Origin of the sequence: Massilia sp. (assembly GCF_031995545.1) — a bacterium.
Classification (GTDB): Bacteria; Pseudomonadota; Gammaproteobacteria; order Burkholderiales; family Burkholderiaceae_D; genus Telluria.
Genome location: NZ_DAMAGA010000026.1, coordinates 1 through 57,671 on the forward strand (window position 1 = coordinate 1; position 57,671 = coordinate 57,671).

Annotated in this window: 40 protein-coding genes, 1 tRNA gene and 1 riboswitch; of the genes, 15 read left to right on the plus strand and 26 right to left on the minus strand. The window is 65.8% G+C overall.

Annotated elements, in window-relative coordinates; genetic code table 11:
• Positions 1-94: 94 nt before the first annotated feature.
• Positions 95-170 (minus strand) — tRNA-Val (locus tag RTQ83_RS16790).
• 414 nt (positions 171-584) lie between these two features.
• Here RTQ83_RS16790 and RTQ83_RS16795 point away from each other — a divergent pair.
• Entirely contained in the window at positions 585-2,816 is a 2,232-nt protein-coding gene (locus RTQ83_RS16795; RefSeq protein ID WP_312516899.1) for a TonB-dependent receptor, read from the plus strand.
• A 154-nt stretch (positions 2,817-2,970) separates the two neighbouring features.
• Positions 2,971-3,108, plus strand: coding sequence for a hypothetical protein (locus tag RTQ83_RS16800; protein WP_312516901.1), 138 nt, complete (start codon positions 2,971-2,973; stop codon positions 3,106-3,108).
• Positions 3,109-3,132: 24 nt separating this feature from the next.
• Here RTQ83_RS16800 and RTQ83_RS16805 read toward each other — a convergent pair whose 3' ends face one another.
• The gene (locus RTQ83_RS16805) at positions 3,133-4,557 is read right to left on the minus strand and encodes an MATE family efflux transporter (RefSeq protein WP_312516903.1); all 1,425 of its coding nucleotides are present in this window, start codon (positions 4,555-4,557) and stop codon (positions 3,133-3,135) included.
• Between the two features lie 314 nt (positions 4,558-4,871).
• On the opposite strand from RTQ83_RS16805, the gene RTQ83_RS16810 reads away from it, so the two are divergent.
• From RTQ83_RS16810 to RTQ83_RS16820, 3 genes are all read left to right on the plus strand, one after another.
• Positions 4,872-6,698, plus strand: coding sequence for a S8 family peptidase (locus RTQ83_RS16810; protein ID WP_312516905.1), 1,827 nt, complete (start codon positions 4,872-4,874; stop codon positions 6,696-6,698).
• A 123-nt stretch (positions 6,699-6,821) separates the two neighbouring features.
• On the plus strand, positions 6,822-7,889 hold the full coding sequence (gene dinB / locus RTQ83_RS16815) for a DNA polymerase IV (protein WP_312517006.1): 1,068 nt from the start codon (positions 6,822-6,824) through the stop codon (positions 7,887-7,889).
• Between the two features lie 87 nt (positions 7,890-7,976).
• Entirely contained in the window at positions 7,977-8,873 is an 897-nt protein-coding gene (locus tag RTQ83_RS16820) for a recombination-associated protein RdgC (protein ID WP_312516907.1), read from the plus strand.
• 88 nt (positions 8,874-8,961) lie between these two features.
• Here RTQ83_RS16820 and RTQ83_RS16825 read toward each other — a convergent pair whose 3' ends face one another.
• Both RTQ83_RS16825 and RTQ83_RS16830 read right to left on the minus strand, forming a co-directional pair.
• Positions 8,962-10,605: a catalase gene (locus tag RTQ83_RS16825; RefSeq protein WP_312516909.1), complete on the minus strand. Its 1,644-nt coding sequence runs from the start codon at positions 10,603-10,605 to the stop codon at positions 8,962-8,964.
• Between the two features lie 114 nt (positions 10,606-10,719).
• Positions 10,720-11,205, minus strand: coding sequence for an asparaginase domain-containing protein (locus RTQ83_RS16830; RefSeq protein WP_312516911.1), 486 nt, complete (start codon positions 11,203-11,205; stop codon positions 10,720-10,722).
• Positions 11,206-11,352: 147 nt separating this feature from the next.
• Between RTQ83_RS16830 and RTQ83_RS16835 the strand changes: the two genes are divergently transcribed.
• Positions 11,353-12,129 carry an L-asparaginase gene (locus RTQ83_RS16835; RefSeq protein ID WP_312516913.1) on the plus strand — a complete coding sequence of 259 codons (777 nt, stop codon included), beginning with the start codon at positions 11,353-11,355 and terminating at the stop codon, positions 12,127-12,129.
• Between the two features lie 36 nt (positions 12,130-12,165).
• Here the strand turns inward: RTQ83_RS16835 and RTQ83_RS16840 are convergent, their stop codons facing one another.
• Entirely contained in the window at positions 12,166-13,158 is a 993-nt protein-coding gene (locus tag RTQ83_RS16840; protein WP_312516915.1) for a D-2-hydroxyacid dehydrogenase family protein, read from the minus strand.
• A 344-nt stretch (positions 13,159-13,502) separates the two neighbouring features.
• Between RTQ83_RS16840 and RTQ83_RS16845 the strand changes: the two genes are divergently transcribed.
• Positions 13,503-15,371, plus strand: a complete 1,869-nt coding sequence (locus RTQ83_RS16845; RefSeq protein WP_312516917.1) for a phosphoenolpyruvate carboxykinase (GTP) — start codon at positions 13,503-13,505, stop codon at positions 15,369-15,371.
• Positions 15,372-15,545: 174 nt separating this feature from the next.
• Positions 15,546-16,571 carry a MerR family transcriptional regulator gene (locus tag RTQ83_RS16850; RefSeq protein WP_312516919.1) on the plus strand — a complete coding sequence of 342 codons (1,026 nt, stop codon included), beginning with the start codon at positions 15,546-15,548 and terminating at the stop codon, positions 16,569-16,571.
• A 110-nt stretch (positions 16,572-16,681) separates the two neighbouring features.
• Here the strand turns inward: RTQ83_RS16850 and uvrA are convergent, their stop codons facing one another.
• Positions 16,682-19,531 carry an excinuclease ABC subunit UvrA gene (gene uvrA / locus RTQ83_RS16855; protein ID WP_312516921.1) on the minus strand — a complete coding sequence of 950 codons (2,850 nt, stop codon included), beginning with the start codon at positions 19,529-19,531 and terminating at the stop codon, positions 16,682-16,684.
• Positions 19,532-20,042: 511 nt separating this feature from the next.
• On the opposite strand from uvrA, the gene ssb reads away from it, so the two are divergent.
• The 3 genes from ssb (at position 20,043) to RTQ83_RS16870 (ending at position 24,724) form a co-directional block, all read left to right on the plus strand.
• Entirely contained in the window at positions 20,043-20,540 is a 498-nt protein-coding gene (gene ssb / locus RTQ83_RS16860; protein WP_211525176.1) for a single-stranded DNA-binding protein, read from the plus strand.
• A 212-nt stretch (positions 20,541-20,752) separates the two neighbouring features.
• A riboswitch (cobalamin riboswitch) is annotated at positions 20,753-20,971 on the plus strand.
• Positions 20,972-21,168: 197 nt separating this feature from the next.
• On the plus strand, positions 21,169-23,277 hold the full coding sequence (locus RTQ83_RS16865; protein WP_312516929.1) for a TonB-dependent siderophore receptor: 2,109 nt from the start codon (positions 21,169-21,171) through the stop codon (positions 23,275-23,277).
• Between the two features lie 7 nt (positions 23,278-23,284).
• A complete protein-coding gene (locus RTQ83_RS16870) occupies positions 23,285-24,724 on the plus strand; it encodes a PepSY domain-containing protein (RefSeq protein ID WP_312516931.1) in 1,440 nt (479 codons plus the stop codon).
• 15 nt (positions 24,725-24,739) lie between these two features.
• Here RTQ83_RS16870 and RTQ83_RS16875 read toward each other — a convergent pair whose 3' ends face one another.
• The 6 genes from RTQ83_RS16875 to RTQ83_RS16900 all read right to left on the minus strand — a co-directional run bounded on the left by RTQ83_RS16875 (position 24,740) and on the right by RTQ83_RS16900 (position 34,603).
• On the minus strand, positions 24,740-25,504 hold the full coding sequence (locus tag RTQ83_RS16875) for a ThuA domain-containing protein (RefSeq protein ID WP_312516933.1): 765 nt from the start codon (positions 25,502-25,504) through the stop codon (positions 24,740-24,742).
• A gap of 47 nt (positions 25,505-25,551) precedes the next feature.
• Positions 25,552-26,445, minus strand: a complete 894-nt coding sequence (locus tag RTQ83_RS16880) for an alpha/beta hydrolase (protein ID WP_312516935.1) — start codon at positions 26,443-26,445, stop codon at positions 25,552-25,554.
• Entirely contained in the window at positions 26,442-29,504 is a 3,063-nt protein-coding gene (locus tag RTQ83_RS16885) for a glycosyl hydrolase family 28-related protein (protein ID WP_312516937.1), read from the minus strand. The genes RTQ83_RS16880 and RTQ83_RS16885 overlap by 4 nt, the downstream gene beginning before the upstream one ends.
• A gap of 31 nt (positions 29,505-29,535) precedes the next feature.
• Positions 29,536-30,846, minus strand: coding sequence for a gluconate:H+ symporter (locus tag RTQ83_RS16890; RefSeq protein ID WP_312516939.1), 1,311 nt, complete (start codon positions 30,844-30,846; stop codon positions 29,536-29,538).
• Between the two features lie 12 nt (positions 30,847-30,858).
• Positions 30,859-33,930, minus strand: coding sequence for a TonB-dependent receptor domain-containing protein (locus tag RTQ83_RS16895; protein WP_312516941.1), 3,072 nt, complete (start codon positions 33,928-33,930; stop codon positions 30,859-30,861).
• 145 nt (positions 33,931-34,075) lie between these two features.
• A complete protein-coding gene (locus RTQ83_RS16900) occupies positions 34,076-34,603 on the minus strand; it encodes a gluconokinase (RefSeq protein WP_312516943.1) in 528 nt (175 codons plus the stop codon).
• 363 nt (positions 34,604-34,966) lie between these two features.
• Here RTQ83_RS16900 and RTQ83_RS16905 point away from each other — a divergent pair, with 363 nt between their 5' ends.
• The gene (locus RTQ83_RS16905) at positions 34,967-35,530 is read left to right on the plus strand and encodes a putative glycolipid-binding domain-containing protein (RefSeq protein ID WP_312516945.1); all 564 of its coding nucleotides are present in this window, start codon (positions 34,967-34,969) and stop codon (positions 35,528-35,530) included.
• Positions 35,531-35,556: 26 nt separating this feature from the next.
• Here the strand turns inward: RTQ83_RS16905 and mnhG are convergent, their stop codons facing one another.
• From mnhG to RTQ83_RS16945, 8 genes are all read right to left on the minus strand, one after another.
• A complete protein-coding gene (gene mnhG, locus RTQ83_RS16910; protein WP_312516947.1) occupies positions 35,557-35,928 on the minus strand; it encodes a monovalent cation/H(+) antiporter subunit G in 372 nt (123 codons plus the stop codon).
• On the minus strand, positions 35,925-36,203 hold the full coding sequence (locus RTQ83_RS16915; protein WP_312516949.1) for a K+/H+ antiporter subunit F: 279 nt from the start codon (positions 36,201-36,203) through the stop codon (positions 35,925-35,927). The genes mnhG and RTQ83_RS16915 overlap by 4 nt, the downstream gene beginning before the upstream one ends.
• Before the next feature lie 24 nt (positions 36,204-36,227).
• Positions 36,228-36,686 (minus strand): Na+/H+ antiporter subunit E, encoded by a 459-nt coding sequence (locus tag RTQ83_RS16920; RefSeq protein ID WP_409456121.1) that lies wholly within the window; start codon positions 36,684-36,686, stop codon positions 36,228-36,230.
• Between the two features lie 68 nt (positions 36,687-36,754).
• Positions 36,755-38,404: a monovalent cation/H+ antiporter subunit D gene (locus RTQ83_RS16925; protein ID WP_312516953.1), complete on the minus strand. Its 1,650-nt coding sequence runs from the start codon at positions 38,402-38,404 to the stop codon at positions 36,755-36,757.
• Positions 38,401-38,745, minus strand: a complete 345-nt coding sequence (locus tag RTQ83_RS16930; RefSeq protein ID WP_312516955.1) for a Na+/H+ antiporter subunit C — start codon at positions 38,743-38,745, stop codon at positions 38,401-38,403. The genes RTQ83_RS16925 and RTQ83_RS16930 overlap by 4 nt, the downstream gene beginning before the upstream one ends.
• Positions 38,745-41,675, minus strand: a complete 2,931-nt coding sequence (locus tag RTQ83_RS16935) for a monovalent cation/H+ antiporter subunit A (RefSeq protein ID WP_312516957.1) — start codon at positions 41,673-41,675, stop codon at positions 38,745-38,747. Before RTQ83_RS16935 ends, RTQ83_RS16930 begins: the two co-directional genes overlap by 1 nt.
• Positions 41,676-41,745: 70 nt before the next feature.
• Positions 41,746-42,603 carry a universal stress protein gene (locus tag RTQ83_RS16940; RefSeq protein WP_312516959.1) on the minus strand — a complete coding sequence of 286 codons (858 nt, stop codon included), beginning with the start codon at positions 42,601-42,603 and terminating at the stop codon, positions 41,746-41,748.
• Positions 42,604-42,745: 142 nt separating this feature from the next.
• Positions 42,746-43,369 (minus strand): hypothetical protein, encoded by a 624-nt coding sequence (locus tag RTQ83_RS16945; protein ID WP_312516961.1) that lies wholly within the window; start codon positions 43,367-43,369, stop codon positions 42,746-42,748.
• A 139-nt stretch (positions 43,370-43,508) separates the two neighbouring features.
• Between RTQ83_RS16945 and RTQ83_RS16950 the strand changes: the two genes are divergently transcribed.
• Together RTQ83_RS16950 and RTQ83_RS16955 are read left to right on the plus strand one after the other, a co-directional pair.
• A complete protein-coding gene (locus RTQ83_RS16950) occupies positions 43,509-44,669 on the plus strand; it encodes a serine hydrolase domain-containing protein (protein ID WP_312516963.1) in 1,161 nt (386 codons plus the stop codon).
• 112 nt (positions 44,670-44,781) lie between these two features.
• A complete protein-coding gene (locus RTQ83_RS16955) occupies positions 44,782-46,791 on the plus strand; it encodes a hybrid sensor histidine kinase/response regulator (RefSeq protein WP_312516965.1) in 2,010 nt (669 codons plus the stop codon).
• Here the strand turns inward: RTQ83_RS16955 and RTQ83_RS16960 are convergent.
• The 6 genes from RTQ83_RS16960 to RTQ83_RS16985 all read right to left on the minus strand — a co-directional run bounded on the left by RTQ83_RS16960 (position 46,773) and on the right by RTQ83_RS16985 (position 56,273).
• Positions 46,773-47,765, minus strand: a complete 993-nt coding sequence (locus RTQ83_RS16960) for a Gfo/Idh/MocA family oxidoreductase (RefSeq protein WP_312516967.1) — start codon at positions 47,763-47,765, stop codon at positions 46,773-46,775. The genes RTQ83_RS16955 and RTQ83_RS16960 overlap by 19 nt on opposite strands.
• Positions 47,762-49,951 (minus strand): heme-degrading domain-containing protein, encoded by a 2,190-nt coding sequence (locus RTQ83_RS16965; RefSeq protein ID WP_312516969.1) that lies wholly within the window; start codon positions 49,949-49,951, stop codon positions 47,762-47,764. The genes RTQ83_RS16960 and RTQ83_RS16965 overlap by 4 nt, the downstream gene beginning before the upstream one ends.
• A complete protein-coding gene (locus tag RTQ83_RS16970; protein ID WP_312516971.1) occupies positions 49,948-51,288 on the minus strand; it encodes an MFS transporter in 1,341 nt (446 codons plus the stop codon). The genes RTQ83_RS16965 and RTQ83_RS16970 overlap by 4 nt, the downstream gene beginning before the upstream one ends.
• A complete protein-coding gene (locus tag RTQ83_RS16975; RefSeq protein ID WP_312516973.1) occupies positions 51,275-52,324 on the minus strand; it encodes a glucokinase in 1,050 nt (349 codons plus the stop codon). Before RTQ83_RS16975 ends, RTQ83_RS16970 begins: the two co-directional genes overlap by 14 nt.
• 49 nt (positions 52,325-52,373) lie before the next feature.
• On the minus strand, positions 52,374-53,717 hold the full coding sequence (locus tag RTQ83_RS16980; RefSeq protein WP_312516975.1) for a GH1 family beta-glucosidase: 1,344 nt from the start codon (positions 53,715-53,717) through the stop codon (positions 52,374-52,376).
• A 129-nt stretch (positions 53,718-53,846) separates the two neighbouring features.
• A complete protein-coding gene (locus RTQ83_RS16985; RefSeq protein ID WP_312516977.1) occupies positions 53,847-56,273 on the minus strand; it encodes a TonB-dependent receptor domain-containing protein in 2,427 nt (808 codons plus the stop codon).
• Between the two features lie 294 nt (positions 56,274-56,567).
• Here RTQ83_RS16985 and RTQ83_RS16990 point away from each other — a divergent pair, with 294 nt between their 5' ends.
• On the plus strand, positions 56,568-57,575 hold the full coding sequence (locus tag RTQ83_RS16990; protein ID WP_312516979.1) for a LacI family DNA-binding transcriptional regulator: 1,008 nt from the start codon (positions 56,568-56,570) through the stop codon (positions 57,573-57,575).
• The last annotated feature ends 96 nt before the right edge of the window (positions 57,576-57,671 follow it).

Consider the following 57,671-nt stretch of genomic DNA (forward strand, 5'->3'; position numbering starts at 1 on the left):
CCCGCGACCCCCGGCGTGACAGGCCGGTATTCTAACCAACTGAACTACCGCTCCGTTTACTCTGATCATTACTTCGATCAACCATCGAAATGTTTGGTGGGCGCTGAGAGGCTCGAACTCCCGACCTAATCCTTGTAAGGGATCCGCTCTACCAACTGAGCTAAGCGCCCATTCCGTGGTTTCTATCTGACGCTTGTCATTGCGTCCGAAGAGGCCCGAATTATAGAGGCTCCCTTTCGAAATGTGCAAGGTTTTTTCAACAGAATCGAACACGGCCTTTTTTCACGCCATCCGGCCGGCGCGCGAACCCCCGATCGTCGCCTGCAACGATCTGCGCATATGCATGTGTTGTAATCAGGATCAGGTGACAGTGTTTTACTTGCAGTCGCGGGGAGCGATCACGGACAATACCGTCTTTGACAAGTCGGCAACTTAAAAACATCGCAAAGATGTGCGCCTTAGATGCGCAGCCGAAGGCGGCCATATCCGCTTGCGCACCCCTGACCGGATACTCCGGGGGGGACAGCGTCCATAAGAAGAGAAACGGGGACATCGGTTCTTTTTTTAATCAACAGGAAAACTCCATGACCAAGATGTCCAAGATGCACCAGCGCGTTATCAGCGCGCATGGCGCAGCGCTGGCCTTTACCGCCCTGATGCCGATCGCACAAGCGGTGGCGCAGACGACGACGACCGCCCAAGCCGCTCCCGAGCTGCAGTCGGTGACCGTGACGGCCCAGCGCCGCACGGAAAATATCCGCGACGTGCCGGTGTCGGTCACCGCGCTCAAGGGCGACCGCCTGGACGTCCTGGTCTCCGGCGGCGAAGACATCCGCCTGCTGGCCGGCAAGGTGCCGAGCCTGAACGTCGAATCCTCGAACGGGCGTACCTTCCCGCGCTTCTACATCCGCGGCTACGGCAACACCGACTTCAACACCTTCGCCTCGCAGCCGGTCTCGCTGATTTATGACGATGTGGTGCAGGAGAACCCGATCCTGAAAGGCTTCCCGATCTTCGACCTGGCCAGCGTCGAAGTGCTGCGCGGCCCGCAGGGCACCCTGTTCGGCCGCAACACCCCGGCCGGCGTGGTCAAGTTCGAATCCGAGAAGCCGAAGCTGGGCAAGGTCGAGGGCTACTGGAACGCCTCGCTCGCCACCCACACCACCGCCAACGTCGACGGCGCCGTCAACGTGCCGCTGTCGGATAAATGGGCGATGCGCGTGTCGGCCGCCGGCCAGCACCGCGACGACTACGTCAAGAACTACAGCGACGTCGCGCGCACCAATCAGATCAACAAGCTGGACGGCTACAACGAACACGCCGAGCGCGTGCAGTTCCTGTACCGCCCGGACGACAACTTCAATGCCCTGCTGAACCTGCACCAGCGCCAGACCACCGGCTCGGCGCGCCTGTTCCGTGCCAACTTGATCAAGAAGGGCAGCAATACCTTCGCCGACGGCACCGACCTCGACAGCATCGTCACCAACGGCCAGAACTTCCAGAGCCTGAAGACCAACGGCGCCAACCTGCGCCTGCAGTGGGACATCGGCGCGTTCCGCCTGTTCTCGATCACCGGCTACGAGCACATCAGCGACTACAGCAGCCGCGGCGACATCGACGGCGGCACCCCGGCCGGCCCGGGCTTCATCCCGTTCCAGGTCGAAACCAACGGCTATATCAGCGACCTCGACCAGTACACCCAGGAATTCCGCCTGGAGTCGAAGAACGAAGGCCCGTTCAACTGGCAGACCGGCGTATATTACTTCGATGAAGATGTCACCGGCGGCAGCGACAACTTCGAGAGCGTGACCTACACCCGCACCTCGCGCCTGGTGTCGAACCAGACCAACAAGGCGTGGGCGGTGTTTGGCTCGGCCACCTACAACCTGACCCCGGACTGGACCATCCGCGGCGGCGTGCGCTACACCAAGGACGAGAAAGAGTTCAGCACCCAGGTGGCGCAGAACGTGGTGCAGATCGGCCCACGTTCGGTCGAGACCGACAGCAGCAAGACCAGCTGGGACGTGTCGGCCACCTATAAGCTGAACAACAACGTCAACCTGTACGGCCGCGCCGCCACCGGCTTCCGCGCCCCGAGTATCGCCGCCGCCTCGGCATCGGTGCCGATCACCGTGGCCGACGCCGAGACCATCAAGTCGGTCGAACTGGGCGTGAAGGCCGACCTGTTCGAGCGCCGTGCACGCACCTCGTTCTCGATCTACGACTACACCATCGAAGACCAGCAGCTGACCGTGGTCGGCGGCAACTCGAACGTGAACCGTCTGATCAACGCCGACAAGACCAAGGGCAAGGGCGCCGAGTTCGACTTCGAAGCCGCCATCAGCACCGCACTGCGCGTGAGCGCCGGCGCCAGCTACAACTACACCCAGATCCGCGATGGCAGCCTGTCGGTCAACCGCTGCGCCCAGTGCACGATCACCGATCCGATCAACGCCGCCGGCCGCGTCGAGATCAACGGCAACATGCTGCCGCAGGCACCGCGCTGGACCTTCAACGCGACCGCGCGCTACGGCGTGCCGTTCGCGGACGGCGAACTGTACGTGTTCACCGACTGGTCGTACCGCAGCAAGGTCAACTTCTTCCTGTACGAAGCGGCCGAGTTCACCGGTGCGCCGCTGACCGAAGGCGGCGTGCGCCTGGGTTACATCTTCGCCGACGGCAAGTATGAAGTGGCCGCCTTCGGCCGCAACATCCTGGACCAGCGCCGCGTCACCGGCGCGATCGACTTCAACAACCTGACCGGCTTCACCAACGAGCCGCGTCAATGGGGTCTGCAGGTCAAGGGCAACTTCTAAGCTGCACGCATCGACCGGTTAGCGCCGGTTGAATGACAAGGGCTGCGCAGTGCGCAGCCCTTTTTACTTGTGCCGCGCGCGCTTGTGTACGCGCTACGGAACAGGGCATGGCATACACTCTGCATATAATTTCATTAACTTATCGGAGTGAACCATGGAGGAAGCCGTGAAGAATGTCGATGTAAAAGTCACTGTGGATGTACGCGTCGACCCGGTCGGCGTCGCCATCTTCCTGACCTCGGTCGCCGCGACCTGGTATTTCCTCAAGAAGAACGTCAAGAGCCTGGCGTAAGCCGCCAGCCTGGCAGCCGGCGATTCAGCGCAGGCTGCCTTCCTCCACCATCGTTTCCTTGGCCACCTCGGCCACCTGGCGGTCGTCCTCGGTCAGGCGCACCGTCTTCCAGCTGCCGCGCGCGAACCACGCCACCGACACCAGCGCCACCGCGATATTGGTCACCGGGAACGACCACCACAAGCCGTCCGCCCCCAGCGTAGTGTGTTTTGCCAGCACATAGGCCAGCGGAAACTGGATCATCCACTGCGACACCATGGCGATGATCATGGCGCTGAGCATATTGCCCGAGGCCCGGAACGCCGACACGATGCACAGCTGGATGCCGATCCCGCCCCAGGCCAGGCACATGATGCGGATGAAATGGGCGCCACCCTCGATCACCGCAGCGTCGTCGGGAATGAAGAAGCGCACCAGCCACGGCGCGCACAGCCAGGCGACGCCGCCCAGCAGCGTCAAAATGGCGAAGCTGGCCACCGTGCCCAGCCACGTGATGCGCTCGGCGCGCGCGGTGTTGCCGGCGCCAATGTTCTGCCCGACCAGCGTCGCCACCGCCATCGCGATGCCCATCACCGGAATCGTGATCACCTGCAGGATGTTGGAGCCGACGCCATAAGTCGCGATCGCCAGCGTGCCGAAGCTGGCCACCAGAAACGACATCACCATCAGGCCCAGCGCCCGGGTCGACAGTTCCACCGAGCCCGGCAGGCCGAGGAAGAAGGCGCGCTTCAGGTACACCGGATCGGGCTTGAAGCCGCGCCAGGACAGCGCGATGCCGTGCCGACCGCGCAGGAACACCAGCATGCCCAGGCCGGCCGCCAGCGCCTGCGTGACCAGGGTCGCATACGCCGCGCCCATCACGCCCTGGCCGGGAACTGGCCCCCAGCCGAAGATGAACAGCGGATCGAGCACGAAGTTGAGCAGCACCGTGCCGGCCACGATCATCAGCGGAATCCGGGTCTGGCCGACGCCGCGCATCAGCGCCTGGAACATGGCGTACATGAACACGAATAGGATGCCGACGAACGACACGCGCAGGAAGCCGAGCGCGCCGCTATACACCTCGGGCGCCACGCCCAGCAGTCGCAGCAGGGTAGGAGCCAGCATGAAGCCGATGGCGCCGAACACGATCGAGGTGATCACCACCATCAGCATAGTCTGCGCCGCCACATGGTTGACCATGTCCTGGCGCCCGGCGCCGACGTATTGCGCGGCCATCGTGGCGCCGGCCATGGCCAGGCCCGAGCCGAGCGCGATCACCAGGAAGGTGACCGGGAAGCTGACCGAGATCGCGGCCACGGCCGAGGCGCCCAGGCGCCCGACCCAGAAAGCGTCGGTCAGCTGGTAGCCGGTCTGCAGCAGGTTGGCGAGCATGATCGGGATCGCCAGCGTGACCAGTGCGCGGGGGATCGAGCCTTCGAGGAACAGGGTTTTGCGGTCGGGTTTCATGCATTCATGCTAAGCCATCCGGGTAAAGCATGATGTCCGCCAGACGCTTCCGGTTACCCATTGATCGCCACCAAGAGTGTGGTTCAAGAAATTTTGTGAATTAACTGAACAGCCAAAGAAACGATGTTTTTACAGATTTCACCTTTGTGACTGTTGTACAGACACCGAAAACCGCTGAATTTTCGCTTCGGCTGCTCTTCCTTTAGGACTACGCTGGACTAGCCGCGTTCAGACGGCGCCGGCTCCAATGCGGGCCATACAACGACACGGGCGAAGCTCTTCGCCCGACGGAAAAACCTAAATAAGGAAGAACCATGAAGCAAGCGCATTCGATTCATCCTGCAATGTTGAAGATGTGTGCAGCGGTCTCGCTGGCGATCGCGGCGTCCTCGGCCCTGGCGGCCGCGGGCGCCGTGGGGCAGGCGGCCGGGCAAGCCGAGGGGCAGAAATTCATCCTGGAGACAGACCGCATCATCGTGAAGTACAAGGACGCCAAGGCCGCCGCCAAGGGCGTTGCCGCCCGCGTGGCGCCGCTGAGCGGCAACCGCAAGGCCATCCTCGACCGCGCCGGCCAGCAGTTCGGCATCGTGGTGCGCGAAAGCCATGCGATCTCGACCGGCGCACAGGTGTTCAACCTGGACCGCAAGCGCGGCCTCAAGGAAGTGCAGTCGCTGGCCGCCGAGATGATGGCGCGCGACCCGTCGATCGAGTACGCCGAGCCGGACCGCATCATGACCCATATGGCGACCGCCAACGATCCGCGCTACGGCGAGCAGTGGCATTACTTCGACACCACCGGCGGCCTGCGCCTGCCGGCCGCCTGGGACAGCTCGACCGGCAGCGGCGTAGTGGTGGCGGTGATCGACACCGGCTACCGCCCGCACGCCGACCTGAGCGGCCAGTTCCTGCAGGGCTATGACTTCATCAGCACCGCCGCCATCGCCAACGACGGCGGCGGGCGCGACAGCGACGCCAGCGACACCGGCGACGCCGTCACCGCCGGCTCCTGCGGCAGCGGCCAGCCGGTCCGCGACCAGACCTCGAGCTGGCACGGCACCCACGTCGCCGGCACCATCGCGGCGCGCACCAACAACAGCGTCGGCGTCGCCGGCGTGGCCTACAACGCCAAGATCGTGCCGGTGCGCGTGCTGGGCAAGTGCGGCGGCTATACCTCGGACATCGCCGACGCCATCACCTGGTCCTCGGGCGGCACGGTGTCGGGCGTGCCGGCGAATGCCAACAAGGCGCGCGTGCTGAACCTGTCGCTGGGCGGCGGCGGCTCGTGCGACGTCACCACCCAGAACGCCATCAACGGCGCCCGCTCGCGCGGCGCGGTGGTGGTAGTGGCGGCCGGCAACGACGCCACCAACGTCAGCAACGCCAGTCCGGCCAACTGCTCGGGCGTGATCGCAGTGGCCGCCACCGGCCGCACCGGCGGGCGCGCGTCCTACTCCAACTACGGCACCCTGGTCGACGTCGCGGCCCCGGGTGGCGACGGCGCCAACGGCGTGCTGTCGACGCTGAACGCCGGCACCGGCGCTCCGGCCGGCGACAGCTACGCGTTCTATCAGGGCACCTCGATGGCCACACCGCACGTGGCCGGCGTGGCGGCGCTGATGCTGGCGCTGAACGCCAACCTGACGCCGGACGAGATCGAATCGCGCCTGAAATCGACCGCGCGCGCCTTCCCGGCCAGCTGCTCGGGCTGCGGCAGCGGCATCGTGGATGCGGCGGCGGCAGTCGCCGCGGCCACGGCGCCGGTCTCGCAGCCGGCGACGCTGGCCGAAAGCGAGGCCAACAACACCATCGCCACCGCCGATCCGGTCACGACCGCCAACACCACGGTCAGCGGCAACATGGGCAGCAGCAGCGACAGCGATTACTTCCGTGTCAATCTGCCGGCCGGCAAGACGCTGAGCGCGACCCTGACCCCGGGAACGACCAGCGCCGACTACGACCTGTACGTCTACAACGCCAGCGGTACCCAGCTGGCCGCGAGCGAGAACAGTGCCGGGCAGACCGACAGCGTCAGTCTGTCGAACACCGGCAGCGCGGCTGCCGCACGCTACGTGCGCGTGGTGTACTACAGCGGCGGCACCGGGGCGACCAACGGCCGCTACACGCTGAAGCTGAACTGGTAAGCCGGCCCGGCTTGCCTTAAACGCGATTTGGAACGATACTGTATGCAACTACAGTAGTCGTTCCCATCGCCGGCATTCCACCCGTGGGGCGGCCTCGCCAGCGTGAACGCCCCACTCCGAAAAATCATCCATTGCGATTGCGATTGTTTCTACGCGTCCGTCGAGATGCGGGACGATCCGTCCCTGCGCGGCCGGCCGCTGGCGGTCGGCGGGCGCCAGGATCAGCGCGGCGTGGTTGCCACCTGCAACTACGAGGCGCGGCGCTATGGCATCCATTCGGCGATGGCCACCGCCACCGCGATCAAGCTGTGCCCGGACCTGCTGGTGATCCCGCCGGCGATGGAAAAGTACCGCATCGCCTCGCGCCAGATCATGGCCATCTACCAGGACTACACCGACATCGTCGAGCCGCTGTCGCTGGACGAAGCCTACCTGGACGTCACCAATTCGCCGCACTGCAAGGGCAGCGCCACCCTGATCGCGCAGGAGATCCGGCGCCGCATCTTCGAGACCGTCGGTATCACCGCCTCGGCCGGTGTGGCGCCGAACAAGTTCGTGGCCAAGATCGCCAGCGACTGGAACAAGCCCGACGGCCTGTTCCTGGTGCGTCCGGAAGAGGTGGATGCCTTCGTGGCGGCGCTGCCGGTGAAGAAGCTCCACGGCGTAGGCAAGGTCACGGCGGAAAAGATGAACCGGCTCGGCCTGCAAACCTGCGCCGACCTGCGCGCCTGGAGCATGGACCAGCTGCAGGAACACTTCGGCAGCTTCGGCGCACGTTTATACGACCTGAGCCGCGGCATCGATTACCGCGAAGTGAATACCTCGCGCGAGCGCAAGTCGATCAGCACCGAAGAAACCTATACCCCCGACGTACCCGACCTGGCCGGCTGCATCAAGCTGCTGCCCGAGCTGCACGAGCACCTGCTGGGCCGCATCAAGCGCGCCAATGCCGAAAAATTCATCAACAAGCTGTTCGTGAAGATCAAGTTTTCGGACTTCCAGCAGACGACCGTCGAGTGCGTTGGCTACGCGCCACACATTCCGACCTATGCGCGCCTGATGGAAACCGGCTGGGCCCGCGCCAGCCGGCCGGTGCGCCTGCTCGGCGTCGGCGTGCGCCTGAGCGATACCGAGATCGTCGAGCAGCTGCGGCTATTCGACGATGCTCTGGACGACTCGACAACAGAGTAATTTTTGCCGTCCCCTTTATGACGATATTGCTGCGCAGCAGCGTAGAATGTCGTTCCTTCGAAACACTGAAACAATTGGATTAAGCCTATGTGGTTCAAGAATCTTCAGATCTACCGTCTTCCCGCCCCGTGGAACTTCACCCCGGAGCAACTGGAAAAAGCCCTCGAGCCGCAGGCTTTCGTGCCGTCCAGCAGCAATGAACTGCTGCGCCAGGGCTGGGATGCGCCGCGTCCGAACGGCGGCCTGGTGCACACCGTGAACAAGCAGATGCTGGTCATGCTCGGCACCGAAAAGAAACTGCTGCCGGCATCGGTCATCAACCAGGTGGCCAAGGCCAAGGCGGCCGAGTTGGAAGAGCAGCAGGGCTTCCCGCCAGGCAAAAAGGCGATGAAGGACCTGAAGGAACGCGTGGCCGACGAACTGCTGCCGCGCGCCTTCACCCTGCGCAGCAACGTCTGGACCTGGATCGACCCGGTCAACGGCTGGCTGGTGGTCGACGCCGCCAGCCCGGCCAAGGCCGATGACGTGGTCAAGCTCCTGCTGAAAGCCGTGGACAAGATGCCGCTGGAAAGCCTGCGCGTGCAGAAGTCGCCGGTGGCCGTGATGACCGGCTGGCTGGAAGCGGACGAAGCGCCATACGGCTTTACCATCGACCAGGACACCGAACTGCGCGCCACCGGCGAAAGCCGCGCCGCGGTGCGCTATGTCAAGCACACGCTGGAACCGGACGACATCCGCCGCCACATCGCCGCCGGCAAGCAGTGCACGCGCCTGGCCATGACCTGGAACGACCGCATCAGCTTCGTGCTGACCGAATCGCTGGCCATCAAGAGCATCAAGCCGCTGGACGTGATCAAGGAAGGCGAAAGCCCAACCTATAACGACGATGAGCGTTTCGACAATGACATCGTGCTGATGACGGGTGAGCTGGCCAAGATGCTGGCCGACGTGGTGGATGCGCTGGGCGGCGAAGCGAAAGCTTAAGTTCAGCAATATGTCGTAGGGTCGGCGGGTTTCCCGCCAACCCTACACGCCCCGGTAACATGACCGGGTACGTGCCGGCGATATCACATCACTTCGCCGCGGCGACTTCCTCGCTCGTTGCCGGCTCTTTCTTTCCTTCCGACGAAGCACCATTCTCCAGCTCCCCGCTGGTATAGGTCGCCCCCTGCCGCTTCTGATGCGGCGCCGGACGATTCGGCAGCGGCGGCAACGCCTTCGCCTTCTCTAGATCCACCCCCGCGATCTCGGCCACACGACGGCCGTAATCCTCGTCGCAATGCCACAGATGCCACACCATGCGCAGCTGGATCGGTTCCGGGCACTGCTTCAGGTCGCCACCGACGTTGGCCACCAGATCGTCACGCTCCCAGTCCTCGAAGCTGCGATAGCGCGCGCCGGCCTGGTGGTAATCCGACTGGGTAGTGGTGGTCTGATAGCGCCCCAGGTGGCCTTCCACCCACTGGTGGTATTCGGAACCCGGCGTCTGCGCTTCCTGGTAGCCGCCCATCAGGCTCGGCTCGTAATTGATGTGCTTGTTCTCGTCCTGGCTGCCGTCGACGCCGTCCACGTAGAAGGTCATCTGGCCGTCGCGCTGGTTGGTGCGGGCGCGGGCTTTTTCTTGTGGGGCATTGATCGGCAACTGCAGGTAGTTCGGCCCGACGCGGTAGCGCTGGGTGTCCGAATACGACAGGGTGCGGCCCTGCAGCATCTTGTCGTCCGAGAAGTCGATGCCTTCGACCAGCACGCCGGTACCGAAGGCCGACTGCTCGGTTTCCGCGAACACGTTGTCCGGGTTCTTGTTGAGCACCATGCGGCCCACCGGCAGCAGCGGGAACTGGTCTTCCGGCCATCGCTTGGTGTCGTCCAGCGGATCGAAGTCGAGCTCGGGATGCGCGCCGTCGGCCATCAGCTGGACGCAGAATTCCCATTCCGGATAGTCGCCGCGCTCGATCGCGTCATACAGGTCGCGCGTGGCGTGGCTGGTGTCGCGGCCCTGGATTTCGGCGGCTTGCGCACTGGTCAGGTTGCGCACGCCCTGTTTCGGCTGCCAGTGGAATTTGCACAGGTGCGCCACGCCCTGGTCGTTGACCAGTTTATAGGTGTTGACGCCCGAGCCTTCCATCTCGCGGTAGTTGGCCGGAATGCCCCATGGGCTCTTGACCCAGGTAACCATGTGCAGCGCTTCCGGGTGGCTGCAGATGAAGTCGTAGAAGCGCCACGGCTCCTGCTGGTTAGTGACCGGATCGGGCTTGAACGCGTGGATCATGTCCGGGAACTTGATCGCGTCGCGGATGAAGAACACCTTCAGGTTATTGCCTACCAGGTCCCAGTTGCCGTCGACGGTCTTGAACTTGACGGCAAAGCCGCGCGGATCGCGCGCGGTTTCCGGCGACTCCTTACCGCCGATCACGGTCGAGAAGCGCACGAACATCGGCGTCTGCACGCCGGTCTCGTTGAGCACGCGCGCGCAGGTGTATTTGGAAGCCGGTTCGTCGCCGATCTTGCCGTAGGCTTCGAAATAGCCGTGGGCGCCGGTGCCGCGCGCATGCACCACGCGTTCGGGGATGCGCTCGCGGTCGAAGTGGGTGATCTTTTCGATGAACTGGTAGTTCTCGAGGGTGGCCGGGCCACGCTCGCCGACGGAACGCAGCGACTGGTTGTCGCGGACAGGGTGGCCCTGGCGCGTGGTCAGCGTGGGACGCTGTTCGTTCATTGCCTTCTCCTTCAAAAGTCGGGGATGAGAAGGGCAGTATAGAAAGTCGAACAGGAAGGCAGCGCGCGGCTGCCTTCGCTTTCCTGCCTGTACCGACAGGAAAGTACGCGGTGTTTACAGCGGCTGGAACACGCCGGCGCTGCGGTTCTTGGTGACGTTATCCCATGGGAAAACCTGGCCATTCATCGCCACGTACACGCCGGCCGGCAGGGTCTGCGCCACGCCGCAGGCGAAGCCCAGGTTGAACAGCGCGTCCGAATTGGCGATCTCGTAGGGGATCATGGCGCCGGTCAGGATGATGGTCTTGCCCAGCTCGGCCGCGCCCAGCACGGCGGCGGTGTCGCGCATGGTGTCGGTGCCGTGCACGATCACGATCGCCGGCTCGCTCGCGGCCTGACAGGAGGCCAGCACGCGTTGGCGATCCAGGTCCTGCATGTCCAGCGAGTCGAGCAGCGGCAGCACTTCGAGTTCGACCGGCACCGTCATGCGGCTGCGCTTGATCACCTCTGGCAAGTGGCTTTCGGCAAAGCCGAGCACGCCGTTCAGTTCGTTGTAATGCTTGTCGAAGGTGCCGCCGGTGGCGATGAGGCGCAAAGTCATGTTGGTTTATCCACTCGCAGAAATAAGGTGCATCATGATAGCGGCAAAATGCGTGTTTCGAGATGTGACTGCGCTAGAATTGACCGGATCGGATGAGTACACTCAGCGTGTTTTTCCTTCTCGTCTTTCCTTCTCTCCCATACTCCCATGAAAGCCGTCGCACCCGGAACCGTCATCTTCCACCGCCATCGAGGCTATGGCGTGATTACCCACGTCAACCTGCTGACCGGCTGGATTTCGGCGCGCTTCGGCAATGAAGCGCGCACGCTCGACCTGAACCTGTCGAGCGACGAAGTGCAGCATGCCGACGGCGAGCCGATCCTGTTCCGGCGCGAGCCGCCCGACCGCATGCCGCACGCGCGCCTGATGGCCGTGGTGCGTGCGCTGCACCAGGCCGGCTACCAGAAGCTGTACCTGTATTCCTGGCCCAAGCCGTCCGGCCTGCACTGGCGCTGGCACCTGTTCACCGGCCCGCGTACCTGGATGCAGCGCACCTGGCGCGAAGGCTGGTATGGCTCGGGCGCGGACTACAATAACAATCCGGTGCTGGGCTGGGGCGATGTGCCGGGCGCGAGCACCGATGAGCTGATCCATGCGCTGGCCAAGTTCGATCCGCAGGGACTGGCGCAGGCGCTGGGGCGCGACGAGGATCACACGGCCTGGTTCGCCCAGGCCTGCGACTTGCTGCTGCCGGGTTACATGTACAGCCTGAATATGGAGCGGCCCGCCGGCGGCGGGCTGGTGGAGGCGCCGGCGGTGCCGATCGTACCGGTGCGGGCCGGGCTCAAGCCGTATGCCGGGGCCGATATCGGCTGGCCACCGGGCTGGGCAGGCTTGTGGACCGGCACCCATGTGATGCCGGCGCCCAAGATCAATCTCACCGGCGTGCCGGAAACCCGCCGCACCGAGAGCGACCGCGCCTGAGCCTGTGGCGCTGAGTGCCCGGCTCAGCGTGCCAGATCAGCGCTGAGCGAGCGCTTCCGGATTCAGGATATTGCTCGGCTCACCTTGCGCGAAGCGCAGCACGTTCTCGAACGCGCTCCTGAAGTACAACTCGTAACTGTCCTTCTCGACATAGCCCAGATGCGGCGTCGCCAGCACGGTGGGAATGTGCAGCAGCTCGGCGTCGCCGGGCAACGGCTCGCTGGTGAACACGTCCAGTGCCGCACTGCCCGGACGGCCGCGCCTGAGCGCCGCTTCCAGCGCGCCTTCTTCCACCAGTTCGGCGCGGCTGGTATTCACGAACAATGCATCCGGCTTCATGCGCGCCAGGTCGGCCGCGGTGACGATGCCACGCGTCGAGTCGGCCAGCCGCAGATGCAGGCTCAGCACATCGGCCTGTTCGAACAGCGCTTCGCGCGACGGCGCCGCCTCGAATCCATCGGCAATCGCCGCTTGCCGGCTGGCCTCGCTTCCCCATACGATCACGCGCATCCCGAACGCACGCGCATACCCGGCCACCAGCCTGCCGATCTTGCCGTAGCTCCAAAGCCCCAGCGTACGTCCCTGCAGCACGCGGCCCACGCCATTCAGCACCGGATTGATCGAGGCCGTCTGCCACAACCCGTCCTTCAGGTTGTTCGCATACGGCACGATCTTGCGGCTGGCCGCCATGATCAGGGCCCAGGTCAGTTCGGCCGGCGCGGTCGGCGAACCGACGCCTTCGGCAATCGCGATCCCGTGCTCGCTCGCCGCCGCCACGTCGATGTGGCCGCTGACCTTGCCGGTCTGCGAGATCAGCTTCAGGTTCGGCAGCCTGGCCAGCAGCGCGCGCGGGAAAGTGGTGCGCTCGCGGATCAGCACCAGCGCATCGAACGGCGCCAGCCGGATCGCCAGCTGGCCCAGTCCGCGGGTCGAACTGGTGAACACTTTAACCTCATGGCCCTCCAGCATCTGGAAGCAGTCGAGGCCGCGCACAGCGTCCTGGTAGTCGTCGAGAATCGCGATTTTCATGTGAGTTGTCTCAATTGCATCTATCGTGCGTAAACAAATAACAGGATCCGGGCAAGGGTTGAATAGCCTACTACATTAGTCAACCAAATTTCCTACTTTTTTGTAATGGATGAGGTCGAAACGCGGTTTGGCGGGTGTACAATCGCCCGGAACTTGAGGGAATGACACGTATCCAACGGTGCTTGCGAAGCACCGATCACAGCCTTGCCACAGGCTGATGACACCACAGCTGAACCGCCGCATCATGCCTCTTCCGCCGGGCCATTCGCCCCTGGACGGACCCGGTCGAACACGGCGATCCAGACGATTCCAGACCAGAATTCTTAATTGGCATTGGAGGCACCATGAATCAGCCCGTGATGGGCGGCATCGCCGCACTGAACGTTCCAGCTTACATCAAACACCAAAAGCTCATCAATTGGGTCGCGGAAATCGCTGCCTTGACCAAGCCTGACAGCATCTATTGGTGCGACGGTTCGGAAGAAGAGTACGACCGCCTGTGCGCACAGATGGTCGCGGCCGGCACGATGAAGAAACTGAATCCGGCCAAGCGTCCGAATTCCTACCTGGCCTGGTCCGACCCGACCGACGTCGCGCGCGTCGAAGACCGCACCTTCATCTGCTCCGCTACCAAAGAGCAGGCTGGCCCCACCAACAACTGGATGGAGCCTGCCGAGATGCGCCGCACCCTGCATGGTCTGTTCGACGGCTGCATGGCCGGCCGCACCTTGTACGTGGTGCCGTTCTCGATGGGCCCGCTGGGTTCGCCGATCGCCCACATCGGCGTCGAGCTGTCCGATTCGCCCTATGTCGCCGTCAACATGCGCATCATGACGCGCATGGGCAAGGCCGTGTACGACGTGCTGGGCAACGACGGCGAGTTCGTGCCCTGCGTGCACTCGGTCGGCATGCCACTGGCAGCGCACCAAGCCGACGTGGCCTGGCCGTGCAACGCCACCAAGTACATCGTGCATTACCCTGAAACGCGCGAAATCTGGTCGTTCGGCTCCGGCTACGGCGGCAACGCGCTACTGGGCAAGAAGTGCTTCGCGCTGCGCATCGCCTCGAACATGGGCTACCAGGAAGCGCTAGCCGGCGGCACCGGCTGGCTGGCCGAGCACATGCTGATCCTGGGCGTCGAATCGCCCCAAGGCGACAAGCAATATGTGGCCGCCGCCTTCCCGTCGGCCTGCGGCAAAACCAACTTCGCGATGCTGATCCCGCCGAAAGCCTTCGACGGCTGGAAGGTGACCACCATCGGCGACGACATCGCCTGGATCAAGCCGGCCGCGGACGGCAAGCTGGTCGCGATCAACCCGGAAGCTGGCTACTTCGGCGTGGCCCCGGGCACCAACGAAAAGACCAATCCCAACTGCATGGCTTCGCTGCGCGCGAACGTGATCTTCACCAACGTCGCACTGACCGACGACGGCGACGTGTGGTGGGAAGGCATGACCAAGGAAGCCCCGGCGCACCTGATCGATTGGCAGGGCAAGGACTGGACCCCGGCCTCCGGCACCAAGGCCGCGCACCCGAACGCGCGCTTCACCGTCGCCGCGACCCAGAACCCGGTGATCGATCCGGCCTGGGACGATCCGGCCGGCGTACCGATCTCGGCCTTCATCTTCGGCGGCCGCCGCTCGACCACGGTGCCGCTGGTGACCGAGGCCAACGACTGGGTGGACGGCGTCTACATGGCCGCGACCATGGGCTCGGAAACCACTGCCGCCGCCGCCGGCCAGATGGGCGTGGTGCGACGCGATCCGTTTGCGATGCTGCCGTTCATCGGCTACAACATGAGCGACTATTTCCAGCACTGGCTCGACCTCGGCAAGAAAGTAGCCGCGATCAACCCTGCAGCGCTGCCGAAGATCTTCTGCGTCAACTGGTTCCGTACCGGCGCCGACGGCAGCTTCGTGTGGCCGGGCTACGGCGACAATATGCGCGTGCTGAAATGGATCCTCGACCGCACCGCCGGCAGCGCCGCGGCCGGCAACGCGCACCTGTTCGGCACCTCGCCTTCGTATAGCGACCTGAACTGGGAAGGCGCGGACTTCAGCGAAGCGCAGTTCGCCCAGATCACCTCGATCGACAACCGGGACTGGGCCGATGAGCTGAAGCTGCACAGCGAACTATTCGAGAAACTGGCCTACCGTCTGCCGCAAGAGCTGGTGGATACCAAGGCCAGGTTGGAGAAGCAACTGGCCGGCTAAGACCGGCTGGAGTGGGGGAGAGGGCCGCTGCACGACGGCGGCCATACAACAAGAGACAGGGGCGGCGCCAGTGGCGTCGCCCCTGTCTCATTGCAGAGGTGGGTATTGTAGGCTTGACCCTCACGCTGCGTCAGGCTCCATGCTGTCCGGACGCATGAAGAGAGGACGAAAACGATGCTGCTGAAAATTGGAGAACTGGCAAAGCGCACCGGCCTGACGGTACGCGCCTTGCACCACTACGACGCCATTGGGCTGCTGTCGCCTTCCGCGCGTTCCGATGCCGGTTACCGGCTGTACAACGAAGCCGACATCGCCCGCCTGCACCGCATTCTTGCACTGCGTCGGTTCGGGCTGGCGCTGGCCGACATTGGAACCACGCTCACCAGACCCGACCTGTCGCTGGCCGCCGTCGTGGCGCGCCAGATCGACACGCTGACCGAACAGATCCAGCAGGCACGCACCTTGCGCAGCCGCCTGTCGCGACTGCAAAAGCAGCTGGCCGATGGACAGGAACCGGATCTGGCCGACTGGCTGACGACACTGGAGCAGATGACCATGTACGACAAATACTTTTCGCAGGAAGAACTCACGCAATTGCCGATCTACACGCAGGCCGAAGCGGTAGAACCCGAATGGCAAGCCCTGGTGGCACAGGTGCAGGCCCTGATCGACGCCGGCACAACGCCGGACGATGCCAGTGCCCAGGCGCTGTCGCAACGCTGGATGGCGATGGTCAAGCGTGACACGGCAGGCAACCCGGTACTGTTTGCCAAGCTCAACGCGATGCATGAGCAGGAGCCGGAGATGCAGAGGCGCACCGGCATCACGCCGGCGATGATGGCGTTCGTGCTGGCAGCGTCCAAGACGCACCAGTTGTCGATCTACGCCAGATACCTGGATGCCGACGAGCTGGCTTTCATGCGCGCCAATCTCGGCAAGCGCGATGCCGAATGGCCGCCGCTGATCGCCCGGGTGCGCACCGCGATCGACAACGGCTGCACACCCGATTCGCCCGAAGCGCGCACGCTGGCGCTGGCGTGGTTCGATCTGTTCCGCTCGTTTGCAGGGAACGATCCGGCGACTCAGCAGAAGATCCGCCAGGCGCTGCAGAACGAGCCGGAGCTGACGCAGTCGGGGATGGTGGATGAGGAAATGCGCGACTTCATCCGCGCGGCGATGGGAGCGTTGCAGGCAAAGTGATGCGACTCCGACCATGAAAACAAACAGGGACAGCGCTAGTGGCGCTGCCCCTGTCATGGACTACTGTCATACCGTAGGGTCGGCGGCGGCGAAGCCGCCAACCCTACCGATCAAGCTTTCAGCAATGGCTTCAGATACTTGCCGGTCGGGCTATCCTTGACCTTCGCCACCTGCTCCGGCGTACCGCACGCCACGATCGTACCGCCACCCGCGCCACCTTCCGGCCCCAGGTCGACGATCCAGTCCGCGGTCTTGATCACGTCCAGGTTGTGCTCGATGATCGCGAGCGTATTGCCCTGGTCGCGCAGACGGTGGATCACCTTCAGCAGCAGATCGATGTCGGCAAAGTGCAGACCGGTGGTTGGCTCATCCAGGATGTACAGCGTACGCCCCGTATCGCGCTTCGACAGCTCCAGCGACAGCTTGACGCGCTGCGCCTCGCCACCCGACAGCGTGGTCGCGCTCTGGCCCAGCTTGATGTAACCGAGGCCCACGTCCAGTAGCGTCTGCAGCTTGCGCGCAATTACCGGCACCGGCTTGAAGAACTCGTGCGCATCTTCGACCGTCATCTCCAGCACTTCGGTGATGCTCTTGCCTTTGTACTGCACTTCCAGCGTTTCGCGGTTGTAGCGCTTGCCGTGGCAAACGTCGCACGGCACGTACACGTCCGGCAGGAAGTGCATCTCGACCTTGATCACGCCATCGCCCTGGCACGCTTCGCAGCGGCCGCCCTTGACGTTGAACGAGAAGCGCCCGGCCGAGTAGCCGCGTTCCTTGGCCGTCGGCACCGTCGCGAACAGGTCACGGATCGGCGTGAACACGCCGGTGTAGGTCGCCGGGTTCGAACGCGGAGTACGGCCGATCGGCGCCTGGTCGACCGAGATCACCTTGTCGAAGTGCTCCAGGCCGTGGATCGCGGTGTGCGGCGCCGGCTCCGTCTGCGAACCGTACAGGTGGCGCGACAGCGCCGGATACAGCGTGTCGTTGATCAGCGTCGATTTACCGGAACCCGAGACGCCCGTGATACAGGTCAGCAGGCCGACCGGCAGGTTCAGGGACACGTTCTTCAGGTTGTTGCCGGTGGCGCCGGTGATCACCAGCTGGCGCGCCGGATCGGACTTGGTGCGTTTCTTCGGTACCTCGATCTTGCGCCGGCCGTCCAGGTACTGCGCAGTCAGCGAGTGCTCGTTCTGCATGATCTGCTCGAGCGTGCCTTCGGCGATCACCGCGCCGCCGTGCACACCCGCGCCCGGGCCCATGTCGACGATGTAGTCGGCAGTGCGGATCGCGTCTTCGTCGTGCTCGACCACCAGCACGCTGTTACCGATGTCGCGCAAATGCTTCAACGTCGCAATCAGGCGATCGTTGTCGCGCTGGTGCAGGCCGATCGACGGCTCGTCCAGCACGTACATGACGCCGGTCAGGCCCGAGCCGATCTGCGACGCCAGACGGATACGCTGCGCCTCGCCGCCGGACAAGGTGTCCGCGCTGCGGTCGAGCGACAGGTAATCCAGGCCGACGTTGTTCAGGAACTGCAGGCGTGCCACGATTTCCTTGATCACGCGCTCGGCGATGTCGCGCTTGGCACCCGACAGTTGCAGCGAGTTGAAGTACTCCAGCGTCTCGCGCAATGGCTTGTCGGACACCTCATAAATGGCGCGCTGCTGCTCGCCCTGGCCGATCTTGACGAAGCGCGCTTCGGTACGCAGGCGCGCGCCGTCGCACACCGGGCATTTCTTTTCGTTGATGAACTTGGCCAGCTCTTCCTTGACCGCCATCGAATCGGTTTCGCGGTAACGGCGCTGCAGATTGTTCACCACGCCTTCGAAGGTATGCTCGCGGATCACTGTGCGGCCGCGCTCGTTCACATAGGTGAACGGGATCGCGGTCTTGCCCGAGCCGAACAGCACGGCTTCCTGCGAAGCCTTCGGCAGTTGCTCGAACGGCTTGTCGAGATCGAAGTCGTAATAGGCTGCCAGGTTCTGCAGCATCTGGAAGTAGAACTGGTTGCGGCGATCCCAACCCTTCACCGCGCCGGACGCCAGCGACAGGTGCGGGAAGGCGACGATGCGCTTCGGATCGAAGAACTCGATATGGCCCAGGCCGTCACACTCCTGGCAGGCGCCCATCGGGTTGTTGAACGAGAACAGACGCGGTTCCAGCTCTTGCAGCGAGTAGCCGCACACATTACACGCGAACTTGTTCGAGAACACGGTCATGTTCTCGGTGTCCATTTCATAGGCGATCGCACGGCCATCGGCCAGGCGCAGCGCGGTCTCGAAGCTTTCCGCCAGACGCTGCTTGATTTCGGGATTGACCTTGACGCGGTCGATCACGACGTCGATGCTGTGCTTCTCGGTCTTCTTCAGCTTGGGCAGCTCGTCGATCTCATAGATCTTGGGCGCAGCCACGCCGCTGGCGATACGGAAGCGCACGAAGCCCTGCGCCTGCATGGCCTGGAACAGGTCGCCGTGTTCGCCCTTGCGGCCTGCCACCACCGGTGCCAGGATCATCAGCTTGGTGCCTTCCGGCATCGCCAGCACGGCATCGACCATTTGCGACACGGTCTGGGCCGACAACGGCTCATGCGGGTGCTGCGGGCAGTACGGCGTGCCGACGCGCGCGTACAGCAGACGCAGGTAGTCGTGGATTTCGGTGACGGTGCCGACGGTCGAGCGCGGGTTGTGCGAGGTCGCCTTCTGCTCGATCGAGATCGCCGGCGACAGGCCTTCGATCAGGTCGACGTCCGGCTTTTCCATCAGCTGCAGGAACTGGCGCGCATAGGCCGACAGCGACTCGACGTAGCGGCGCTGGCCTTCGGCGTACAGCGTGTCGAAGGCGAGCGAGGACTTGCCCGAGCCCGACAGGCCGGTGATCACGATCAGCTTGTTGCGCGGCAGGTCGAGATTGATGTTCTTCAGATTGTGCGTGCGGGCACCACGAATGCGAATTTCTTCCATTAAGGTCGGCAGACTTTCTATCAGTGTTAGCGGGGCCGCGCACGCAAAATGCGAGGTGAGCGGGCCAATCGGGGAGAACCCATTAGTGTAGCTGGTTTTTGTTGCGGCTGTACATTTATCCAGTGGTTGTGTGCCAGCGATGCCGGTTTGGCATGCCGGTTGGACCAATGCACGTGCCCGCTTAAAAAGCGGTGTTGGTCGTATGTGGGCCATTCACGCCCGGCTTCAATGACAAAGCGTTCAGAAACCGAAAATAATTTTCCGCGACCCGATTTGGGTAGGGTTGGCAACTCTGCTGCCGACGCGTCCAGCCGGCCCAGGCACTGCCACACGACTTCCAACATGACAACAATCTCGCCTCTCCGTGCGCTGCACGCCGATGAGCCAACCCAACAAAATATGACTTTTTAAACCGGCCGGCCGGCCTCATAATAGTGAGTTGCAATCCACCGTTTCCTGACGCTTAGTCAAGTGCAGAGTCAGGGCTCACATATCCCAAAGGAGTAACAAAATGGCATCAGTCAACAAGGTCATCATCGTCGGCAACCTCGGCCGCGATCCGGAAATCCGCTACATGCCGAGCGGCGACGCCATCGCCAACATCGCCGTGGCAACGTCGTACAAATCGAAAGACCGCAACACCGGCGAGCAGAAAGAGCTGACCGAGTGGCACCGTATTTCGTTCTTCGGCCGCCTGGCCGAGATCGTTGGCCAGTACCTCAAGAAGGGCTCGTCGGTCTACGTCGAAGGCCGCCTGCAGACCCGCAAGTACACCGACAAGGACGGCATCGAGCGCTACGCGACCGACATCATTGCTGAAAACATGCAAATGCTGGGCGGCCGCCAGGGCATGGGCGGCAACGACATGGGCATGGGCGGCGGCATGGACGACGACTACTCGGCGCCACAGCGTCCGGCCCCACGCCAGGCTCCGCCGGCACCGGCCGCACGTCCGCAGCCGAAACCGGCGCCGAACTTCTCGGATATGGACGACGACATTCCATTCTGATCGTCGCTCAGTATTTCGTGCTGATCTGGAAAACGCCCTGCTGGTCTGCCAGCAGGGCGTTTTTGTTTTAGGGGTGCTGAACCAGCAATCACATGCTTGCCGGGCCAGAACCGAAGCACCGCATGACGGCGCAATCCGCCAGATGTGCCGGCGCGATGCGCCATCCGTCATCACAATAATCCGATGACAATCCCATATTGGTCCCTGTAGAATCCCGCTCACAAGTGAATGGTGCCCTCCTGCTCGTCTGCCGGAGGGTGAAACGGGAAGCCGGTGACGCACGCGAACTCCATCGCGCGCCAGTCCGGCGCAGCCCCCGCTGCTGTAAGCCTGACGACCCTGGTCCAACGCCACTGTGCTCTGCACGGGAAGGCATGACCGGGGAAGGATGACGGCAAGCCAGAAGACCGGCCTTCACGAAGCATTGCGCATGTCCCGGGGTGTGGACGTGCCGGTTGGTGGTTCGTCGTTCCCTGTTTCCTGTGACTGCAGCGCGGTCGCGTTTTGTCGTCGTCCCGACGCTGCTTGCGCACGCCGGTACCGCGCACGCGCGCGCCAGGCAATCATGGAACGATCGCGGCCGCCGTGTTTTCACGCGCATTCCCGCGCATTGATGGAAGTCGTTCACATGAACACCCCCAAGCTTTCCCGCGCCCGCTTGGCGCGCATCCTCCTGGTTCCGGCCGGCCTGTCGGTCGCCGCCTCCGCCCACGCCTTTGTCGATCAGCCGCTCCCCACCGTCACCGTGCGCGGCACGGCTGCCGACGAAGGCCTGTCGCTCGACCGTCCGCATGCCAGCGGCAGCCGCCTGGGCCTCAGCGCCCTCGACCTGCCGGCCAGCGCCGAAACGCTCACCGCCGCCGCCATCGAAGCGCGCGGCGACCTGCAGGTAAAGGATGCCGTCACCCGCACCACCGGCCTCACCGACAGCAGCTCGCCCGGCAACGGCATCAGCTACTCGGCGCGCGGCTTCAACGGCAACAGCTCGATCGGCCTGCTCGAGAACGGCCAGCGCCTGCTGGTCGGCTCCGGCACCACCACCTATCCGGCCGACCCATGGGGCTACGACAGCATCGACGTGCTGCGCGGCCCCGGCTCGGTGGTCTACGGCAGCGGCACTACCGGCGCCATCATCAACGCCATCCGCAAGGCGCCGAAACGCGAGACCTCGGTCGAGGTCCTGCTCGGCGCCGGCAGCAGCGAGTCGCTGCGCGCCGGATTCGGCGCCACCGGTGCGCTGGGCGAACAGGGCGCGTTCCGCGTCGACGCCTATGCCGGTCGCAGTGACGGCTTCATCGACCGTGGCGAATCGCGTCACGGCAAAATCCTGACCAGCATGACCACGCGGCTCGCTCCAGGTGTGACGCTGTACGCGCAGCTGGACCACGCCGAACAGGAACCGCGCCGCTACTTCGGCACGCCGCTGGTCGACGGCCGCCTGGCGCGCCACCTGCGCGACGAGAACTACAACGCGGGCGACGCAGTGCTGCGCTTCGTCGACGACAAGGCGGTGGCGCGCCTGAACTGGCAAGTGTCGCCGGCCCTGGAGATCAGCAACGAGCTGGCCTACTTCAAGGGGCGCCGCGACTGGCGCAACATCGAATCGTACGCCTTCGACACGGCCGCCAACGTCGTCAACCGCAGCGACTACATCGGCATCCGCCACGACCAGGAGCAGACCGCCAATCGCCTGGAAGCGCGCCTGAACAGCGGCGCCAATCAGGTGGTGGCGGGCTGGGAAGTCTCGACCATCAACTTCATGCACACCAATAATTCGCCGTACGGCGGCGCGTCGAGCGTGGCGCCGACCGGTTTCGATCCCGGCAGCTTCTGGGACACGCCGGATCCGCTGCTGCCGAACTTCGCCACCGACACGCTGACCCACGCCTTCTATCTCGAAGACGCGTACCGCGTGAACGAACGCCTGGTGCTGCTGGCCGGCGCGCGCCATGACCGCTACAAGGTCGACCGCGCCAACCTGCTGGCCGCGAGCGGCAACTTCGAGGCCACGCTACGTTCGAACTCGGTGCGCCTGGGCGCGACCTGGAAGCTGGCGCCGGACACCTCGCTGTACGGCCAGTTCAGCACCGGCAGCGACCCGGTCACCAGCATCCTGTCGCTGAACCTGGCCAACAGCCGCTTCAAGCTGACCGACGCGCGCCAGGTGGAGTTCGGCGTCAAGCAGATGCTGGCCGGCGGTCGCGCCGAGTGGACCGCCGCCGTGTACGACATCAAGAAGGACGACATCATCACGCGCGATCCGAACAATGCAGCGCTCTCCGTGCAGGGCGGCTCGCAGAGCTCGCGCGGCGTGGAAGTCACCGCCAGCGCCAGCCTGGCGCCGGGCTGGCGCGTGGACGCGAATGCGGCCTACACCGACGCCGAGTTCGACGAGCTGCTGGAAGCGGGCGGCGTCTCGCGCGCCGGCAACCGCCCGGCCGACGTGCCGAAGACCTCGGTCAACCTGTGGCTGAACCACCGCGCCGCCGCATGGCGCGCCGGCGCCGGCCTGCGCTACGTGGGCGAGCGCTTCATCAGCAATGCCAATACGCAGACGCTGCCGGCCTACACCACGCTGGATGCATCGCTCGGCTGGGCCCTGAGCCGCAACGTACAGCTGCAGCTCAACCTGCGCAACCTGACCGACAAGCTGTATGCGATCACCTCGTACGGCTCGACCCAGTATCTGCTGGGCGACCGCCGCAACGCGGAACTGACCGTCCACTGGCGTTACTGATGCGGCCATGATGGGATCGTGGAAGCGCCAGTTGCACCTGCTGCACCGCTGGTTCGGGATCGGCATCGGCCTCCTGGTGCTGCTGTGGTTCGGCTCGGGCATCGTGATGATGTACGTGCCGTATCCCGAGCTCACCGAGGAGGAACGCATGGCCTGGCTGGCGCCGCTCGATCCGGCGCTGGTCGCGGTCGATGCCGATGCAGCGTGGCGTGCTACCGGCGTGCCGGGCCTGCCCGACGCGGTGCGGCTCAACACCGTCGCCGGGCGGCCGGCCTGGCACTTCCAGCACGAGCGCGTGCATCACTCGGTGTGGGCCGACAGCGGCGCGCCGCTGGAAGTGAACGGCGAGATCGTCAACGCCAGCGCGCTCGCCGCGGCGCCGGGCGCACGCTGGTTCGGCGCCGACGTGATCGACCTCGATCAGTGGACCTTCGGCCGCGTCAGCGCGCACCGGCCGCTGTACCGGGTGACGGCCGACGATGCCGCCGGCAGCGTGCTGTACGTCTCGGGCCGCACCGGGGAGCTGGTGCGCGACACCACGCGCAGCGAACGGGCCTGGAACTGGGTCGGTTCGGTGGTGCACTGGGTGTACCTGACGCCGCTGCGCAAGCACGGTGACGCGTGGCGCCAGGTGGTGATGTGGACCTCGGGCGCGGCGCTGCTGCTGGTGTTGTCGGGCATGGTGCTGGGCATCCAGCGCCTGCGCGTGCGGCGCCGTTATGCGGGCGGCCGCATGTCGCCCTATAAAGGCTGGCAGCGCTGGCATCACTGGCTCGGGTTGGGCATGGGCACGCTGGCCATCACCTGGCTGTTCAGCGGCTGGCTGTCGGTGGGACCGTTCGGATTTCCCTCGGCGCCGGGACCGTCGGCACAGGACCGGCTCGCGTTCGCCGGCGGCGCGCTCGCTGCCGGCGACCTGACCGTGGATGCGGCGGCGATCCTGCGCCGTCATCCGGGCGTGCTGGAGCTGGAATGGCGGCGCGTGGATGGCGCGCTGTACCTGTCCACGCTGGGCAGGGCACGGCGTGGGTTGGTCGATGCGCGCACCGGTGCATCGGTCGAGACGCTGCCCCAAGCTGTGCTGGCGCACGCAGTGCAGGCGCTCAGGCTAGACGTGCCGCTGCACCTGGACATGCTGCATGAGGCGGATGATTACTACTACACTCACCATCGCGCGGCAGCGTTCCCGGTGCTGCGCGCGCGCTTCGACCTGCCGCAGGCGCCGACGTTCTATGTCGATCCGCGCCAGGGACAGCTGGTCGGGTATGTCGATCGCGATACCAGGTGGGACCGCTGGCTGTTCAACGGCCTGCACCGGCTCGACTTTGCCATCCTGCGTACGCGGCCGCTGTGGGACGCGGTCGTGATCACCTTGTGCGTACTGGGCGTACTGCTGACTGCCAGCGGTCTGGTGCTGGGTTGGCGCCGCCTCCAACGCGGGATGTGACGCGACGCTGCGCGATCAGCGTCGTTGTCCCAATCCGGTCGCAGTCCAGTAGATCCCACCCATCAGGTGCAGCAGATACTGCGGGTCCCGATACTGCTCGCCGTTGTGCCCGAGGGTGGTCACGAACACGCGGCCCTGCTCATGCCGGTGATGCCACGCGATCGGATGCTCCTTGCCCATCGGCTCCGACACCTGCCCCGGCCAGATCTTGCGCGGGTCGTAGCTCGACTCGTCCACGTTCAGTACCGGGTTGATCTTCACGTTATAGGGATTGGTGGTGACATAGAACTCGTCGCTCCAGATCCAGCGCTCGGGCAGACCGTAGGTGGCGGGGAAGCCCTTGTCGACAGTCGTCACGACGCCGGTCTGCAGCATCGGATGCACGCCTACCCGGCGCCCGACCAGCTTCTCGTACCACGGCCAGGCATCAAGCGGGGTGATCGCCGCGCGGTGCACCACCATCGCATTGCCGCCGCCGCGCATGTACTCTTCGAACTTCGCGCGCTGCGCCGGATTGAGTTCTTCGCCCGGCGTATTCAGGAACATCACCGCCGCGTACTGGCGCAAGTCGCCCTCGAACACCTGGGTCTTGTTGGTCCACACCAGCTCGAACGCGTGCAGCTTGGCCAGCCGTTCCAGGCTGTCGCGCGCGATCGGGATGTATTCATAGTGGTACTTGTTCGGAATCGCCAGCACCAGCAGCTTGAACTGGTTGTCGGCCAGGGCGTCCGGAATGCCGAGTGTCGCCAGCGCCAGGGTGGCAGTCAATGTGCGGGTCATCCGCGTCAAACGTCGATCCTTCAATCGTGTCTCCTTGGTTGTGATTTTCACGGTGCGGGCACGCCTTCGGGCTTGCGTCCCGCACGCGGCACCAGCCAGCCACCGTCGGCCAGCCAGTCGGCCAGGCGATCGGGCCAGTGCTGCAGCGAGACGCGCTCGCCGCGCTGGCCCATGTTGAAGGCGTGGCCGGTGTCAGCATACAGGTGCAGCTCGGCCGACACGCCGGCCGCCACCAGCTGCTGGTACAAGGCCAGCGTCGGCGGCATGCAGCAGTCGTCGCGCGAGCCGGCCACCAGGAAGGCAGGTGGTGCGTTCCTGGCATCCGTGGCCGGCACGCCGAGCGGACCTGGATAGACCAGCACCTGGAAGTCGGGACGTGCGTCCATGCCGTCGACCGCATCGCGCTTGTTCATGACCGCCGGCTGCGGATGATCGGCCACCAGCGACACCAGCTCGCCGCCGGCCGAAAAGCCCATCGCCCCCAGGCGCTGCGGATCGACGCCATACTGCGCCGCGTTCGCGCGCACCCAGCGCAGCGCGCGCCGCAGGTCGGCGGCGGCATCGCCCTCAATGGTGTAGCCCGAGTCGCCGTCGCGCGCCAGCCGGTACTTCAGCACGAAAGCGGTGACGCCGATCCGGTTCAGCGCCTTGGCCGCCACCATGCCTTCGTTCTGGAATACCAGCATGCGGTGGCCGCCACCCGGCACGACGACCACGGCGGCGCCGTTGGCGTGGCGCGGGTCGGCGCGCAGCACGGTGAGCGACGGATCGTGCACATTGCTGATATAGACGTCGGCGACCTTCTCCGGCTCCCCATGACGGCGTTCCGATCCAGGTGCACCATCGGGCCACAGGCGCACTTGCGGCGCCGTCGGCAACTGCTGCGCCAGGGCGCTGCAGCACAGCAGCAGCGAACCGAGGACGATGCCGTGGCGTTTCATCGTCCGACCTGGGTCGCGTACAGCGAATGGTGGGTCAGGATGAACAGCGTACGTTTGTCGGCGCCGCCGAAGATCAGCTGCAGCGGACGCTCCGGCACGTCGATGCGGCCTTTCTGCTTGCCGTCCTGGCCATAGATGAAGATCTGGCCGTTGGCGACGTACACGTTGCCGTCCGGGCCGACGGCCGCGCTCTCGCCGCCGCGGTTGGCCACCTGCTTCAGGTTGGTGAGGCCGCCACCCTGATTGACCACGCCGCTGAAGGTGCGGTTCTCGGAACCGTTGGTGAACACCACGCGTCCGCCCACCGGTGCGGTGACGAAGCCGTGCGCCTGCAGCGAATCGGCCCAGCGCCAGCCCAGATGGTCCGGCCCGCCCTGGCGCAGCACGCGGTAGGCTGGCAGCACCAGGCTGCCGTCCGGCGACACGTATTCGTTCGCCTTCGGCAGCGCGACGTCACGCGCGAACATCTCGGCCAGCGTGGTGAATTCATAGGTGTCGAAGTTGAGCTGGTCCTTGAATTCGCCGTTCTGCCAGAAGTTGACCGGCACTGCGACGCGTGCGCCGTTACGGGCGGCCACTGGCGTAGGCTTGATCATCGTGATGTCCGTGCCCGGCATGCCCGGCTTGAACGCGTACACGCTGGCCTGCGGACCATAGGACGATATCACCATCACGTTGCCGCTGTTGTCGATCGCCAGGTTGACCGGGTCGAGCGGCGCGTCGCGCACCACGCTCAGGCCTTGTCCCTTGTTCCAGCTGAAGATGCGCTTCCAGTAGCGGTCGACGAAGTACAGCTTGCCCTTGGCATCCACGGCGCCGCCGGCGATCGCATAGAAGCCGCCTTCCAGCTTCTCGACCTTGCCTTGTGGCGCCGGCGCGGTGCGCTGCTTGCCGGTGTAGTCGAACATGGCGAACTCGCGCTCGCGCACATCGAGCTTGTTGGTGACGTCGCGGATCGCGTTTTCGTAGGCGTACTTGCTGGCGCGCAGATAGGTGGCGCAGCCGGCGTCGTCGCAGGTGGCGTAGCCACTCTCCGCGTTCACGTGCACGTTACGGAAGCGGATGTCGCTCGAATTGCTGATCAGGACCGCAGCCGGCATCGGCTTGTACGAACGCGTCACGCGATAGGCGTGGTAGTTCGCGAACAGCAGGTTCTTCGAATTGCGGATCTCGAGCGACACCGCATCGGCGCCGTCGCGGATTTCCTCTTCGGTCTGCGGCGCCAGGAATTCCCAGTTCTCCACGTTGTCGAGCACGATCTCGGCGCGGATATGGTGCTCGGCCGAGAGTTCGTACACCTTGCCCGGGGTCTTGGTGTTGGTCACGTAGAAGCCCGCCTGCGCGTAGCCGCTGGGCGACCAGATGCCGGAGAAGGTGCCGCCGCCGCCGTCGGTCACCCACACGCTCGGATACTGGCGGTCCCAGTGCGCGGTGGTGTCGAACTTGGCGTCCTTCTTGTACGGATCGGCGCGGCTGCCGTCGTACAGGCGGGTGCCGTGGCCGCCCTGGATGCGCACGTCGTCCACCAAGGATTGCTCGCCGGCGCGCCACAGCAAGGCGACAGCGCGGTTGTTGACTTCACCGGTAGCGAGGCCAATGCCGGACACGATGCCGTCGCCGCCGCGCGCGCTTTCGAGCAGCGCCTTGGGCGCATCGACGCCCTGGAACCTGGGCGAGCCGTTCGGAATCACCAGCTGGGTCAGGCCCGGATGCAGGGCGATGATGACGCTGTCGGGCCGCATGCGGATGGTGTCGTTGACCACATAGAAGCCCTGCGGCAGGTAGACCGTGCGGTTGCTGTCGATCGCCTTCTGCAGCGCGGCGGTGTCGTCGGTCTGGCCATCGCCCTTGGCGCCGTAGTCGAGCACATTGGCCCAGTCTTTTGATGACGGCAGCGAGCGCAGGGCGCGCGTCGCCTTGAGATCGGCAGGTATCGTACTCGTCTTGTAGTTGGTGCCGAACGTGCCCATCTCGCCCATCTGCTTGACGAACAGGCCGTAGTTGAATTCATTCACGCGGTAGTCGCGCCCCTTGCCGGCCACCGTCTTGCCGCTGTCGCGGAAGCGGACAAAGGTCGGCACGTTGCGCGCGATGGCGTTTTCCATGCCGACCTGGGTGTAGACGTTGTCCTCGTTGCTGACGACGAGGGCGGCCTTGCTGACGTTCTCGAAATGCACGTCCTTGCCCCACAACCAGTCACCGTAGCCGCGGTTGATCTCGACGCCCACCGGCGTGTCGCGGATCTCGGTGTTGATCATGGTGAGGCTGGCCTCGTGCTCGCGGATCGCCGCGTCGCGCTGGCCTTCGAAGCTGGAATCCATCAGCGTGAACTGCCAGGCGGGTGACGTCTTTTCGCTCAGGATACCGTAGCGGCCGCCGTAGAAGCGCAGGTTGTAGGCGACGTTGCCGACCTGGTAGACGCCGGCCAGACCGGAGCCCAGATGGAAATCGATGTGGCTCAGGTTCGAGTGCTGGGCGGTGTGCATGCGCACCGCGGCGGCGGCCGGGTTGCCGTCCTTGATCTCGAAGTCGACGTTCGACAGTGCCGAATAGAAGGTGGACGAGTTGGCGTTGCGGACCGCTTTTCCCTCTTCGGCGCTGAATGGCACCGCGCTCGGTACCGGCATCGGTACCTTGCCCACTGTGTACTGGTCGCCGCCGGTGAAGATCACCATATTGGCCACGCCCTTCTGGAAGCCGGGCGTGTTCGGCGCCAGCACGAACACCGGCCGCGTCGGACCGACGCCATACACGCGCACCGCCAGCGGAATCAGGATCGAGCGCGTGATGCGATAGCGCCCGGACGGCAGGAACACCACGCCGCCCTGTCCCTTGTTGGCGGCGCTGTCGATCGCGGCCTGGATCGCCGCGGTGTCATCAGTGCTGCCGTCGCCGGTGGCGCGCACGACGATCGCGCGGGGATCGACCGGCATCGCCTGGTAGGCGGAGACCGACGGGGTAGGTGCAGCGTGCGAGTCAACTGCGGCACCGGCCGCCGCTGCGCCAAGCAGCAGCGCCAGCGCCAGCATGCGCGGACGAACAGGTAAGGTTGTCATCATCTTGGTAGTCCCCTCTTATTTTGTACGGCAATCACAAGAACATCGACAGCATCAGTACGAACAGCAGGCCGAACACCCCGACCAGGGTTTCCATCAGCGTCCAGGAGCGGAAGGTGTCCTTCAGCGACAGGCCGAAGTACTCCTTGAACATCCAGAACCCCGAATCGTTGACGTGGCTGCACATCAGGCTTCCGGCGCCGATGGCCAGCACCATCAGGTTCGGATCGACCCCGGAGCTGTGCACCAGCGGGGCCACGATGCCGCCGGCCGTCACGCCGGCCACGGTGGCCGAGCCGAGGCAGATGCGGATCACGGTCGCCACCAGCCAGCCCAGCACCAGCGGCTGCACCGGCAGGCTTTGCAGCTGCGCGCCCAGTTCGGCGCTGACGCCCGATTCGACCAGCACCTGCTTGAGCGCGCCGGCGCCGGCGATGATCAGGAGGATCGGCGCGATCTCGCGCATCGCTTCGCCCGGGCCCTGCATCACCTGGGCCAGGCTGCGTCCTTGCGCCAGGCCGAGCGTGAACACCGCCACCAGGTACGACAGCAGCATCACCACCAATGGATTGGAAAAGAACGCCAGCGCGCCGTTCAGGTCCGGGCGCGCCATCGCCAGCAGCGTGGTCGCGCCCAGCAGCAGCACCGGCAACAGCGCGGTGGCGAAGCTGTTGAAGGCCCCGGGCAGCCTGACGTCATCGACCTGGGACCCGTTACGGAAGATCGCGGCGGGCGTGGCCTGGATGCGGCGCAGCGACATCGCGAACACCGGCCCGGCCAGGATCAGCGTCGGCACCGCCACCACGATCCCGTACAGCAGCGTGGTGCCCATGTCGGCGTGGATCGCCGCCACCAATGCCACCGGCGACGGATGCGGCGGCAGGAAGCCGTGCGCGATCGACAGCCCGGCCAGCAAGGGAATCGCCAGCGCCACCGCCGGCCGTCCGCTGCCGGCCACCAGCGAAAAGATCAGCGGCACCAGCAGCACGAAGCCGACGTTGTAGTAGAGCGGAATGCCGACCACGAAACCGGTCACGGTCAGCGCCACCGGAATGCGCGCCGGCCCCAGCGCATCGAGCAGGCAGGTGGCGATGCGCCGTGCGGCGCCGCTGTCGGCAATCAGTTTGCCGAACACGGCGCCCAGGCAGATCACCACCACCAGCGACCCCAACAGGTCGCCAATGCCTTTCTCGATCGCGCCGGGGATTCTCTCCGGCGGCACCCCGAGCAGCAGGGCCGCCACCAGCGATGCCGCGACGAAGGCCAGCAGCGGCTGGACCTTGCCCCACGCGATCAGCAGCGTGAGCAGGCCCACCGCGAGCAGGACGGGTACCATGTTCCCCATGCGAGGGTCCCCTTAGAAGCCGTAGCGCAGGCCGACCCGGTAGGTGCGCCCGACCACGTCGTACAGCGCGGGGTTGATGCCGAAGCTTGCATTGGTCTGCGGCGCAGGTTCAGGCGACTCGTCGGTCAGGTTGTCGATCTTGAAGTACAGCTGCATCGCTTTCGAGACGTTGTAGCTGCCGCCGAAGTCGAAGTAGGTCGCGCCCTTCATCTTGTTGCTGTAGATGGTCGGGTTGATCAGGGTCGACGTCGGGCAGCCGGTCTGGCACTCGATGAAGTCGTTGCGATAGGTGCCATCGCTGATCCAGCGTTCGGTCAGCGTGAAACTCAGCTTGTCGTTGTCCCAGCTTTGCTGCGCCAGCAGCTTCCACTTCGGCGTGTTGCCCATGTTGGAGCCGGCGGCATCCACCGGCCGCGTGCCGACCACGCCCGAATCGGTGATGAAGTGCAGGTTGCGGGTGGCCAGCGCGCGGAAGGTGAAGCGGCCCGGCAGGTTCCAGCGCTCGAGACCAGTCCTGTAGGCGGTCTCGATGTCGAAGCCTTTCACTTCGAGCGAAGCGAGGTTGAAGTTCTGCACCGTGACGTAGTTGTTGCCCGGGTTGTTCAGCACCACCGCCGAGCAGATGTCCTGGTTGCCGGCCACGCACAGGTCGACTTCCTGCTGGCTGGTGAGCACCGAGATCACGTCCTTGACCTTGATGTCGAAGTAGTCGAGCGAGACACTGAAGCCCGGCGCCCATTTCGGCTGGCTGAGGACGATGCCGAAGGTGTTGTTGCGCGCGATCTCCGGGCGCAGGTTGGTGTTGCCGACGGTGCGTTCCTGCACGCTGATGGTGTTGCCCTGGTACTGGACCACGTTGTTGACCACCACCGGCGCGGCGAACAGTTCGCTCAGATTCGGTGCTCGCACGTCTTTCGAGGTCACGCCGCGCAGGCGCAGGCCGTCGATCGGGGTCTGCCAGGTGGCGCCCAGCTTCCAGCTGCCCACGCTGCCGGCGGTACTGTACTTGGTTTCGCGGTCGGCCAGGTTCAGGTTGGCCTCGCCCCAGGTGGCCGATTTGAGCAGCGGGATGTTCAGTTCCACGTACGCTTCGCGCACGTTGTAGCTGCCTTCGCCGTTGTGGAAGTTACCGGCGTACCAGTTGTTGCCGACCGTGGTGTCGAGCAGCGGGTCGGCCGGATACATGGCGTTGTTGGGCGAATCGGGCGTCACGCCATTGCCGTAGGCGTCGCCGCGCACGCGGTATTTCTCGCGCCGGTATTCGGCCCCTAGGGCCAGCGAGATCGGGCCGGCCCAGCCTTCGAACAGTTCGCCGTTGATGTTGAAGCTGCCCACGTCCTGGCTTTGCTTGGTGCGCTGGCGCGGACCGTTTTCGGGAGCGATATAGGCCCAGGCGGCCGGGTCGACCGGGTTGTTGCCGATGATGTTCAATGGTATGCAGCCCGATGCCGCGGCGATCGGATTGCGGCACACGATGCTGCCGTCCGGTGCGCGCACCGCATCGATGGCGGCGTTGTAGCGGCGGTTGATGGTCATCGCGCGCGCGTCGAGATTGGTCTTGTTCTCGCCGTGCGTGATGTAGGCGTCGTACGCCCAGTCCTTGCCGAACAGGCTGAATTTGCCGTCGGCGCCGAGCACGAAGCGGCGCTGGGTGCGGGTCGGGTGGACGTTGATATTCTCGGGGAAGATCGCGTTGGCGGTGCCGTACTGGAAGCTGGTGATGTTGTTCTGCGCGCAGGCGGCGACGATCGACGCCGGCAGGAACGGGTTCGAGCACTGGACCGTCAGGTTGGCGTTCTTGGCTGCGCCCGGGTTGGGCGAGAACTCGGACGCCACCTGGCCGTAGTTGGCGGTGAAGTAGATCTCGTTGTCGGGATCGATGTCGAACGACATGCGGGTGTAGGCCACCTGGCGCTTGAAGTTCATCGCCAGGTTGGTGCCGGCGCCCACGCTGCCACTCAGGTCGCCGCCGATGCAGAACGGATTGACGCAGTTGGTGACCGCGCCGGTGCCAGTCGGCTGGCCGTTGGAGCCATACTGGAACTGGTACGGCACGCCGCCGTCGCCGAACGCGGTGCCCTGCAGCGGGCCGCTGGTGATCAGGCCATATTTCGAGTACTGGTACTGCTGCGCGTGTTCGATGACGCGGTATTGCGGCAGGCCGTCGCCGGTCTGGTTCAGCGGGCGCACCGAATAGGCCGGGTTCTTGTACCAGCTGCGGCCGTTGGGGCCGACCTCGCCGAAGCCGGGCGAATCGATGCCGTTCTCTTTCGTGAATTCGCCGCTGACGGCGACGTGGAAGCGGTCGTTCATGAAGCCGCGGCCCCAGGCCGCCTGCACGGTGCCGCCGCGGTCGTCGTCGTACTTGGTTTGTCCGCCCTGGACGTTGGCCTTGAAGCCGGTGAATTTTTTGTCGGTGACGAAGTTGACCACGCCGCCCACCGCGTCCGAACCGTACGAGGCCGATGCGCCGCCGGTGACCACGTCGACCCGTTTCACCAACAGCTGCGGGAACTGGCTGACGTCGGTGACGCCGGTGACGTTGGCGCCGACCACGCGCTGGCCGTCGAGCAGCGTCAGGGTCCGGATCGTGCCCAGGCCGCGCAGGCTGAGGGAACTGAGGCCCTGGATGCCGCTGCTGGTGCTGTTGGTGCTGGTGGTGCGGCCGGTGCTGCCCTGCAGCGCCGGCAGCTCGGCCAGGGTGTTGAACAGGTTCGGTTTGGCCGCCTTTTCCAGGTCGGCGGTGGTCAAGCTGGTGGTCGGCGTCGGCTGGGTGAAGCCGCGCGCCGCGATGCGCGAGCCGGAGATGCGCACCACGTTGCCGCCGTCGGCGCTGGCCGGGGCGGTGCCGGCGGGGGCGGTATCGGCCGGGAGTTCCTGGCCGGATGCGGTGGCGCCGGCGGTTGCGGCGCCGGAGGTGGTGCCGGCATCGGTGGCACTGGTCTCGGCCACTGTCTGCGGCGCCGCGGCCGGGGTAGCCGCCGTGGGTTCGGCCGGCGCCTGCTGGGCGTGGGCCGCGCCCAGCGTCCAGCAGGCGCTGGCGACGGCTAGGCTGATCAAGGTCCTTTGAACTGGGGTGCGCATGGTTGTCTCCTATCGCTTGTTGTGTGCGGGGCGCGCTGCCTCATGGCGGGCGGCTGCGTCCCAGGGATGCGGCGTTTTTTTTGCAACGTTATGTGCAGCTGATTTGCGACTAAATCGGTGCCGCGCCGGCCCTGAGTTTGCAAACTCAGGCCGATGCGGTGATGCGTTCCACCAGCGCGGTCGGCGCCAGGGTGATGTCGAGCGTGAGCCCGCCTTCGTCGGGCTGGAGCGGTTCGAGGATGCGCAGCTGGCTGTCGAGCAGCGAGGGCGGCATGTAGTGATCCGGACGCTGGTGCATGCGGTCGGCGATCAGTTCGCGCGGACCGGCAAGATGCACGAAGCGCAGCTGCGGGTCGGCTTCGCGCAGCAGGTCGCGGTAACGGCGCTTGAGCGCGGAGCAGGACAGCACCAGGCCGCGATCGTCGCGCTGTGCCTGGGTGATTTCGCTGGCGAGGGCCTGCAGCCAGCCGGCGCGGTCGTCGTCGTCGAGCGGGACGCCGGACGCCATCTTGCTGACGTTGTCGGCAGGGTGGAAGGCGTCGCCTTCGAGGAACGGAACGGTGAACGAGGCCGCCAGCGCGGCGCCGATCGTGCTCTTGCCGCACCCGCTGACACCCATGATGACCCAGCGCGTGCGACTGCCTTGCCGGACCTGAAGCGGTTCTGCCTGCATATTGTCTCCTTGACTACCGTTAGCGCTATCATTGCGTTTTTTTCAGTCTCTGCCTGGCTTGAAAATTTGTAAACGGGGCATCGATGGTGCACTGCAAAAAAAATAAAGATGGGATCGGCAGGTTTGCCGTCTCGACATAAATGACGGCGCAGGCGTTTTCACTCGAAAAACCGACAGAAGATTTGATAGCGCTAACACTGCTGCGCCGCGCCATCGAAAGTTGTTCGCGTTGTAATTACAACACGCAGTTGTCGAGCAGATGTTTTGTAGCCGTAAAGACGCACGATCGCGTTCCGTCATCGCCCTGCGGATCGGCTATCGTGGACGGTCATGGGGATAAAGAAGACTGCACAGGAGACCGCCATGCAACGCACATGCCGCTGGATCACCGAAGAAGGGGAAGGGCTGGAGCACTTTACGCTGGACCAGACCGAGGAAGGAATTGCCGCCGACGGTGTCATCATCGGACCATCATTCGGCGCCATGTTCACCGGCGAACTGTTCGGCTGCAGCTATGCCGTGCGCTGCGACCCGCGCTGGCGCGTGCGCCGGGTGCAGTTGCGGGTGGCGGGCGGGGCTACTTTGCTGCTGCGCGGCGACGGCGAAGGGCACTGGAGCGGCGCCGACGGCGACCCGCTGCCGCAGCTCGACGGCTGCATCGACATCGACATCACCGGCACCCCGTTTACCAACACGCTGCCGATCCGGCGCCTGGGCGACCGGCTACGCGAACGCCAGGAAATCCGCGTCGCCTACATCACGCTGCCAGAGGCGAGCGTGGCGCCGTCGCGCCAGGCCTACACCGCGCTGGGGGCCGGACGCTACCGGTTCGAGAGCCTGTCCGACCCGTTCCAGGCCGAGATCGCGACCGATGCCGACGGGCTGGTGGTCGACTATCCGGGCCTGTTCCAGCGCTTGCCGGGCTGACGGCGCGCGCTACTGTTTCGCGGTATTCACTCGCGCGTGGTGGTGTACACCTCGCCCGCCGTCGCCCCGCTGTCGCCCTTCTTCGCGCGCAGGTCGCGATAGACGGCGGCGCGCATGATCATCATCGCCACCACCGGCGCCGTCAGCAGCACGAAGCAGGTGATGATCACTTCGTGCACCACCAGGCGCGATTGGCCCACCGTGAAGTACAGCATCGACGCCAGCAGCAGGCTGCCGGCGCCCAGCGTGACCGTGATCGCCGGCCCGTGGATGCGTTGATAAAAGGTGCGCAGTCGCAGCAGCCCCAGTGCGCCGATCAGGATGATGCTGGCGCCCAGGATCAGCAGCAGCGACACGACTAATGCAGCCCACGCGGGCAGGAGTTCGAGTTCGCTCATTCGATGATCTCCCCGCGCATCAGGAACTTGGCCATGGCGACCGTCGACACAAAGCCGACCAGCGCGATCAGCATCGCCACTTCAAAATAAATCTGGGTGCCGTAGCGGATGCCGAGCACCAGCGCCAGCAGCATGCCGCACATCCACAGGGTGTCGAGGGCCAGCACGCGGTCGTGGGCCGAGGGGCCGATCAAGAGGCGCCCGGCGCATAGCACCATGGCCGCCAGCACGCACACGAGCGCGTAGCCGATCGACAGTTCAAGCAGGGTTGCCATGATGGGCCTCCAATGTAACGCGGTTCATGGTTTGACCTCGTAGGGCCGGGTTTCGAAGATCTGGATCAGCGGCGCTTCGTAGCGCGTCTTGATCGTGTCGACCCACCAGCCGGCATCGTGCAGGTCGAACACGTGCAGCACCAGTTCGTGTCGCTTCTCAAGCCCATCCCCGGGTTGCATCTCGGTCCACACGGTGCCGGGCGTCATATTGATCAGGCACGATAGCGCGGCCAGGCCGTACGGGTCGCGCATCGTCAGCGGCACGCGGATGAACTGCGAGTTCAGGTTGGCGTAGTCGGCGAACAGGATCACGCGGCAGACGTTGAAACACGAACGCACCACCTCGACCGAGGCAAAGCCGAGCAGGCGCACGATCACCACGGGCTTGCGCAGCCGCGGATAGCCGAGCGGCTGCAGGCGCCGCGTGAGCAGCGGCCCGGCCACGCCGAGCAGCACGCCGAGCAGGATGTGGCCCGGGTACAGGGTCTGGTTCAGCAGCAGCCACAGCGCGCACAGCGCCAGCGACACGAAAGGATAGGGTAGCCAGCGGGTCATGGCGCCTCCGGGTTTGATACCGGTCCGGGGACCGTGGGTGCGCCCAGCACGCGCTGGACGTACGTGCCTGGGCGGTGGATGTCGTCGCTGGCGCGCGCCAGGTAGCCGAACAGCGCATTGGCGTGCACCGTCATCACGACCGACAGTCCGAGCAGGAACAGCACCGGCGCCACTTCGGAGCGGTGCAGCTTGGGCGGCTCGGCGCCGGCATTGGCCCAGAAGGTGCGCACGCCGAAACGCATCATCGAGATCACCGCGATCAGGCCCGAGAGCACGATCAGGGCCATCAGGGTCCAGCCGGAAGCCGGAATGCCATTGCCGTCGCCCGGGTTGAGCAGCGCATGGAACATGCCGAACTTGGCGACAAAGCCCGACAGCGGCGGCAGGCCGGCGATCATCAGCGCGCAGGCGGCGAACGCTAGCGACAGGAAGGCCATCGCCGCCGGCACGCCGCGCCCGACCGGTTCGGCCGGCGCATCCTCGACCGCGTAGGCTTCCATGGTCAGCGCCAGCATCGCCGAGCGCGGCGTGCGGATGCGGTCGATCAGTTCGATCAGCAGCAGGAAGGCGGCTACGCCGACGGTCGAACCGATCAGGTAGTACAGGCCGGCCGTCACCAGCGAAGGCTGGCCGTAGCCGATCACCGCCAGCAGCGTGCCGGACGAGACGATCGCGGCGTAGCCGGCCATGCGGCCCGCGGTGTCGGTCGAGAGCATGCCGGCGGCGCCGAACACGATGGTCAGCATGCCGCCGTAGAGCAGCGCATCCTGGCCGAAACCGGCGGCGGCGCCGCTGTAGTCCGAGAACATCAGCAGCCACAGACGCAGCACGATGTAGGCGCCGACCTTGGTCATCAACACCAGCATCACCGCCACCGGCGGCGAGGCCGCGGCGTAGGTGGTCGGCAGCCAGAATCCCAGCGGCCACATGGCGCCCTTGGTCAGGAAGGCCAGCGCCAGCACCGCCGCGCCGACCTTGAACAGGCTGAGTTCTTCGCCGGTGAGTACCGCCACGCGCGCCGACAGGTCGGCCATGTTCAGGGTGCCGGTGGTGGCGTAGATCAGCGCGGTGCCGATCAGGAACAGCAATGCGGCGGCCAGGTTGATCGCGATGTACTGCATGCTGGCGCGGATCCGTTCGGCGTTATACCCGTGCAGCACCAGGCCATACGAGGCGGCCAGCATCACTTCGAAGAACACGAACAGGTTGAACAGGTCGTGGGTCAGGAAGGCGCCGTTGATCCCCATCAGCAGGAACTGGAACAGGGTGTGGAAGTGCACCCCGATGCGCCCCCAGCGCAGGCGCGTGAAATGCAGCGCGGCGAGCGCCAGCACGGCGCACAGCAGCAGCATGATGCTGCTCAGGCGGTCGGCCAGCAGCGCGATGCCGAACGGCGCGCTCCAGTTGGCGGCCAGGTACACGCCCATGCCGTCCTGCCAGTGGCCGCCGTCGGTCATCCGGATCAGGAACAGCGAGGTGGCCAGCATGCCCAGCACCGAGGCGTAGCTGAGCCAGAACTTGAGGCGGTGCCAGCCCTGGGTGAGCGGCGCCAGCGCCGCCCCCACCAGCAGCGGCAGCAGGATCGGCGCCATGATCAGGTGCTGGCGCCAGTCCAGGGAAAGAACGTCGAATACTGCGTCATTCATACTTCAGGCTCCTTGCCGTCGACGTGGTCGGTGCCGGTCAGACCGCGCGAACCGATCATCACCACCAGGTACAGCGCGGTGGTGGCGAAGCCGATCACGATCGCGGTCAGTACCAGTGCCTGCGGCAGCGGGTCGGCCAGGTCGCTCGGCACCGGCGTGCTGCCCGGTGGCGTGAGCGGCGGGGCGTCGACCCACAGCCGCCCCATGACGAAAATGAACAGGTTGACGGCGTACGACATCAGCATCAGGCCGCTGAGCACCTGGAAGCTGCGCGGGCGCAGCACCAGCCAGATGCCGGAGCCGAACACGATGCCGATGGCGAGCGAAATGATCAGCTCCATCAGAAGATCTCCTTGGCGGGCGGGATGGCGGCGCGGGTGGCGCCGGGCGGAGCGCGGTGGCTGCGCAGCGACTGGTGCGCCAGCGCGACCAGGGTCAACATGGTCGAACCGACCACCACCAGGAACACCCCGAGGTCGAACACGAAGGCGCTCGGCACGTGGATCTCGTCCAGGATCGGCAGCGTCAGGTGCGCGGTATGGCTGGTCAGGAACGGGTAGCCCAGGAACCAGGCGCCGATGCCGGTGAAGCAGGCGCACCACAGGCCCCAGGCGATCCAGCGGTGCGGACGCAGGCGCAGGTGCGACTCGACCCAGTCGGTGCCGGCCACCATGTACTGCACGATCAGCGCGGTGGCGAAGATCAGGCCGGCGACGAAGCCGCCGCCCGGCAGGTTGTGGCCGCGCATGAAGAAGTAGGCCGCCATCACGCCCATCACCGGCAGCAGCAGGCGCAGGTAGATGGCCGGGATCATCAGGTAGCCGCTGGCCGCCTGCACCGCCGGCGTTTGCGTGACGGCCGGATCGACGTCGCTGGCCTGCTGCACCGGAATCGCGATCGATTCGGTGGCGGGACGGAAGCGGCGCAGCAGCGCATACACGGTCAGGGCGACGGCCGACAGCACGGTGATCTCGCCCATGGTGTCGAAGCCGCGGAAGTCCACCAGCAGCACGTTGACCACGTTCGAGCCGCCGCCTTCGGGCAGCGCGCGCAGCACGAAGAAGTCGCCGATCGACGGCGGTGGGCTGCGCATCAGGATCGCGTAGCTGGCGTAGGCGATGCCCAGGCCGCCGGCGGCGGCGATCAGGCCGTCGCGCGAGCGGCGCAGCCAGGTGCTCGGCGGCGCCTTGGCCTTCAGGCCGGGCGGGGCGAAGCGCGGCGGCAGCCAGCGCAGGCCGAGCAGGATCAGCACCGTGGTCACGGTTTCCACCATCAGCTGGGTCAGCGCCAGGTCGGGCGCCGACAGCCACACGAAGGTGATCGCGGTGACGATGCCGGTGCCGCCGACCATCGACAGCGCCGCCAGGCGGTGGTACTTGGCCTTGTAGGCCGCGCCCACGGCGCAGCCCGCGCCCACCAGCCACAGCACGGCGAACAGCGGATTGAATTCGCCGATGGCGAACGTGGCCAGGGTGGCGTCCAGGCCGGGCAGCGACGGCAGCGGATCGACCAGCAGCAGCGGCACCGCCACCATCATCGCCATCACCACCATCAGCTGCGGCTGCAGGCGCTTGGTACCGGTCCAGCGGATCAGCCAGTTGGCGGCCTGGGTCAGGCCGAGCATGGTGTTTTCATACGCCTGCGCGCCCTTCAGGCGGTGCAGCACCGGCACTTGCGTGCGTTCGCGCAGGTCGTGGCGGCGCAGCAGGAAGTAATACAGGCCGGCGCCCAGCACCAGCGCCAGGCAGCTCATCAGGAGCGGCAGGTTGAAGCCGTGCCAGATCGCCAGGTCGTAGGCCGGCAGCGCCGCGCCCAGCACCGAGCCGGAGGCCACGGCCAGGATTTCGCCTACCACGCGCTCGGGCATGATGCCGACCGCGATGCACAGCACCACCAGGCACTCGACCGGGAAGCGCATCCAGCGCGCCGGTTCGTGCGGCTCGGACGGCAGGTCCTGCGCCAGGCGCCCGAAGAACACGCTGATGAAGCGCAGCGAATAGGCCACGCTGAAGATGCCCATGGCCAGGGCCGCGTACGACATCGACCAGTCTTCGGTGCCGCCCACGTGCGCGGTCTCGGCGAAGAACATCTCTTTCGACAGGAAGCCGTTCATCAGCGGCACGCCGGCCATCGAGGCCGAGGCCACGATCGCCAGCGCGGCGGTGACCGGCATCGCGCGGCGCAGGCCACGCAGGATGCGCATGTCGCGCGTGCCCGTCTCGTGGTCGATGATGCCGACCGCCATGAACAGCGAGGCCTTGAAGATCGCATGGTTCATCACGTGGAAGATCGCCGCCACCACCGACATCGGGCTGCCGATGCCCATCAGGACCGTGATCAGGCCCAGGTGGCTGATGGTGGAATAGGCCAGCAGGCCTTTCATGTCGTGCTGGAAGATCGCGAAGAAGGAACCCAGCACCAGCGTGCTGACGCCGGCGCCGACGATCAGCCAGGTCCATTCCTCGGTGCCGCCCAGCGCCGGGAACAGGCGGATCAGGAGGAACACGCCGGCCTTCACCATGGTGGCCGAGTGCAGGTAGGCCGACACCGGCGTCGGGGCGGCCATCGCGTGCGGCAGCCAGAAGTGGAACGGGAACTGCGCGCTCTTGGTCAGGGCGCCGAGCGCCACCAGGATCAGGGCCGGCAGGTACAGGGAGTGCGCGCGGATCTGGTCGCCCGCAGCCAGCACCACGTCGAGCTCATAGCTGCCGACGATGTGGCCGAGCACCAGCACGCCGGCCAGCAGGCACAGGCCGCCGGCGGTGGTGACGGTGAACGCCATGCGCGCGCCGCGGCGGGCGTCGTTGCGCTCCTGCCAGTAGCCGATCAACAGGAAGGAGGTGAGGCTGGTGAGTTCCCAGAACACCACCAGCTGGATCAGGTTGCCCGACAGGACCACGCCCATCATGGCGCCCATGAAGGCCAGCATGTAGGCGTAGAAGCGCGCTACCGGGTCGCGCTTGCTCATGTAATAGCGTGCGTACAGCACCACCAAGAGGCCAATGCCGAGCACCATGACCGAGAACAGCCAGGCCAGGCCGTCCATGCGCAGGATGATGTCGAGGCCGAACGTCGGCAGCCATTCGTGGCGCGAAGTCAGGGTCTCGGACTCGAGGTGCTTGAACTGGAAGATCGCGGTGGCGAGGGCCACCAGGGTGAACGCACCGGCCGCGACGGCGGGGCGGTTGCGCGAACCGTTGGGCAGGCAGGCGCATACGAAGGCGCCGGCGAAGGGAAGAAGGACGAGGAGCAGCAATGCCAGTGACGTCATCGAAGTCATCCTTCAGGGCAGTGGCAGGTGTAAGGACGTGCGCACAGGCGCACGGAACAGGTCAGGGATTTCAATGGCGTTCTCCAGGAGGAATGACCAGGGTGTCGCATGCGACATCCTGCAGTAACTGGTCGCCGCGGCTGCCCATCAGGAGCCGCGTCAGGGTCGATTCTTCGTGCAGGCCGAGCACGGCCAGGTCGATATCGTGTTCGAGCACGTAGCGCGTCAGCTGCGAAGCCGGTTCGCCTTCGCCGATCACTGGCGTGACGCGCGCGCGCGTATGGTCGGGCAGCGCGCAATCGGCCAGGAAGCGCGCGAATTCGTCGCCTGGGGGAGCATTATCTCCCAGCAGGCTGGCGCTGTCGTGCGCATGGAAAGCCGTGATCGGCGCGTCCGGGAACAGGCGCGCGGCGGTGTGCAGGGCCAGGCCGGCGGCCGGGGTGAAATCGATCGCGACCATGATGCGGCGGTAGGGACCGCGCACGCGCTGGCGCACCACCAGCAGCGGCTGCGCCAACCTGCGCGCGAGTTTCTCGACCGTCGAGCCGAGCAGCAGGCCGCCGAGGCTGTCGTGGCGCGAGGCGCCGGTGACCACGATGGCACCCGGCAGCGTGGCCGCGGTCTCGAGGATGGCGTCGTCGATCGCGCCGCTGGCAAAGCGCAGGCCGACCTGCAGTGCGCTGCCGGCGAACTCGCGCGCGTGTTCCGCGCGCGCGGCGTGTTCGGCGCGTTCGAGGCCGATGTCGCCGTCGAGCCAGCCCGTGACTTCGAGCGGCGCCTGCGGCGCATCGTGGACGGTCAATACCGTCAAGGGGGAATGGAATTGGCCCGCCAGCTGCTTTGCGCGCTCGAGCGGCCGGTCGCAGCGGGCGCTCAGGTCCGTCGCAAGCAACAATCCGGGGGGCGTAGTTAGGCTGTGTTCGGACATGCGCCGCCTCGTGGAAAGTCTTCTCGGAGGCGACACTCTACCGTAGTTGATGCTCTGACTACAACGCGTTTCTCCCGATTTTCGAAAATTGAGCGTCGGGAAAATTGGTGCGCTGCGACAGGAAAGCGCCCTGAAAGCGGGCTCAGGCCGTGATGTCGAGCGCCGGCGCCGCCTCGCTGTCGAGGCCATAGGCGCTGCGCACTTCGGCCGTGCGCGCTTCTGCCGGATCGGCCGCGCCGGACTGTTCCTTCTTCTTCGCCGCCGCTTCCTCGGCCTGCCTCTCCTGCTTGGCTTCGTACACCGCGCGCTCTTCGTCGCTGACCGTCTTGTCCGAGTTGGTGTCGGCTTCGGCGATGTAGTCGGCGTCGCTGGTGCTGGACGATGCCGTTGCGCCGCCGGCGCCGCCCGCACCACCGGCAGCGGCAGGCGCCTGGCCGCCGGCAGCCTGCGCGGTGGCCTGGGTCGCTTCGCCGTCGGCGGTTTCCGTGGCCTGCGTCGTCTCGTCGGTCGAGACCGGCTGCGCAGTGCTTTCATCCACGGCGCGCTGTACGCGCGCGGCGTCGGCCTGCGCGCCCAGCTGGTCGCCGAGACGCGCGGCGGCGAGCGACTCGGCGCTCGGGGTTGCGGCGTCGGCGCTGCTTTCGGTCAGGTCCTGGGTGACGGCCGGGGAAGTCTGTTCGGTGCCGCTCGTTGCCTGGGTGCTGCTGACGGTGCGCGTTGCGTACGCCGCCTGGGACGCGCTTGCGCCGCCGATACTGGTAACCATGTTCATGCCTTGTTGAGCTAGTCGTATCCGATTAACGGTCACCTCTTCACCCGGCAACAGGGCGGCAAATGTAAAGCGAGGTAAAGCCAGCTACACTCCGATGGCCGGCCCGTCAATACATGACCATTCAGGAGGAACCATGAAAACGCTGTTCGCGCTAGTCCTGATGTTGTCCCTCGGCGCCTGTTCCACGCCGCGTAACGACGCCCCCGGCTTCACCGACGCCGACATCGAGCGCCTGATGGCGCGCGAGCAGGTGCAAGGCCTGGCGCTGGCGGTGATCGACGACGGCCGCATCGTCAAGCAGGCCGCCTATGGCTGGCGCAACGCCGAACGGCGCCTGCCACTGCAGACCGACACCGTGATGTACGGCGCCTCGCTGACCAAGACCGTGTTCGCGCTGCTGGTGCTGCAGCTGGCGCAGGAGGGCAAGCTCGACCTCGACGCACCGCTGCCGGCGCTGCTGCCCAAGCCGCTGCCCGAATATGCCTTGACGCGCGGCGGCGGCCGCTTCGAGTTCAGCGCGCTGGCCGGCGACGAGCGCTGGCGCCTGCTCACGCCGCGCATCCTGCTGAGCCACGGCGCCGGCTTTGCCAACTTCCGCTGGCTCGAGCCGGACGGGCGCCTGCGCTTCCACTTCACGCACGGCAGCCGCTACGCCTATTCGGCCGAAGGTTTCTATGTGCTGCAGCTGGTCGTCGAGGAAGGCCTGGGACTGGAACTCGGGCGCGCCATGCAGGAGCGCCTGTTCGACCGCGTCGGCATGCCCGGCACCGGCATGCGCTGGCGGCCCGGTTTTGGCGCCAACCTGGCCGATGGCTATACGGTTGACGGCCGCATGGAGCCGCACGACGAGCGCGGCAGCCCGGTGGCGGCCGGCTCGATGGACACCACCATCGCCGACCAGGCGCGCCTGTGGGCGGCGCTGCAGCGTGGCGAATTGCTGGATGCGAAGGCGCACGCGGAGATGGTGCGGGGGCAGCTGCCGATTCGTTCGAGCAGCCAGTTTCCGACACTGGCGCCCGAAGCGACGCCGGCGCCGGTGCCGCATCTGGCCGCAGGCCTCGGCGTGGTGACCTTCCGCGACCGCAGCGGGCCGTCCTGGTTCAAGGGCGGCCACAACGACAGCACCGGCAATATGCTGATCTGCCTGGAGGCACGCCGGCGCTGCCTGGTGCTGCTGGCCAACGACGTGCGCGCCGAGCGCATGTTCCCCGAAATCGCGCGTCTGGCGCTGGGCGAGAACGACATGCCGTGGCACTGGGAATACGGCTGGTACCGGCGCGGATCGCCGCCCTGACGGCGGGCGGATAGCGAACCGATTTGATTGTCACCGGGAATCAAGACCATCCCGGAGCGCCGGGGCTGGTAGCATTGTCGTTCTTGTATCACGCTTGCCGCAGCCTCGCATCATGACCAGACCGACTATCAGCCCACTCATCCCGGCCGGCGCCGCGCTGGCCTGCCTGCTGCTCGCCGCCGCCGCGCTGGCCGGCTGGTGGCTGCACATGCCGCTGCTGATCGGGGCCGACAGCGGCCGGCCGCAGATGTATCCGGTCACCGCGCTCGGCTTCGTGTGGACGGCCGGTGCCTTGCTGCTGCAGCTGCGCACGCAGGGCGCCGTCCTGCGCGCCGGTCGCGTGCTGGCGCTGGCGCCGCTGGTGCTCGGTCTCGGTTCCGCGCTGATGCGCGCCGCCGGCTGGGCCCCGGCCCCGCTGTCGCTCGGGATCGGCGCCAGCGCCAACGCCTGGAGCCTGCCGGCGCCGCTGACCGCCGGCCTGTTCGTGGTGCTGGGCGTCAGCCTCGGCCTGGTGGGTGCGCGCCGCAGCGTGGCGGTGGCGCAGGCGCTGGCGGCCGGCGTGCTGCTGTTCGCGCTGCTCACCCTGGCCAGCTTCGCCGCCGGGGACACCGTGCTGTACGAGCTGCTGCCGGGACGCGGCACCTCGCTGCGCACCGCGCTCGGCTTCGTGCTGGCCGCCGGCGCGGTGCTGGCGCTGCGGCCCGACCGCGGCCTGATGGTGGCGCTGGCCAGCGACAACCCGAGCAGCCGTACCCTGCGCCGCCTGCTCGGCCCCCTGGTGCTGACGCCGATCCTGCTCGGCATGGTCGCCACCTGGGCGGTGCGCACGGCCGATGCGGGCATCGATCTCACCACCCTGATCTGGCTGTTCGTGTGGGGCCTGCTGGTGATCCTGATCGCGGTGGTGTGGCGCCTGGCCTACCAGCTGTACCTCCAGGACCTGACGCGCAGTCTGGCCGAGCGCGAACGCAACGAGGCGCTGGCGGCGCTGCGCCTGGCCGACGTGCGCAAGAACGAGTTCCTGGCCATGCTGGCGCACGAGCTGCGCAATCCGCTGGCGCCGATCAGCACCGCGGCCGAGCTGCTCAAGAGCGTGTACGCGGGCGACCCGGCCCAGGTGCGCCGCACCAGCGAGATCATCGGGCGCCAGGTGAACCACATGGTGCACCTGGTGGACGACCTGCTGGACGTGTCGCGCGTCACGCGCGGCATCATCGAACTCGAACGCCACGCGATCGACCTGCGCCAGACCGTGACCGCGGCGCTGGAACAGGCGCAGCCGCTGATGCAGATGAAGCGCCAGCGCCTGCGCACCGAGCTGCCGGAATCGAAGGTGCTGGTCGAGGGCGACGCCAAGCGCCTGATCCAGGTGCTGGCCAACCTGCTCGGCAATGCCGCCAAGTACACGCCGGAAGAAGGCAGCGTGCTGCTGGCGGTGCGCACGCATGCAGGAGAAGCGCAGCTGGTGGTGCAGGACGACGGCATCGGCATCGCGCCCGAACTGCTGCCCGACGTGTTCGGCCTGTTCACCCAGGCGCGGCGCACCCCCGACCGCGCCGAGGGCGGCCTGGGGCTCGGGCTGGCGCTGGTCAAGAACCTGGTCGAGCTGCATGGCGGGCGGGTGGAAGCGGCCAGCGACGGTCCGGGCCAGGGCAGCACGTTCACGGTGACGCTGCCGCGCCTGGCGGTGGAGCCGGCGCAGCCGGCTTCTCCCCCGCCACAGGCGCCGCCTGCCGTGCGCCGCGGCAGCGCGGACGACGTGCTGGTGGTCGACGATAATCAGGACGCCGCCGCTTCGCTGGCATTGCTGCTCGACGCCGAGGGCTACCGGGTGCAGGTCGAGCATGCGCCGGCGCCGGCCCTGCGGCGCGTGCTGGCGCAGCCGCCCGGCGCCTGCATCCTCGACATCGGCCTGCCCGACATGGACGGACGCGAGCTGGCACGCCGCATCCGCGCCGAACTCAAGGAAGAAACGCCGCTATTGATCGCGCTGACCGGCTACGGCAGCGACGCCGACCGCGCGCTGGCGCTGGAGGCCGGCTTCGACCATTACCTGGTCAAGCCGGCCGACATGCGCCGGCTGGCGGCGCTGCTGGGCGAGGTTCAGTCTTCGCCCGGATAGCGCAGCCCGATCTGGCGCCGGATGGTGTCCAGTACGCCCATCAGGGCCAGGGTCTCGTCGAGCGGCATGGTGGGGTGTTCCAGCAGGCCGTCGCGCAGGCACTGGCCGGCGGCGATCGCTTCATGGGTGTAGCCGTTGCCCAGCCATGGTGTGTCGACCGTGCGCGAGGGCCCGTCCAGTACATCGACCGTGACCCGTTCGGCCATGTGGAACATGCGTTCCATGCGCACGGCGCCGCGCGTGCCCGACACCGTCAGTTCGCCGGGTGAGCGCGCGCGCAGCGAGCAGCTGCACACCGACAGCGTGCCGCCGGCGTGCTTCATGGTGAAGGCGGTGGTGAGATCGACCCCGGTCTCGCCCATGATCGCCTGGGCCTGCACCGATTCGACCTTGCCCAGGATGGCGCAGGCGATCGACAGCGGATAGATGCCGAGGTCGAGCAGCGCGCCGCCACCCAGCGCCAGGTTGTTGACGCGATGTTCGGGGTCTTGGGTAGCCGCGAAGCCGAAGTCGGCGTGCACCTGGGTCACCGACCCGATCTCGCCGCTGGCGACGATGCGCTGCACTTCGGACAGGGCCGGCATGAAGCGGGTCCACATCGCCTCCATCAGGAACAGGCCCTTTGCCCGCGCCAGCGCCACCACTTCGCCGGCTTCGCGCCGGTTCAGCGCGAACGGTTTTTCGCACAGCACCGCTTTGCCGCCGCGCAGGGCCATGATCGCGTTCTCGGCGTGCAGGGTGTGCGGGGTGGCGATGTAGATGATGTCGATGTCGGGTGCCTGCGCCAGTTCCTCGTACGAGCCGTAGGCGGCTGGATTGCCGAAGTCGGCGGCGAAGGCTTGCGCGCTGGCCTGCGTGCGCGAACCGACCGCCGCCAGCACTGCATCCGGCGTGTCGCGCAGGCCGACCGCGAAGTCGCGTGCGATGCGGCCGGTGCCGAGGATGCCCCAGCGGATAGTGCGGTTTGCGTTCATGGCTGCACCTTCAGGTAGTCTTTCAATGTCGCCACCACCAGGCCGTGGTCGTCCGGTCCCGGCAGACCCGATACGGTAATGGTGCCGACCAGTCCCTGGCCACGCACCACCACCGGGAAGGCGCCGCCGTGGGCCGCGTAGTCGCGCATGTCCAGGCCGGGAATCGCATCGTGGTCGCCGCCGCCCTGGCGTACTTCGTTGTGGGTATAGAACGAGCTGTGGCCGGTGCGCTTGACCAGGTTGTTCTTGCGCCGGATCCAGTCCATGTGGTCGGGCGAGGCGCCCGGCATCGCTTGGCTGAACAGGACCGTGTCGCCTTGTTTGATCTGCACCGTCACGGTCTGGCGGTTGGCGCGTGCGCGCTCCACCACCTTGGCGCCGATGGCACTGGCGATGGCCTGGTCGAAGCGGTCGAACTGCAGCAGCTGCTCTTCGCGCGCGAGCACGTCGAGCGACATGGTTGGAGGCTGATTCATGGCGGGCGATGGCGTGAGGGTGGACAGCGCCGCCGCCACGTACACCAGCGGCGCGTTCCAGTTGATGGCGACTTCGTTGGCGGCATAGCTGCAGTCGTGGTCGATGTAAGACAGGGCCGGGCGCATGCTCGGATACGGCACCGGGCAATCCTTCTTGTCCTGCTGGCCAGGATTCGGCCCGCCCGACAGCCAGCCCGGCACCGGTGCGGCGACGCCGTCGGCCATCGACGGCCGGTGGTGCGGATGCATGAAAGGACGCGTGCCGAAGCCGGTCACGAACGAGTAGCCGGTGGCATTGCGGCCCAAGACATAATCGAGGCTCGATTGCGCCGCGACCAGGTAGTCCGGCTTGCGATTGAGACGGTAGGCCTGCAGCAGCATCATGGCCTGGTTCAGGATCACGGCATTGCTACCCCAGACGAAGTCCTTGTTCGCCATCGGCACCCGGTAGCCGCCGTTGCGGGAGGTCTCGGCCAGCTGCGCGGCCAGGCCGTCGATGCGCTGCTCGATCCGGGCGCGGTCGAACGACGGCGCCAGGCGCTCGCGCTGCTGCGCCAGCGAGATCCAGCCCAGCGCGCGCACATTGCCCCACGACGGCGTGCTCAATGGCGCGTCGTGAGTGCGCAGCGCCTTGGCGTAGACGTCCTTGCCGGTGGCGATGAACAGCTCCGCCGCGGCCCAGAAGAATTCGTCGTCCAGCTTGTCGTCGCCGTATTCGCCGGTGGCGACGTCCTTCGGATTCTTGAACACCGCCTTTGGATTGGCCTCGGCCCAGCGCCATGCGCTTTCGGCCGCCGCCAGCATGCGCGCGGACATGCCCGGCCACTGCTTCTCGTACGGCGCCAGCACGCGGCCGGCAGTCGCCATGGTGGCCGCGAAGTCGAGCGCCGCGGCGGTGCTCTTGGCCACCACGTAGCGTGGCGTACGGTTGCCCGCGTGCGGCATCACGATGCCGTCGAAGCGCTGGTTGGTCAGCTTGTGGTACACGCCGCCGTCGTTCGGATCCTGCATGGTCAGCATCCACTCGAGGTTCCACATCGCCTCGTCGAGGATGTCGGGCACGCCGTTGCCCGATTCGGGGATCGCGATGTCGTGCCTGAACGCGCCCGGATAGTGTTCGAAGGCGGCCAGCAGGGTATAGGTCGAGATGCCGGAATTGACCACGTACTTGTTGTAGTCGCCGGCGTCGTACCAGCCTTTGGGGCTGGACAGGACGGTGCCCTCCGGGCGTGCGCTCGACGCGGCCGAGACATGCACCAGCACCTTGTCGTCCGGGTGGCCGGCCGGACGCGCCCAGGCGCCGCCGTGCCTGGCGTCGATCTCGATCGCGCTGCGGTTGAAGTAATAGGCCTTGAGCGCGGCGTCGCCCAGCGCGCGGTAGGCATCCGGCTTGACCGTAAACGGATCGGACAGCGGCAGCCCGGCGACTTTCAGGCGGTAGGTGCCCGGCTGCGCCAGTGCGCTGAAGTCGGCCACGCGCACGGTTTCACCGGACGGCTCCCAGCGGCCGGGGGCACCGAGCGCAGCGCTGAATACGGTCTTGCCATCGGCGCCGATCACCTCGAAATTCGTGCCGGTGGCCTGTTGCGGTACCACCGCCAGCTTGTGCGCCTGCGGCAGGAAGCCGACCTGGTTGACCTTGATGGTGGCGGTTTGCGCAGCGGCGCTGCCGGCAGCAAGGAGCAATAATGGAATCGACAGGCGCCTCATGCCGGCACCGCCTTGCCGTCGGTATCCTCGTCAGGCTGCGGGGCGCTGCCGTCGTCGTGATAGAACGGCGCGAACCAGGTCGCCAGGAACGATGGAATCGTCGCGACCATCACCAGCACGAAGTAGCTGACGTAGCCCATCATCTCCTGCAGGTGGCCGCTGACCACGCCGGTGACCATGCCGCACAGTCCCATCAGGCCGGTGCCGAAGGCGTAGTGGGTGGTGGTGTACTTGCCGGGGGCGAGCTGCTGCATCAGGTAGATCATGAAGCCGACCGCGCCGAAGCCGAAGAAGAACTTTTCGACCGCGACGCCGAGCGTGATCATCACCAGGCTCGATGGCATGTAGATGCTCATGATGAGGAAGGTCGCGTTCGGGATGTTGATCGCGCAGCACAGCACCAGCAGGGTCGACTTCAGTCCGCGCTTGGCCACGTACAAGCCGCCCAGCAGGGACCCGAGCAGCACTGCCGCCAGTCCATAGGTGCCGTAGATCAGGCCCAGCATCTCGTTCGACAGTCCGAGGCCGCCTTTCGAGGCCGGGTCCACCATGAAGAACGGACCGATCTTTTCCAGCAGGCCGACGCTGAAGCGGAACAGGAAGGCGAAGGCGATCATGCGCCACACGCCGCGCTTCTGGAACAGGGTGACGAAGGCGTCGAGCAGGATGCGGCCGGCATCCTTCACGCTCGACGGCGTATCGGCTGCGCGCGCGCCTTCCGGCATGAAGCGCCAGTGCCACAGCGCCATCAGCAGGGTCAAACCGCCGACCAGCAGGAAGATGATGCGCCAGGCGTCGATCCAGTCAGGCCCGAACACGGCCGGGTCGTGGCCGAACACGCTCGAATGCAGGTAGCCGCTGAGGTAGACCATGCCGCCGGCGGCGACGATCGGGCCGATGTTCCACGACAGGCTTTGCACACCGCAGTACAGCGACTGCGCGCGCGCGTCGAGCGAGGTGACATACACGCCGTCGCTGGCGATGTCCTGGGTTGCGCCGATGAAGGAGAGTGCAAAGAAGATCGCCATCAAAAAGCTCATGTAGCCGGGCAGCTCCATCAGCAGCGCGACCCCGGCGAAGCCGGCCCCGATCAGGATCTGGGCGATGAGCACGAAGAACTTCTTGGTGCGGTACATCTCGACGAATGGCGCGAACAGCGGCTTGATCGTGTACGCCAGGATCAGGAGGCTCGAATACTGGGCCGCGCGGCCGTTGTCCATGCCCAGGTTCTTGAACATGATGGCGGTGACGCTGGTGAGCATCACGTAGCCGAGCGCCATGGTGAAGTAGCCGGTCGGTACCCACAGCAGGGGAGAAGAGTATTTAGCAGGACGCATCGGCCGCCTCCTGGCTTGCCTGGACCGCGCGCAGGCGTACCGGGTGGTCCGTCAAATGATCAGCCAAATAGTCGGCCAATAAGCGCGAAGCACCTTGCAGCGCAGGGTAGGGCGCCGTGATCAGGAAGGTCGGAATGCGCGCCGTGAAATCGCTCAGCCGCCCCTTGCGCTCGAAGCGGGCGCGGAACGGCGACGTGGCGAAGTAGTCGCCCAGGCGCGGCACCACGCCGCCGCCGATATAGATGCCGCCCTGCGCGCCGAGGGTGACGGCCAGGTTGGCGGCGACGGTGCCGAGCATGCCGCAGAAGACATCGACCGCTTCGCGGCACAGGGCGTCGCCGCCTTCCAGGCCGCGCGCCACCACGTCGGACGGCGCCAGCGCGCTGCTCAATGCAATGCCGGCGCGGTCGGCCAGCGCCTCATGGATCAGCGCCAGGCCGGGACCGGAGACGAAACGTTCGGCCGACACGTGGTCGTGACGCTGCCAGGCGAAGCGCAGCACGTCGGCTTCGCGTTCGTCCAGCGGCGAGAAGGCCACGTGGCCGCCTTCGCTATGCAGCGCAATCCAGCGCCCGTTGCTGGGCACCAGGCCCGACACGCCCAAACCCGTGCCGGCGCCGACCAGGCCGATCGCGCATCCCGCTTTCGCCGCGCCGCCGCCGATGCGCGCCAGGTCGCCGTCCTGCAGCGCCGGCAGCGACATCGCCAGCGCGGTGAAGTCGTTCACCACCAGCAGCGTGTCCAGGCCCAGTGCCTGGCGCGCGGCCTCGATCGAGAACGCCCAGTGGTGGTTGGTCATGCGGATGGCATCGCCGTCGACCGGGTTGGCGATCGCGATCGCGGCGTGCCGCACCTGGGCACCGGTATTGGCCAGGTAGGCACGCACCGCGTCCTCGAAGTGGGCGTGGTCGGCGCAGGCCAGGGTCTGCACCGCCTCGATGCTGCCGGGGGCCGGCTCCAGCGCGAAACGCGCATTGGTGCCGCCGATGTCGGCCAGCAGGCGCGGGCCGCCGGCGTGGGTGGTAGTCGCTTGCATTGTCTCTTCCTTCTCGCTTCTTATGTACGACGTGCGAATTTTGTGCGGTTCAGGCCGGAGCGCGCGCCGCGATGAATTCGCGGTACCACAGCGCGCTGTCCTTCGGCGTGCGCTGCTGGGTCGCATAGTCCACGTGCACGATGCCGAAGCGCTTGGCGTAGCCCGAGTTCCACTCGAAGTTGTCCAGCAGGCTCCAGAGGAAGTAGCCCTGCACGTTGACGCCCGCATCCATCGCTTCTTTGAGTGCCGCCAGGTGGCTGCGCACGTAGGCGATGCGCTCCGGGTCGTGCACTTGTCCGCCTTCGATCGTGTCGGCATTGGCCATGCCGTTTTCGGTAATGTACACCGGCGGCAGGTCGGGATACTCGGCTTTGAGTTTCAGCAGCAGTTCGGGCAGGCCTTCCGGGAAGATCTCCCAGCCCATGTCGGTGACGCCGTGGCGGGCCGGCGCCGGCACCGGTGGCACGGCGGCGCTGCACCACGAGCGGAAGTAGTAGTTACAGCCCAGGAAATCGATCTTCTGCTGGATGATGGCGAAGTCGCCCTCTGCTACCTGCGGCGCGTTGTCGCCGTGGCCGCGCAGCGCCAGTTCCGGATAGCGGCCCTTGAAGATCGGATCCATGAACCACTGCACCGAGCGCGCGTATTCGAATTCGGCCATGTCGCGGTCCGCTTGCGAATCGGTGGCGGCATCGGCCGTCCATTGATTCAGCACGATTCCGAGCCTGGCGCTGCTGCCGACTTCGCGCATGGCCGTCATGGCCAGGCCGTGCGACAGCAGCAGGTGGTGCGAGACCTGGATCGACTGTTTCAGGTCGCGCACGCCCGGCGCGAACTGGGCGTTGCCGTAGCCGAGATTGGCCGTGCACCACGGTTCGTTGTGGGTGGCGATCGCCTCGACCCGGTCGCCGAAGCGGCGCGCCACTTCGCGCGCGTAGTCGGCAAAGCGGTAGGCGGTGTCGCGATTGAGCCAGCCGCCATCGTCCTGCAAGCCTTGCGGCAGGTCCCAGTGGTACAGCGTGATGTGGGCGCGGATGTTCTTCTCGGCCAGGGCGTCGAGCAGGCGGCTGTAGAAGTCGAGGCCGGCTTCGTTCCAGGCGCCCTTGCCGTCGGGCTGCACGCGCGCCCAGGCCATCGAGAAGCGGTAGGCGTCCACGCCCAGCGACGCCATCAGCGCCACGTCTTCACGGTAGCGGTTGTAGTGGTCGCAGGCGATGGTGCCGTCGCTGCCATCCTTGATATTGGCTTTGTCCAGGCAGAAGGTGTCCCAGATCGAGGGACCCTTGCCGTCGGCGTCCCAGGCGCCTTCGATCTGGAAGGAGCTGGTGGCGACGCCCCAGGTGAAATCATGCGGAAAATCGTTCTGGAAATCGAATTGGGCGCTCTTGGTCATGGGACTCTCTAGGTTGTTCTGCACTTACTCTGTACTTACGCACGGCGGGTAAGTCCTGTTGTAAAAAACGGCAGGATCGCATTGCGGTCCTGCCGCGGTCTTGCCGTGGTCTTGATTAACCTTCTCCGATCAGAAATCGAAGCCGGTGTTGATGCCGACGGTGCGCGGCGGCTTGTACTGCGCCAGCCACGGGCCGAAGCCGTTGAAGGCGCTGGTCTTGATCTTCTTGTCGCTCACGTTGCGCACGAACGCGTCCACCCACCAGCGGTCCTTCGCATAGCGCAGGCCGAGGTCGGCGCTGGCGTAGGCTTTCTGGCGGTCTTCCGGACCCAGGTCGAACACGCTCAGGTTGACGTCATCCTCGTAGCGCGCGGTGATGCGCGGGACGATCGTGCCGCCATCGGCCAGGCGGAAGGTGTGCTGGTACTGCACCGTGGTCGAGAACTTCGGCGCGTGCGGCAGCTTGTGGCCGGTGACGTCGAGGCAGGTCGAGATGCTGGTATCGACCGTGCACGTCGGCAGCGTGTAGTCGTTCGAACCGGCGATCAGACGACCGAGCTTGGTATCGAGCACCGCGAGGCTGATCGACAGCCGGCCGTCGGTCGCGACGCGCGCCGCGATCTCGGTTTCCAGGCCATAGACTTCGGCGCCGTCGGCGTTCTCGATGGCCAGGCCGCGGCTGCCGTCCGGGAAGCTGACCGGCGAATTGAACTGGAAGTCCTTGAAGTCCATGTAGAACAGCGCGTTGTTGATGCGCAGGCCGCCGTTGAAGAAGGTGCTCTTCGAGCCGATCTCGTAGTTGGTCAGGGTCTCCGGTTGATACGGCAGGCCGCGATCCTGCACGCCGCCCGATTTGTAGCCGGTCGAGACGCTGGCATAGACCATGTTGTTGCGGTCGATGTCGTAGTTCAGGCGTACCAGGCCGGTGGCCTTGTTGTCGCTGTAGCGGCCGTCGTTCGGCACGCCCTCGACGTAGCCGTTGGCCGGGTCGCGCGGGTTGATCTGCGGATTGAGCGGCAGTTGCGGCGCCGCCGGGTCGTAGCCCCAGGTGTAGCCGCGGCCACCGGTGTGCACGCGCTTGTCGTGGGTGTAGCGCACGCCGCCGGTCAGGTGCCACTGGTCGGTGATGTTCCAGGTGGCCTGGCCGAACACCGCCGTGGTGTCCACGGTCTGCTTGGGCTGGATGAAGGAACCCTGCCAGTTGACCGCGCCGTCCTCGGTGCCCTTCATGCCGGCGATGTCGAAGCGGATGTCGTTCTTCTCGTTGCCGTAATAGGCGCCGACCTGCCAGTCCACCGTGCGGGTGCCGACCGACTGCAGCAGCAGCTCGTGGCTGTGGCTCTTGTAGTTGGAGTCGACCGTGGTGTGTTCCTGGAAGATGCCGCCTGACGTGATCGAGGTCGGGACGATCGTGCCGCCGTCCTGGTCGAAGCGCATGTCGCCGCTGAACTTGGACCAGCCGGCCACGTACTGCAGCGCCAGGTCGGGGCTGATGTCCCAGCTCAGGCGGCTGCGCACGTTGTGGCTGTCGCGGTTGATCCACGGGGCGCTGTCGGACAGGGTCGACCAGTGCTTCTCGCCGGCGCGAGGCTGCTGCATCAGGTTGGCGGTCGGGGTGCCGCGGTCGATGAATTTTTCGTAGGCGATGTTCCAGCGCAGGTTGGGCGCCAGTTGCCACAGCAGCGACAGGCGCGCCGCGCTCTGGTCCTGGGCGCTGTACTTGTCGCCGCCGGAGACGAAGTTGTTCGGGTTGATCAGGCGGAACTGGGACGGGTCGCCGCCGGCGGCCAGATAGGCCGCGCGCTGCGACTCGGGCGAGGGGGCATTGAATTTCTGGTAGTCGACGTAGCCGTCATGGCGCTCGTGCACCACGGCGAAACGCAGCGCCGCGGTGTCCGACAGCGGCACGTTGACCGCGCCGCGCGCACCCAGGCGGTTGTAGTCGCCGATGCCGCCTTCGATGTAGCCCGAGCGGCTGCCCAGTTCGGGTTTCACGGTCTGGATGTTGACCGCGCCGACGGTGGAGTTGCGGCCCCACAGCGTACCTTGCGGACCGCGCAGCACCTCGATGCCTTCGACGTCGAACAGCAGGGCGGTGGCGCCCTCGGCGCGCGGCGAATAGACGTTGTCGACGAACGACGCGACTTCGGGGTCGGCGTATTCGGTCTTGGCGCTGTCGTTGCCGATGCCGCGCAGGGTCATGGTGGTGACGCCGTGATCGCCCTGCGAGGTGGCCTGGAAGCCCGGCACCAGCGCCACCACGTCGAGCATGGTCTGCACGTGGTTGTCGGCCAGGGTGGCGGCATTCAGCGCGGTGACCGCGATCGGGGTCTTTTGCAGCGAGGTCGAACGCTTGGTGGCGGTAACCACGACTTCGGCCACCTTGCCGTCGTCGGTCGGGTTGACTGCGGCCGGACGCTCGGTGGCCGCCGCCGGCGTGGCCGGGTCGGACGCCGATTGCGCCTGGGCGCCGGCGGCGATGCCGGCCAGCAGGGTCAGGATGGCGAGTTGAATGGGCGCGTGGCGGCGCGCGCCGAGGGGTGCAGCGAGTGTCATGCTTGTCTCCGATTTTGTTGATTTATTGGTGATGCGAGCGCTAACAGCCGGGATTGCAAGAAATCGTTTTCAGAAGTCTTGAAAACGGTTTCATAGTAAAATCATCGATAAAAAAATGTCAAATAGAATCGTTTAAAACTAAAAAATAGTTTGTTGCAGATCAACGACGAGTGGTTGTGAAACGCTTTCATGAAACTTCAGGTGGCTATTCATGGCGGATTGATCCCGCAAAAACGCGTGATATACTTCAAGCAACAAACTGCCTTGAACCTGTCCAGGACGCCCGCCGGATCCATGAAAAACGAGAGCAGTACCACTACCCTGTACCAGGTCGCCAGCGCGGCCGGCGTGTCACCCGCCACGGTGTCGCGCTTCCTGAACGGTACCGCCAAGGTATCCGACGACAAGCGGCGCGCGATCGAGCGCGTCATCGATGAGCTCAACTACAAGCCGAACCTGCTGGCGCAAAGCCTCAAGATGGGTAGCACGCGCACCATCGGCGTGCTGACCCAGTCGCTCGAGAGCGGTTACTTCAACCGTGCCATGGTCGGCATCGAGGATGCGGTCAAGGCGGCCGGCTATGCGCTGCTGATCATGAGCGGGCACTGGCATGCGGACGAAGAGGCGGAGCGGGTCGAATTGCTGATCGGGCGCCGGGTCGACGGCGTCGCCATCCTCACCGGCAACATGAGCGACCAGCAGATTCTCGACTTTTCGCGCCGGGTGCCGATCGTCGCTTTCGGGCGCGAGGTGCAGGGCGAGCGTACCCAAGGCTTTTGCCTGGACAATTACCGTGGCGCCTGCGATGCGATGGAATACCTGATCGCCCAGGGCCACCGCCGCATCGCCCACATCAGCGGTCCGGTCGACCATCGCGATGCGCGTGCCCGTCTGGCGGGCTACCACGACACCCTGGCCAAACATGGCATCACCGCCGACCCGCGGCTGGTGGGGGCGGGCGAGTTCGACGAGTCGAGCGGCTTGCAGGCGGTGAACGCACTGCTGCAGGCCAATCTGCGCTTCACTGCCATCTTCGCCGCCAACGACCTGAGCGCTTATGGTGCGCGCCTGGCGCTGTACCGGCGCAATATCCGGGTGCCGGAAGACGTGTCGCTGGTCGGCTTCGACGACCTGCACAGCTCGATGTACACGACGCCGCCGCTGACCACGGTACGCCAGCCTCTGTATGAAGTCGGCACCGGGATCGGGCGTCGCATGCTGGCCATGCTCGGGCACGAGCAGCCGGCCGAGCAGGTGCCGGGGCTGAGTCTGATCGTGCGCGAGTCGGTGCGGCTGGTCTGAGCCACCGCAACCCCCTATTTTTGTATTTTCCTCAAACTTACAATTCGCAACAAAAATCGCTTGCAATTAAATAGCGCGCTAGTTAATATGCTTTCC

Bases quoted from the DNA above. Each gene is read 5' to 3' on its own strand.
- RTQ83_RS16795 (WP_312516899.1), top strand. From the start codon at position 585: ATGACCAAGATGTCCAAGATGCACCAGCGCGTTATCAGCGCGCATGGC.
- RTQ83_RS16800 (WP_312516901.1), top strand. From the start codon at position 2,971: ATGGAGGAAGCCGTGAAGAATGTCGATGTAAAAGTCACTGTGGATGTA.
- RTQ83_RS16805 (WP_312516903.1), bottom strand. From the start codon at position 4,557: ATGAAACCCGACCGCAAAACCCTGTTCCTCGAAGGCTCGATCCCCCGC.
- RTQ83_RS16810 (WP_312516905.1), top strand. From the start codon at position 4,872: ATGAAGCAAGCGCATTCGATTCATCCTGCAATGTTGAAGATGTGTGCA.
- RTQ83_RS16820 (WP_312516907.1), top strand. From the start codon at position 7,977: ATGTGGTTCAAGAATCTTCAGATCTACCGTCTTCCCGCCCCGTGGAAC.
- RTQ83_RS16825 (WP_312516909.1), bottom strand. From the start codon at position 10,605: ATGAACGAACAGCGTCCCACGCTGACCACGCGCCAGGGCCACCCTGTC.
- RTQ83_RS16830 (WP_312516911.1), bottom strand. From the start codon at position 11,205: ATGACTTTGCGCCTCATCGCCACCGGCGGCACCTTCGACAAGCATTAC.
- RTQ83_RS16835 (WP_312516913.1), top strand. From the start codon at position 11,353: ATGAAAGCCGTCGCACCCGGAACCGTCATCTTCCACCGCCATCGAGGC.
- RTQ83_RS16840 (WP_312516915.1), bottom strand. From the start codon at position 13,158: ATGAAAATCGCGATTCTCGACGACTACCAGGACGCTGTGCGCGGCCTC.
- RTQ83_RS16845 (WP_312516917.1), top strand. From the start codon at position 13,503: ATGAATCAGCCCGTGATGGGCGGCATCGCCGCACTGAACGTTCCAGCT.
- RTQ83_RS16850 (WP_312516919.1), top strand. From the start codon at position 15,546: ATGCTGCTGAAAATTGGAGAACTGGCAAAGCGCACCGGCCTGACGGTA.
- uvrA (WP_312516921.1), bottom strand. From the start codon at position 19,531: ATGGAAGAAATTCGCATTCGTGGTGCCCGCACGCACAATCTGAAGAAC.
- ssb (WP_211525176.1), top strand. From the start codon at position 20,043: ATGGCATCAGTCAACAAGGTCATCATCGTCGGCAACCTCGGCCGCGAT.
- RTQ83_RS16865 (WP_312516929.1), top strand. From the start codon at position 21,169: ATGAACACCCCCAAGCTTTCCCGCGCCCGCTTGGCGCGCATCCTCCTG.
- RTQ83_RS16870 (WP_312516931.1), top strand. From the start codon at position 23,285: ATGATGGGATCGTGGAAGCGCCAGTTGCACCTGCTGCACCGCTGGTTC.
- RTQ83_RS16875 (WP_312516933.1), bottom strand. From the start codon at position 25,504: ATGACCCGCACATTGACTGCCACCCTGGCGCTGGCGACACTCGGCATT.
- RTQ83_RS16880 (WP_312516935.1), bottom strand. From the start codon at position 26,445: ATGAAACGCCACGGCATCGTCCTCGGTTCGCTGCTGCTGTGCTGCAGC.
- RTQ83_RS16885 (WP_312516937.1), bottom strand. From the start codon at position 29,504: ATGATGACAACCTTACCTGTTCGTCCGCGCATGCTGGCGCTGGCGCTG.
- RTQ83_RS16890 (WP_312516939.1), bottom strand. From the start codon at position 30,846: ATGGGGAACATGGTACCCGTCCTGCTCGCGGTGGGCCTGCTCACGCTG.
- RTQ83_RS16895 (WP_312516941.1), bottom strand. From the start codon at position 33,930: ATGCGCACCCCAGTTCAAAGGACCTTGATCAGCCTAGCCGTCGCCAGC.
- RTQ83_RS16900 (WP_312516943.1), bottom strand. From the start codon at position 34,603: ATGCAGGCAGAACCGCTTCAGGTCCGGCAAGGCAGTCGCACGCGCTGG.
- RTQ83_RS16905 (WP_312516945.1), top strand. From the start codon at position 34,967: ATGCAACGCACATGCCGCTGGATCACCGAAGAAGGGGAAGGGCTGGAG.
- mnhG (WP_312516947.1), bottom strand. From the start codon at position 35,928: ATGAGCGAACTCGAACTCCTGCCCGCGTGGGCTGCATTAGTCGTGTCG.
- RTQ83_RS16915 (WP_312516949.1), bottom strand. From the start codon at position 36,203: ATGGCAACCCTGCTTGAACTGTCGATCGGCTACGCGCTCGTGTGCGTG.
- RTQ83_RS16925 (WP_312516953.1), bottom strand. From the start codon at position 38,404: ATGAATGACGCAGTATTCGACGTTCTTTCCCTGGACTGGCGCCAGCAC.
- RTQ83_RS16930 (WP_312516955.1), bottom strand. From the start codon at position 38,745: ATGGAGCTGATCATTTCGCTCGCCATCGGCATCGTGTTCGGCTCCGGC.
- RTQ83_RS16935 (WP_312516957.1), bottom strand. From the start codon at position 41,675: ATGACGTCACTGGCATTGCTGCTCCTCGTCCTTCTTCCCTTCGCCGGC.
- RTQ83_RS16940 (WP_312516959.1), bottom strand. From the start codon at position 42,603: ATGTCCGAACACAGCCTAACTACGCCCCCCGGATTGTTGCTTGCGACG.
- RTQ83_RS16945 (WP_312516961.1), bottom strand. From the start codon at position 43,369: ATGGTTACCAGTATCGGCGGCGCAAGCGCGTCCCAGGCGGCGTACGCA.
- RTQ83_RS16950 (WP_312516963.1), top strand. From the start codon at position 43,509: ATGAAAACGCTGTTCGCGCTAGTCCTGATGTTGTCCCTCGGCGCCTGT.
- RTQ83_RS16955 (WP_312516965.1), top strand. From the start codon at position 44,782: ATGACCAGACCGACTATCAGCCCACTCATCCCGGCCGGCGCCGCGCTG.
- RTQ83_RS16960 (WP_312516967.1), bottom strand. From the start codon at position 47,765: ATGAACGCAAACCGCACTATCCGCTGGGGCATCCTCGGCACCGGCCGC.
- RTQ83_RS16965 (WP_312516969.1), bottom strand. From the start codon at position 49,951: ATGAGGCGCCTGTCGATTCCATTATTGCTCCTTGCTGCCGGCAGCGCC.
- RTQ83_RS16970 (WP_312516971.1), bottom strand. From the start codon at position 51,288: ATGCGTCCTGCTAAATACTCTTCTCCCCTGCTGTGGGTACCGACCGGC.
- RTQ83_RS16975 (WP_312516973.1), bottom strand. From the start codon at position 52,324: ATGCAAGCGACTACCACCCACGCCGGCGGCCCGCGCCTGCTGGCCGAC.
- RTQ83_RS16980 (WP_312516975.1), bottom strand. From the start codon at position 53,717: ATGACCAAGAGCGCCCAATTCGATTTCCAGAACGATTTTCCGCATGAT.
- RTQ83_RS16985 (WP_312516977.1), bottom strand. From the start codon at position 56,273: ATGACACTCGCTGCACCCCTCGGCGCGCGCCGCCACGCGCCCATTCAA.
- RTQ83_RS16990 (WP_312516979.1), top strand. From the start codon at position 56,568: ATGAAAAACGAGAGCAGTACCACTACCCTGTACCAGGTCGCCAGCGCG.